This is a genomic window from Paenibacillus sp. FSL H7-0943 (genome assembly GCF_037963265.1).
Classification (GTDB): Bacteria; Bacillota; Bacilli; order Paenibacillales; family Paenibacillaceae; genus Paenibacillus_AQ; species Paenibacillus_AQ odorifer.
In genome coordinates this window covers 5997834-6055504 of sequence record NZ_CP150148.1, presented here as the reverse complement: position 1 = coordinate 6055504, position 57671 = coordinate 5997834, and the positions used below count along the sequence as shown (strand labels likewise).

The 57671-nt window shown below is 45.3% G+C and carries 56 protein-coding genes and 1 riboswitch (2 of these 57 cut by a window edge); of the genes, 44 read left to right on the top strand and 12 right to left on the bottom strand.

The window, feature by feature from the left end; genetic code table 11:
- Both NSQ55_RS26450 and NSQ55_RS26445 read left to right on the top strand, forming a co-directional pair.
- A protein-coding gene (locus NSQ55_RS26450; RefSeq protein WP_076179355.1) for a glycoside hydrolase family 95 protein crosses the window boundary here: on the top strand, positions 1-1580 show its 3' portion. It extends 793 nt beyond the left edge of the window; only the last 1580 of its 2373 coding nucleotides appear in the window; its start codon lies beyond the left edge, outside the window; its stop codon occupies positions 1578-1580.
- Positions 1581-1719: 139 nt separating this feature from the next.
- Positions 1720-2859, top strand: a complete 1140-nt coding sequence (locus NSQ55_RS26445; RefSeq protein WP_076185435.1) for a transglutaminase domain-containing protein — start codon at positions 1720-1722, stop codon at positions 2857-2859.
- Between the two features lie 108 nt (positions 2860-2967).
- Here the strand turns inward: NSQ55_RS26445 and NSQ55_RS26440 are convergent, their stop codons facing one another.
- Together NSQ55_RS26440 and NSQ55_RS26435 are read right to left on the bottom strand one after the other, a co-directional pair.
- A complete protein-coding gene (locus tag NSQ55_RS26440) occupies positions 2968-4449 on the bottom strand; it encodes an amino acid permease (RefSeq protein ID WP_076179353.1) in 1482 nt (493 codons plus the stop codon).
- 199 nt (positions 4450-4648) lie between these two features.
- Positions 4649-4854, bottom strand: a riboswitch (Lysine riboswitch).
- 101 nt (positions 4855-4955) lie between these two features.
- On the bottom strand, positions 4956-6092 hold the full coding sequence (locus tag NSQ55_RS26435) for a virulence factor (protein WP_339169827.1): 1137 nt from the start codon (positions 6090-6092) through the stop codon (positions 4956-4958).
- Between the two features lie 223 nt (positions 6093-6315).
- On the opposite strand from NSQ55_RS26435, the gene NSQ55_RS26430 reads away from it, so the two are divergent.
- Both NSQ55_RS26430 and NSQ55_RS26425 read left to right on the top strand, forming a co-directional pair.
- Positions 6316-7281, top strand: a complete 966-nt coding sequence (locus NSQ55_RS26430) for an MBL fold metallo-hydrolase (protein ID WP_076128690.1) — start codon at positions 6316-6318, stop codon at positions 7279-7281.
- A 155-nt stretch (positions 7282-7436) separates the two neighbouring features.
- The gene (locus NSQ55_RS26425; RefSeq protein WP_036680232.1) at positions 7437-9062 is read left to right on the top strand and encodes an ATP-binding cassette domain-containing protein; all 1626 of its coding nucleotides are present in this window, start codon (positions 7437-7439) and stop codon (positions 9060-9062) included.
- A 324-nt stretch (positions 9063-9386) separates the two neighbouring features.
- On the opposite strand, the gene NSQ55_RS26420 is transcribed toward NSQ55_RS26425, so the two are convergent.
- Positions 9387-9572, bottom strand: a complete 186-nt coding sequence (locus tag NSQ55_RS26420; RefSeq protein ID WP_036680230.1) for a hypothetical protein — start codon at positions 9570-9572, stop codon at positions 9387-9389.
- A gap of 133 nt (positions 9573-9705) precedes the next feature.
- On the opposite strand from NSQ55_RS26420, the gene NSQ55_RS26415 reads away from it, so the two are divergent.
- The gene (locus NSQ55_RS26415; RefSeq protein ID WP_076128688.1) at positions 9706-10575 is read left to right on the top strand and encodes a cation diffusion facilitator family transporter; all 870 of its coding nucleotides are present in this window, start codon (positions 9706-9708) and stop codon (positions 10573-10575) included.
- Positions 10576-10779: 204 nt separating this feature from the next.
- Positions 10780-11841, top strand: a complete 1062-nt coding sequence (locus NSQ55_RS26410) for an SH3 domain-containing C40 family peptidase (RefSeq protein ID WP_339169823.1) — start codon at positions 10780-10782, stop codon at positions 11839-11841.
- Between the two features lie 221 nt (positions 11842-12062).
- Here the strand turns inward: NSQ55_RS26410 and NSQ55_RS26405 are convergent, their stop codons facing one another.
- Both NSQ55_RS26405 and NSQ55_RS26400 read right to left on the bottom strand, forming a co-directional pair.
- Positions 12063-12440, bottom strand: a complete 378-nt coding sequence (locus NSQ55_RS26405; RefSeq protein WP_036680226.1) for a hypothetical protein — start codon at positions 12438-12440, stop codon at positions 12063-12065.
- 223 nt (positions 12441-12663) lie between these two features.
- A complete protein-coding gene (locus NSQ55_RS26400) occupies positions 12664-12831 on the bottom strand; it encodes a DUF1328 domain-containing protein (RefSeq protein WP_036680225.1) in 168 nt (55 codons plus the stop codon).
- Between the two features lie 189 nt (positions 12832-13020).
- Here NSQ55_RS26400 and NSQ55_RS26395 point away from each other — a divergent pair, with 189 nt between their 5' ends.
- The 9 genes from NSQ55_RS26395 (at position 13021) to NSQ55_RS26355 (ending at position 23500) form a co-directional block, all read left to right on the top strand.
- A complete protein-coding gene (locus NSQ55_RS26395) occupies positions 13021-13527 on the top strand; it encodes a DUF948 domain-containing protein (RefSeq protein ID WP_036680224.1) in 507 nt (168 codons plus the stop codon).
- 59 nt (positions 13528-13586) lie between these two features.
- Positions 13587-14111 (top strand): hypothetical protein, encoded by a 525-nt coding sequence (locus tag NSQ55_RS26390; protein WP_248549630.1) that lies wholly within the window; start codon positions 13587-13589, stop codon positions 14109-14111.
- Positions 14112-14348: 237 nt separating this feature from the next.
- Positions 14349-15515: a fused response regulator/phosphatase gene (locus tag NSQ55_RS26385; protein ID WP_339174616.1), complete on the top strand. Its 1167-nt coding sequence runs from the start codon at positions 14349-14351 to the stop codon at positions 15513-15515.
- Between the two features lie 2 nt (positions 15516-15517).
- Entirely contained in the window at positions 15518-19186 is a 3669-nt protein-coding gene (locus NSQ55_RS26380) for a response regulator (protein ID WP_248549643.1), read from the top strand.
- Positions 19187-19265: 79 nt separating this feature from the next.
- On the top strand, positions 19266-20132 hold the full coding sequence (locus NSQ55_RS26375; RefSeq protein ID WP_051491113.1) for a protein-glutamate O-methyltransferase CheR: 867 nt from the start codon (positions 19266-19268) through the stop codon (positions 20130-20132).
- Between the two features lie 21 nt (positions 20133-20153).
- A complete protein-coding gene (locus tag NSQ55_RS26370; RefSeq protein ID WP_076224272.1) occupies positions 20154-21824 on the top strand; it encodes a response regulator in 1671 nt (556 codons plus the stop codon).
- A 96-nt stretch (positions 21825-21920) separates the two neighbouring features.
- Entirely contained in the window at positions 21921-22259 is a 339-nt protein-coding gene (locus NSQ55_RS26365) for an STAS domain-containing protein (RefSeq protein WP_076128675.1), read from the top strand.
- 18 nt (positions 22260-22277) lie between these two features.
- Positions 22278-22733 carry an anti-sigma B factor RsbW gene (rsbW, locus tag NSQ55_RS26360; RefSeq protein ID WP_036680217.1) on the top strand — a complete coding sequence of 152 codons (456 nt, stop codon included), beginning with the start codon at positions 22278-22280 and terminating at the stop codon, positions 22731-22733.
- Positions 22730-23500 (top strand): sigma-70 family RNA polymerase sigma factor, encoded by a 771-nt coding sequence (locus NSQ55_RS26355; RefSeq protein ID WP_036680216.1) that lies wholly within the window; start codon positions 22730-22732, stop codon positions 23498-23500. Before rsbW ends, NSQ55_RS26355 begins: the two co-directional genes overlap by 4 nt.
- A gap of 185 nt (positions 23501-23685) precedes the next feature.
- On the opposite strand, the gene NSQ55_RS26350 is transcribed toward NSQ55_RS26355, so the two are convergent.
- The 3 genes from NSQ55_RS26350 to NSQ55_RS26340 all read right to left on the bottom strand — a co-directional run bounded on the left by NSQ55_RS26350 (position 23686) and on the right by NSQ55_RS26340 (position 26684).
- A complete protein-coding gene (locus tag NSQ55_RS26350) occupies positions 23686-24018 on the bottom strand; it encodes a DUF5665 domain-containing protein (protein WP_036680215.1) in 333 nt (110 codons plus the stop codon).
- Between the two features lie 148 nt (positions 24019-24166).
- Entirely contained in the window at positions 24167-24664 is a 498-nt protein-coding gene (locus NSQ55_RS26345) for a YtxH domain-containing protein (RefSeq protein ID WP_339169818.1), read from the bottom strand.
- A gap of 253 nt (positions 24665-24917) precedes the next feature.
- Entirely contained in the window at positions 24918-26684 is a 1767-nt protein-coding gene (locus NSQ55_RS26340) for a glycoside hydrolase family 13 protein (protein WP_339169816.1), read from the bottom strand.
- 446 nt (positions 26685-27130) lie between these two features.
- Between NSQ55_RS26340 and NSQ55_RS26335 the strand changes: the two genes are divergently transcribed.
- The 4 genes from NSQ55_RS26335 (at position 27131) to NSQ55_RS26320 (ending at position 31951) form a co-directional block, all read left to right on the top strand.
- Positions 27131-28480, top strand: coding sequence for a maltose ABC transporter substrate-binding protein (locus NSQ55_RS26335; protein WP_256716551.1), 1350 nt, complete (start codon positions 27131-27133; stop codon positions 28478-28480).
- 18 nt (positions 28481-28498) lie between these two features.
- Entirely contained in the window at positions 28499-29806 is a 1308-nt protein-coding gene (locus tag NSQ55_RS26330) for an ABC transporter permease subunit (protein ID WP_339169813.1), read from the top strand.
- Complete coding sequence (locus NSQ55_RS26325) at positions 29803-30639, top strand: sugar ABC transporter permease (protein ID WP_076128667.1); 837 nt, start codon at positions 29803-29805, stop codon at positions 30637-30639. The genes NSQ55_RS26330 and NSQ55_RS26325 overlap by 4 nt, the downstream gene beginning before the upstream one ends.
- Before the next feature lie 307 nt (positions 30640-30946).
- Entirely contained in the window at positions 30947-31951 is a 1005-nt protein-coding gene (locus tag NSQ55_RS26320) for an asparaginase (protein ID WP_339169811.1), read from the top strand.
- A 129-nt stretch (positions 31952-32080) separates the two neighbouring features.
- On the opposite strand, the gene NSQ55_RS26315 is transcribed toward NSQ55_RS26320, so the two are convergent.
- On the bottom strand, positions 32081-32305 hold the full coding sequence (locus NSQ55_RS26315; RefSeq protein ID WP_036680203.1) for a DUF1128 domain-containing protein: 225 nt from the start codon (positions 32303-32305) through the stop codon (positions 32081-32083).
- Between the two features lie 143 nt (positions 32306-32448).
- Here NSQ55_RS26315 and yyaC point away from each other — a divergent pair, with 143 nt between their 5' ends.
- From yyaC to NSQ55_RS26285, 6 genes are all read left to right on the top strand, one after another.
- The gene (yyaC, locus tag NSQ55_RS26310) at positions 32449-32973 is read left to right on the top strand and encodes a spore protease YyaC (protein WP_256717065.1); all 525 of its coding nucleotides are present in this window, start codon (positions 32449-32451) and stop codon (positions 32971-32973) included.
- A 108-nt stretch (positions 32974-33081) separates the two neighbouring features.
- Positions 33082-33888 carry an alpha/beta hydrolase gene (locus NSQ55_RS26305; RefSeq protein WP_076128663.1) on the top strand — a complete coding sequence of 269 codons (807 nt, stop codon included), beginning with the start codon at positions 33082-33084 and terminating at the stop codon, positions 33886-33888.
- Between the two features lie 194 nt (positions 33889-34082).
- The gene (locus NSQ55_RS26300) at positions 34083-34754 is read left to right on the top strand and encodes a DUF6483 family protein (RefSeq protein WP_076128661.1); all 672 of its coding nucleotides are present in this window, start codon (positions 34083-34085) and stop codon (positions 34752-34754) included.
- Positions 34754-35572 (top strand): PhzF family phenazine biosynthesis protein, encoded by an 819-nt coding sequence (locus NSQ55_RS26295; protein WP_254857098.1) that lies wholly within the window; start codon positions 34754-34756, stop codon positions 35570-35572. The genes NSQ55_RS26300 and NSQ55_RS26295 overlap by 1 nt, the downstream gene beginning before the upstream one ends.
- Positions 35573-35660: 88 nt before the next feature.
- Entirely contained in the window at positions 35661-36851 is a 1191-nt protein-coding gene (locus NSQ55_RS26290) for an SAM-dependent methyltransferase (RefSeq protein ID WP_076303094.1), read from the top strand.
- 832 nt (positions 36852-37683) lie between these two features.
- Positions 37684-40311, top strand: a complete 2628-nt coding sequence (locus NSQ55_RS26285; RefSeq protein WP_339169803.1) for an O-antigen ligase family protein — start codon at positions 37684-37686, stop codon at positions 40309-40311.
- On the opposite strand, the gene NSQ55_RS26280 is transcribed toward NSQ55_RS26285, so the two are convergent.
- Both NSQ55_RS26280 and NSQ55_RS26275 read right to left on the bottom strand, forming a co-directional pair.
- On the bottom strand, positions 40300-40956 hold the full coding sequence (locus tag NSQ55_RS26280) for an SdpI family protein (protein ID WP_076193667.1): 657 nt from the start codon (positions 40954-40956) through the stop codon (positions 40300-40302). The two genes, NSQ55_RS26285 and NSQ55_RS26280, sit on opposite strands and share 12 nt — an antisense overlap.
- Positions 40956-41294, bottom strand: a complete 339-nt coding sequence (locus NSQ55_RS26275) for an autorepressor SdpR family transcription factor (RefSeq protein WP_076179758.1) — start codon at positions 41292-41294, stop codon at positions 40956-40958. The genes NSQ55_RS26280 and NSQ55_RS26275 overlap by 1 nt, the downstream gene beginning before the upstream one ends.
- 216 nt (positions 41295-41510) lie before the next feature.
- Here NSQ55_RS26275 and NSQ55_RS26270 point away from each other — a divergent pair, with 216 nt between their 5' ends.
- The 18 genes from NSQ55_RS26270 to NSQ55_RS26185 all read left to right on the top strand — a co-directional run bounded on the left by NSQ55_RS26270 (position 41511) and on the right by NSQ55_RS26185 (position 57013).
- Positions 41511-42269 carry a glucose 1-dehydrogenase gene (locus NSQ55_RS26270; RefSeq protein ID WP_076128654.1) on the top strand — a complete coding sequence of 253 codons (759 nt, stop codon included), beginning with the start codon at positions 41511-41513 and terminating at the stop codon, positions 42267-42269.
- 349 nt (positions 42270-42618) lie between these two features.
- Positions 42619-43233 (top strand): DedA family protein, encoded by a 615-nt coding sequence (locus tag NSQ55_RS26265; RefSeq protein WP_036680184.1) that lies wholly within the window; start codon positions 42619-42621, stop codon positions 43231-43233.
- The gene (locus NSQ55_RS26260) at positions 43230-43796 is read left to right on the top strand and encodes a thioredoxin family protein (RefSeq protein ID WP_076128653.1); all 567 of its coding nucleotides are present in this window, start codon (positions 43230-43232) and stop codon (positions 43794-43796) included. The genes NSQ55_RS26265 and NSQ55_RS26260 overlap by 4 nt, the downstream gene beginning before the upstream one ends.
- Positions 43797-43800: 4 nt before the next feature.
- Positions 43801-44430 carry an MBL fold metallo-hydrolase gene (locus tag NSQ55_RS26255; RefSeq protein WP_076128651.1) on the top strand — a complete coding sequence of 210 codons (630 nt, stop codon included), beginning with the start codon at positions 43801-43803 and terminating at the stop codon, positions 44428-44430.
- A gap of 545 nt (positions 44431-44975) precedes the next feature.
- A complete protein-coding gene (sigY, locus tag NSQ55_RS26250) occupies positions 44976-45521 on the top strand; it encodes an RNA polymerase sigma factor SigY (protein ID WP_076179762.1) in 546 nt (181 codons plus the stop codon).
- A complete protein-coding gene (locus NSQ55_RS26245) occupies positions 45508-45837 on the top strand; it encodes a YxlC family protein (protein WP_076128645.1) in 330 nt (109 codons plus the stop codon). Before sigY ends, NSQ55_RS26245 begins: the two co-directional genes overlap by 14 nt.
- A complete protein-coding gene (locus tag NSQ55_RS26240; RefSeq protein WP_036680176.1) occupies positions 45834-46049 on the top strand; it encodes a hypothetical protein in 216 nt (71 codons plus the stop codon). Before NSQ55_RS26245 ends, NSQ55_RS26240 begins: the two co-directional genes overlap by 4 nt.
- Positions 46050-46101: 52 nt before the next feature.
- On the top strand, positions 46102-46293 hold the full coding sequence (locus NSQ55_RS26235) for a PLDc N-terminal domain-containing protein (RefSeq protein WP_036680175.1): 192 nt from the start codon (positions 46102-46104) through the stop codon (positions 46291-46293).
- Positions 46293-47207 carry an ABC transporter ATP-binding protein gene (locus NSQ55_RS26230; RefSeq protein ID WP_339169795.1) on the top strand — a complete coding sequence of 305 codons (915 nt, stop codon included), beginning with the start codon at positions 46293-46295 and terminating at the stop codon, positions 47205-47207. Before NSQ55_RS26235 ends, NSQ55_RS26230 begins: the two co-directional genes overlap by 1 nt.
- Positions 47204-47974, top strand: coding sequence for an ABC transporter permease subunit (locus NSQ55_RS26225; RefSeq protein ID WP_339169793.1), 771 nt, complete (start codon positions 47204-47206; stop codon positions 47972-47974). The genes NSQ55_RS26230 and NSQ55_RS26225 overlap by 4 nt, the downstream gene beginning before the upstream one ends.
- Before the next feature lie 147 nt (positions 47975-48121).
- On the top strand, positions 48122-48505 hold the full coding sequence (locus tag NSQ55_RS26220; RefSeq protein WP_036680170.1) for a hypothetical protein: 384 nt from the start codon (positions 48122-48124) through the stop codon (positions 48503-48505).
- 249 nt (positions 48506-48754) lie between these two features.
- A complete protein-coding gene (gatC, locus tag NSQ55_RS26215; protein WP_339169791.1) occupies positions 48755-49042 on the top strand; it encodes an Asp-tRNA(Asn)/Glu-tRNA(Gln) amidotransferase subunit GatC in 288 nt (95 codons plus the stop codon).
- Positions 49043-49069: 27 nt separating this feature from the next.
- Complete coding sequence (gene gatA / locus NSQ55_RS26210) at positions 49070-50527, top strand: Asp-tRNA(Asn)/Glu-tRNA(Gln) amidotransferase subunit GatA (RefSeq protein ID WP_076128638.1); 1458 nt, start codon at positions 49070-49072, stop codon at positions 50525-50527.
- 23 nt (positions 50528-50550) lie between these two features.
- A complete protein-coding gene (gatB, locus tag NSQ55_RS26205) occupies positions 50551-51984 on the top strand; it encodes an Asp-tRNA(Asn)/Glu-tRNA(Gln) amidotransferase subunit GatB (protein WP_175617363.1) in 1434 nt (477 codons plus the stop codon).
- Positions 51985-52106: 122 nt separating this feature from the next.
- The gene (locus tag NSQ55_RS26200; protein WP_076146333.1) at positions 52107-52577 is read left to right on the top strand and encodes a GNAT family N-acetyltransferase; all 471 of its coding nucleotides are present in this window, start codon (positions 52107-52109) and stop codon (positions 52575-52577) included.
- A 45-nt stretch (positions 52578-52622) separates the two neighbouring features.
- The gene (locus NSQ55_RS26195; RefSeq protein WP_339169787.1) at positions 52623-54524 is read left to right on the top strand and encodes a DUF4097 family beta strand repeat-containing protein; all 1902 of its coding nucleotides are present in this window, start codon (positions 52623-52625) and stop codon (positions 54522-54524) included.
- 126 nt (positions 54525-54650) lie between these two features.
- Positions 54651-55082: a peroxide-responsive transcriptional repressor PerR gene (perR, locus tag NSQ55_RS26190; protein ID WP_036680160.1), complete on the top strand. Its 432-nt coding sequence runs from the start codon at positions 54651-54653 to the stop codon at positions 55080-55082.
- A 209-nt stretch (positions 55083-55291) separates the two neighbouring features.
- On the top strand, positions 55292-57013 hold the full coding sequence (locus NSQ55_RS26185; protein WP_339169784.1) for a glycosyl hydrolase family 18 protein: 1722 nt from the start codon (positions 55292-55294) through the stop codon (positions 57011-57013).
- Positions 57014-57130: 117 nt separating this feature from the next.
- On the opposite strand, the gene NSQ55_RS26180 is transcribed toward NSQ55_RS26185, so the two are convergent.
- Positions 57131-57496, bottom strand: a complete 366-nt coding sequence (locus NSQ55_RS26180) for a DUF2614 family zinc ribbon-containing protein (RefSeq protein ID WP_036680151.1) — start codon at positions 57494-57496, stop codon at positions 57131-57133.
- A 127-nt stretch (positions 57497-57623) separates the two neighbouring features.
- On the opposite strand from NSQ55_RS26180, the gene NSQ55_RS26175 reads away from it, so the two are divergent.
- On the top strand, positions 57624-57671 hold the beginning of the coding sequence (locus NSQ55_RS26175; protein ID WP_076128632.1) for a nucleotidyltransferase-like protein. The gene runs 831 nt beyond the window's last position; the window shows 48 of its 879 coding nt (coding positions 1-48); its start codon is at positions 57624-57626; the stop codon falls past the right edge of the window.

Sequence of the window (57671 nt, the reverse complement as noted above, 5' to 3'; positions counted from 1 at the left end):
ATGACCGGATGCCGGGAAGCGGTGGCAAGCTGCCAGCGGAGTTGTGCCTAGTGCAGTTAGCTTCAGCCTCTAAAGGATACGCAGAGCTTAAGCAACGCCACTTAGAGGATCATCAATCCTTGTTCCACCGTGTGGAGTTGACGCTTGCATCTGCTGCTTCCCGAGGAGAGCTTCCGACTGATGAGCGCCTGGTACAATACCGCGAAGGACAGGCAGATCCTGAACTGGAAGCGTTGCTGTTCCAGTATGGCCGCTACCTGATGATTGCTGGCTCACGGCCGGGGACGCAAGCTCTGAATCTGCAGGGTATTTGGAATCCCTATATTCAGCCACCATGGAACAGCAATTATACGACAAATATCAACACCGAAATGAATTATTGGCCAGCCGAGTTATGCGGATTGGGCGAATGCCATGAACCTTTAATAGATTTTATCACGGAGCTTAGCGTGGCTGGCAGCCGTACAGCGAGTATTCATTATGCCGCACGTGGCTGGACAGTACACCATAATACCGATTTGTGGCGGATGACTTCTCCATCAGACGGTAAGGCGATGTGGGCTTTTTGGCCGATGGGCGGGGTATGGCTCTCTCGCCATCTATGGGAGCGTTACGCTTTTCGTCCAGATGAGGACTATTTGCGCACAGCTTATCCCATACTAAAGGGAGCCGCATTGTTTTGTCTGGATTGGCTAGTAGAGCTGCCTGATGGAAGATGGACGACAGGTTTGTCTACCTCGCCAGAGAATGTATTTCTGACTGCTGACGGCACACCATGCAGTGTCTCGGCTGGCTCAGCTATGGATTTATCGCTTATCGCTGAGTTGTTCAAGCACTGCATTCAGGCTGCTGACATTTTAAATACCGATGTAGAGCTGCGTCAGGAGCTTATGCAGAAACAGAAACAGCTTGCCCACCAAGGGATCGCACCGGACGGAACTGTCCGCGAATGGAATGAGGATTTTGCTGAACAAGAGCCTGGGCATCGTCATGTTTCTCATTTGTATGACCTGTACCCTGGGAACGTAATTAGCCCTTCCTCCACACCAGAGCTAGCGGAGGCGGCAGCCTTAACACTGAAGAAACGCATAGAACACGGAGGTGGCCATACAGGCTGGAGCGCAGCATGGTTGCTTAATCTTTATGCGCGTCTGAAGGATGGCGAGAGTGCGGTTAGCTGTCTACGTCGCATTTTGCAAGATTCCAGTTTGCCGAACCTGTTCGGAAATCATCCTCCGTTTCAGATTGATGGAAACTTCGGCACTACAGCCGGAATAGCAGAAATGCTTTTGCAGAGTCATCAGGAGGGTCTGGAACTATTACCTGCTCTTCCAGAGGAATGGTCTGAAGGCAGCGTGAAAGGGTTGGTGGCACGTGGTGGCTTTGTCATGACTATAGAATGGAGCGGGGGCTGTTTAACTAGGGCAGAGGTTACCTCGACTCATGGCCGATCCTGCAGAATTGTTCAACACCAGCCTTTGCTCATTCAAAAACCTGATGGTACACAGATTGAAGGAGCGGGGCTGGAATTTGAAACAGTAATAGGAGAGACCTATCTCATTACACCCCTAAAGAAATAATTCATATTGATCTGGCTTAGAGGCTGTTCTCAGAGTAGAATTATTCTACAGAGAACAGTCTTTTTTTGCCCAAGTCTTCATTATCTATTAAATGGAGGGTTTTGAATAAGTCTGTAGGAGCCGGAGGATCAGAATAATTATGTGGAAAAAACGCTTCACGTTGGCAAAAGTCATTCTTGGAGGAGTGATTATTTGCGCAGCCATTCCCCCGACATTGTATTGGACCTGGGGGCATGCTTATGCGGCCACGACTTCACCGACCGTTCGTTCTGTGAGTGAAATTGCCCAGAAGCTAACCGGTGCGATGAATAATCGTAGAGAGACTATCACTTTTACTTATGAGGGGAAAACCTCGAATTTAAAAACACAGATACAAACGGGTCTAGATCAAGCGATGAATAGCGATCCCTATTTGTATTACATCATAGACAGCTACGGATACACTTATCGAGGGAGCAAAAGCTCTGTAAAGGTTACGGTAGAAGTGAAATACTTGGAAACGCTGGAGCAGACCGCTTTTGTGAACAAAGAAGTAAAGGCAACGCTCAAGAAGATCATTACACCGGGCATGAATAATCATCAGAAGGTTAAGGCTATCCACGACTGGGTGGTGCTGCGTCTGAAGTATGATACCTCTTATCGTAAATATACGGCTTATGAAGGCCTGAAGAGTGGCAGTGCCGTTTGCCAAGGGTATTCGCTGTTGACCTATAAGCTGCTCAAGGAAGCGGGATTCAGTAATAAAATCGTTGAGGGCACTGCAAAACAGCCGGGAGGACGCAGCCAGTCTCATGCTTGGAATCTAGTGCTGCTCGAAGGGAGATGGTATCATCTCGACACAACTTGGGATGACCCGACACCTGATAAAGCCGGCGTAGTAAGCACCGCGTATTACTTGAAGACTGATGCCCAAATGCGTCAGGACCATAGCTGGACGAAGTCTTATCCGGCAGCCTCGGTTGCCTATTATAAGACCTTGTCAGCACTTGTAGAGCGTGGAGGACAGAGCGCCGGGGTGTATAAGCAGCTTCAGAAGGACCTTAATTATGAGCTGTATGCCGAGGAACGGATTGTGCGTTCAGCAGCAGATTTAATTCAGCTGGCGAATAAGGCTGTCGCTTCAGGAGAGGGATCTTTATTATTCCGCTATGACGGTAGTGGAACCCAGCTGAAGAATGATCTACAGGAGTTATATAAACTTGGACTAGAGGAAGTATCTTATTCTAGCACTTCTTTTGATAATACGGGTGATCTAAAAGTGTATGTGACTTGGGAATAGGCAAAGGGCTAAGTAAAATCAGGAGTTGAATATACTAGATTGATTTATATAAAAAGGGATATCCCGCAGCCTTTCAGGCTTCTGGATATCCCTTTTTGAGGAGTCTATTTATTCTGGGTGAGTACTAAGATCGCATTTATCCAAAGGAATAATATTACTCTTGCGGAAGAAGCGATAGCCGGCCCAAATCAAGACGAATAATGGCAGGCTGATATAGGAAACGGCAATACCGTACCAGTCGATGTTTCCACCTGAGAAGGCACCCATATTCTGGCCAAGGATGGCTACCGTACAAAGTACTAAGGCAAATATAGGCCCAAACGGGAACCATCTAGCCCGGTAAGGCAGCTCATCAAGGGAATGACCTTGAGCTATAAAGGCGCGTCTGAAACGATAATGGCAGACAGCGATGCCGAGCCAGTTAATAAATCCACACATACCGGAAGCATTAAGCAACCAGTTGTATACAGCACCATCACCAAAGAATGATGCTAAAAAGGCTAACATACCAACGGCTGTGGTCACGAGCAAAGCGCCAACAGGAACACCGCGGCGATTAAGCTTGCCTAGAGCACGTGGAGCCATTCCATCCTTAGCCATAGCGTACAGGACGCGGGTGGAGGCGTACATTCCCGAGTTCCCGGCTGACAATACGGAGCTGAGAATGACAGCATTCATGACGGATGCGGCAATAGCAAGTCCTGCTTTATTAAATACGATCGTAAACGGACTGACTCCGATATCATCAATACCACCGCGCAGCAGATCTGGATTCGTGTAAGGAATCAGCATTCCGATTACTAGTATAGCGAGGATATAAAAGATTAATATACGCCAGAAGACTTGGCGAATAGCAATAGGTACGTTACGGCGAGGGTTCTCACTCTCACCTGCTGCAACACCGATTAGCTCGGTGCCTTGGAAGGAGAATCCCGCAGCCATAAAGACACCGACGAAAGCGAAGAAGCCACCGTGGAACGAGCTGCCCCCGATCTGGAAATTGCTGAAGCCTACGGCTTTTCCGCCCATGATTCCGAAAATCATCAAAACTCCGACAATAAGGAAGGCGATAACAGTAATAATTTTGATAATGGCAAACCAATATTCTGATTCTCCGTATCCACGAGCAGACAGGAAATTAAGACCGAACATCAGCAGCAGGAACACGAGACTCCAGAGAAAGGAGGGACTGTCCGGGAACCAATATTTAATAATGACGGTGGCGGCAGACAATTCTGCTGCAATCGTAACCGCCCAGTTATACCAGAAGTTCCAGCCGATGGCGAACCCAAAAGCGGGGCTGACGAAACGCGTGCCGTAAGTGCTGAATGAGCCGGAATCCGGTAAATAGGTAGCGAGCTCTCCCAGACTGGTCATGAGGAAATAAACCATAACACCAACAGCCGTATAGGCTAGAAGTGCTCCACCGGGTCCGGCTGAAGCGATAGCGCCACCACTGGCCAGGAAGAGTCCAGTACCAATAGATCCTCCAAGCGCAATCATAGTCAAATGCCTTGCTTTAAATGATTTTTTTAGCTCAGGCGGGTTACTTACGTTGCCTTGTGCTAGATTTTGCTGCTTGCCCTGCATGATTTGACACTCCTTATGATCTAATCTTTCAATTCATGAACGGGGAGTGCTGAGCTGCTTCCTCCCGCAGAGCGGGAGAGTGTATTTGGTGGTCTCCATAAGGTTATGGACAAACACTAAATATACAAATTCTGTAAACGCAAAGAAACCGCAGACTATATCTGCGGTTTCCATCTATACAGCTCCGCATCATACTCCCTGTGAAGATAGCGCAACACATTATGACCTGCTGCTTATGCAGGTTATACAATGTGACAGTTCCGTGCCTTTCGGCAACGGCCCCAGCCTGCACCGCTGTAAGAGCGACAGTGCAGACTTCGGCAGATATTCCTTTCGACGCGATTCATAGACGGCTCTAACGTCTCCACGCGCGTACTCTTTATATCCGCGACCTCTACCTCATCTTAGTATGACGAGGCTATCTTTACTTCATTCATTTATAAACAACAGGAATTAGTATAAAGCAAGTTCGCAAGTCAAGCAATGACAAAATCCGGTAGGGAATGTTAGCTGCGACGACGCTCTGACATTTGCTGCCAAACGGTACCCGCCGCTGCTTCACCGGAAGCGATACGTTCCAAAGCCATTTTGGCCTGAAGTCCAACCTCGAATTCCGGATCTTCCGCCGCAACCGACAGCGCTTCTTGGGCATCGGATGTGCCCACCTCATAGAGGAAACGAGCTGCGCGCCAGCGGACAAGCTTGCTCTTATCTGTCAGTGCTGCCGTCATCACTGGCGTGGCGGCAGGATCGCCGATGTCGGACAGCGTATCGCCTACCGTACGTCTCACGGCTGGCGCGCTGTCTGCCATCGCCTCATAGAGCAGCTCCATCGCTTCAGGCGTGCGAAGGTCGCCTAGATACACGACCGCAAGCCTGCGAATATGCAGCTTGGGATCGTGCAGCGCCGCCTTAAGCTCCGGCAGGAGCTCCGCCGTCGGCGTAAGATCCTCCAGCGCGGCGTAACGCACGCGCCAATCCTCATGCTTCAGGTCTCGCAGCAGCTCATCCTGACTGCGGGTTCGTCTCTGCTCGACGAACTCGCCTTCAGCGCCGTGCGCAATGGCTTGCTGCACGAGAGAGTCGAGGCGTTCCTGCGGATACGCCGCTTCGACCTCTTGCTCCACCTCGCGTGCAATCTCCGCGGGCTCGCCATAACGCACGCCGTAATCAGTGAGCTTACGCTCTTTAATCATCACGGCGCTAGCCACATCCATAACCGCCTTCGTGAAGCGGTTTGCTAAGGAGATGCGCTCTTCATTCGCGCCGGTCTTAACGCGGATTTGCAGCGGAATTCCGCGGAACATCTGGACGAAGACTTGAGCTTCGCCGAAATGAGCGCCAGCGTTCTCATCGGCAAGATTCCAATCGTCATTTAAGCCTTCGCTGTTGCCGAAGCGGTTCTGAACTTCTCTTAGAATCGCTGCCCAATCCGCATTGCCCTTGCGTTCGAGCGCTGCAAAGTCAGCAGCATGATAGATGCTAATAACGCCCGGTATCGTTAACATTTCGCGTGCCCAGGCAGGTGCGGAACGTTCACTTTCTGGTGTATAGGTTCTGCGAATTCCAGGTTCCAGACTTTCGTCCAAATGAAGCTTCATCGTATTTGGACTTGGAGTCGGTTCAATAAAAGTAATCTTCATACGTAGCTCCCCCTTGAACGGTATATGCACCGCCATACTTTATACACATATTATCTCATTTCTGGCGTGAAACACAAAAGGGTACTTAGATATTTTGCGGAAAAAGGGCGCACCATTACCAAGTAACTTGTATATTTTGCAAAATACTCTGCCGTTCAATATAGTTGTATTATATTCGCTAAAGTAAAGCATGCTCTGCAAACTTCTAAAGATGAGGTGCTCTATGGCTAAATTTCGCTACAATAACCTCGACAATGTGAGTACCGATAAAACACTTAAAGAGTTTCGTAAGTGGCGGGAGGAACGTCGACGGAAGAAAAAAGATTATTCATATGTAGTGCCAAGTACGCCGCCGAGGTTAGCTTATCTGGCGGAGAATCGCCTGGAGACCACCATTACGTGGATTGGGCATTCAACGTTTTTCCTTCAATATGAAGGGATGAATATCATTACTGATCCAATCTGGGCGAGAAGACTAGGCTTTGAGAAAAGATTGGGGCAACCCGGGATTCCGCTCAGCGAAGTGCCTCCCATTGACCTGATTCTGATCTCTCACTCTCATTATGACCACTTGCATATGGCTTCTATCCGTAAATTATATAGAGCAGGGACAACCCTTGTTGTTCCTATAGGCTTGAAACGAAAGATGCTCCGCAAAGGATTTCATAACTGCATAGAAATGGAATGGTGGCAGGAAAATACGCTAGGTAAAATTAAGCTTACCTTCGTGCCGACTCAGCACTGGACGCGGAGAACGCCTTGGGACACGAATACTTCTCATTGGGGAGGATACATTCTGCAGCCGATCGAATCGGATAGCGACAAGCTGCCTCCTAACCTGTATTTCGCAGGAGATAGCGGTTATTTTCCGGGTTTTAAGGAGATTGGGAGCCGCTATAAGCTTCATGTTGCACTCATGCCGATTGGAGCTTATGAACCGGAGTGGTTCATGACCTCGCAGCATGTAACCCCTGAAGAGGCTATACAAGCATTTGTAGATGTTGGAGCGGAGACCATGATTCCGATGCATTACGGCACCTATAGACTTGCTGATGATACGGCCCGGGAAGCGCTGGATCGGATGGAAAGTGCCCGGCTTAAACAGGGTATTTCTGAAGAACGAATCCGTACGCTCAGCTATGGCGAAACGCTTATTATACAACCCAAGAATCGCATAACTGGACAATAATTGAAAAAATTCCTCCTAACTGGCGACCTCTGTACAGCAGCTGGAATAACTTTAGTATTGGAGAGAACAGCTGAAAAGGCTATTTTACGGGCTTTTTGCTCTCTATTTATGCTATAATGAGCCGAAACCCTAAGTGAAAAGGATGGTAATGCGTAATGATTAGCACAAGCGGCGTAACACTCCGCTACGGAAAACGCGCTCTCTTTGAAGATGTAAACATAAAATTCACCCCTGGTAACTGCTACGGTTTGATTGGTGCCAATGGTGCCGGTAAATCAACCTTTCTGAAAATTCTGTCTGGTGAGATCGAAGCAAATACCGGTGAGGTACATGTTACACCGGGCGAACGTCTCGCAGTACTCAAACAGAACCATTTTGAGTATGATGAATTCCCGGTACTTGAGACCGTAATTATGGGTCATACACGTCTTTATGAAATTATGAAAGAAAAGGACGCGCTTTATGCGAAGTCCGATTTCACAGAAGCGGATGGCCTGCGTGCAGGAGAGCTTGAAGGTGAGTTCGCTGAGCTTAACGGCTGGGATGCTGAGCCAGATGCAGCTGCCATGCTGATTGGTCTCGGAATTATGCGTGAACTGCATGACAAAAAAATGGCCGAACTGAGCGGCAATGAAAAGGTACGGGTACTCTTGGCGCAAGCCTTGTTTGGCCGTCCGAATAACCTGCTGCTAGATGAGCCTACCAACCACTTGGATCTCGAATCTATTGGCTGGTTAGAGAACTTCCTCATGGACTATGAAGGTACTGTTATCGTCGTATCCCATGACCGTCACTTCCTGAATAAAGTATGTACGCATATTGCGGATATTGATTTTGGCAAAATCCAGATGTACGTCGGCAACTACGACTTCTGGTATGAGTCCAGTCAGCTTGCGCAAGCTTTGCAGCGTGATTCGAACAAGAAGAAGGAAGATAAAATCAAGGAATTGCAGGCATTTATCCAGCGTTTCTCGGCCAATGCTTCCAAGTCTAAACAAGCGACATCACGTAAGAAGCAACTTGAGAAAATTACCCTGGACGACATTCGTCCGTCCAACCGTAAATATCCGTTCCTTAACTTCAAACCAGAACGTGAAGCGGGTAAACAATTGCTGACAGTCAGCGGATTGTCCAAAGCGGTTGAAGGTGAAAAGCTTCTTGATGAAATCAGCTTTGTAGTAAATAAAGGGGATAAGATTGCTTTTGTAGGCCCTTACTCCCAGCCTAAATCACTGCTGTTTGATGTGATCATGGGTGAGCAAGAAGCGGATGCGGGCGAATATACATGGGGAGTAACTACAACTCAAGCGTATTTCCCGAAAGACAACTCCAGCTATTTCGATGGTGTGGAAATGAATCTTGTAGAATGGCTACGCCAGTATTCAAAAGATCAGGACGAAACTTTCCTGCGTGGATTCTTGGGCCGTATGTTGTTCGCCGGAGAAGAAGCACTGAAGAAAGCAAGTGTGCTGTCCGGGGGCGAGAAGGTTCGCTGTATGCTGGCCAAAATGATGCTCAACGGCGCGAACGTGCTTGTGTTCGATGAACCAACCAATCACTTGGATCTGGAATCCATCACGGCACTGAATAACGGGCTGATCGATTTCGATGGCACGATTCTATTCACTTCCCATGACCATCAGTTCATCCAAACCATTGCTAACCGCATCATCGAGATTACACCTACAGGTGTAATTGATCGCTCCATGAGCTACGATGAATATTTGGAGAATCCAGAAATTAAGGAAATGCGCCAGCGCATGTATCCTGTAGAAGTATAATATTTAATTTCCGCTATGCGGGAGGAATCCATGAAGCAGCTACACTAATCCTTTTAGGATCAGGGTAGCTGTCTTTATAATTTCAATTTTGAAAAGTTATTAACAAGTAGAATGCTACGGGGTGTATGCGGGGTTTCCAAGACAGGAGTCTTTAGCCCTTGAGGTTTCCCAAAGCGCATGTTTTCAGCTGGCTAATCGTACATTAAAGAGAAGCAATTATGAATTTGAAGAGTTCTAATCCATCCTATCAGGCAGGACGAACGTATAAACGGCTGCGTTTCCCCGAGGGATTCGCAGCCGTTTATGTTTAAGTATAAGTAAATACTAAGATCCGCCAGTACGACGGCGTTGGTTGTTAGGCTTTTTGTTATTTTGGCTTTTTAGCGGTTTGGCGGAACCGGCCTGAAATGTGGATCCAGGCTTGGAGGAAGATTGTTGCTTCTTCTGTTCCAGTTTTTTACGGATAGCTTCCGCTAAGTTGATTTTTCCTTTATCGTTGCTTTCGCTCATTATGATAACCTCCTTCGAAGCAAGTCCTTACACTTTATTCTAATTGTTTTTAAATGCTGCCACAAGGGCAAGAATAATTGAAAGAATTCTTTTCCGTATTTTAAATAATCGGGGAAAAGAGGGGGAGCCAAGAATGACTGATATTTACGAAGATATACGTAAAGGTGAACGAGGAGCTTGGGTGAGCATAGCGGCTTACCTCATCCTATCATCATTTAAGCTGGTTTGTGGTTATTTATTTGCATCTAGCGCACTCGTTGCGGACGGGGTCAACAATTTAACAGATATCGTAGCATCCATAGCTGTACTGGTGGGGTTACGGATTTCGCGGAAGCCACCTGACTCTGACCACGCTTATGGGCACTTCCGGGCAGAGACCGTAGCGGCGTTGTTGGCTTCTTTTATCATGGCGGTAGTGGGCCTTCAAGTGATTGTGGAGGCGGTGCGTTCCTTTTTCGATCGTACAAAAGAAACGCCGCAGCTCTGGTCGGCAGGGGTGGCTATTGTATGTGCAGTAGCTATGATGGGGGTATACATATATAACAAAAGACTGGCCAAACAAATTAACAGTGGGGCACTTATGGCAGCGGCTAAGGATAATTTTTCTGATGCAATGGTCAGTGTTGGAGCCGCAGTTGGGATTGTGGGTGCACAGTTTGGTTTGCCATGGATTGATTCCGCAGCAGCTGTTCTTGTCGGACTCATTATCTCCAAGACCGCTTGGGATATTTTTCGTGATTCGACCTATCGGCTTACCGATGGCTTTGATCAAGATAAATTGATGGATCTACGCAGTACGATTGCTCGAACGCCGGGAGTAGAAGAGATTAAAGATGTGAAGGCACGGGTTCATGGTAATCATGTGCATGTGGATGTTGTAGTGGAAGTGGATGCGAATATTTCTGTGACGGAAGGTCATGAAATAAGTGATTCCATCGAAGAAAGAATGAGCAAAATGCATAATATTATGAATGTGCAGGTGCACGTGGAACCTAAAAAATAAATCGCGAAATGCTATATTAAGGAAAAAACACACATATTCAAGGAGAAATCGAGACTTTAGACCTGTGTGTTACCATAAAGTGGCATGATTATATGTGAAATTTGGAGCATGTTCCAAATCCCGGGCAAGCCTATAATGAGGGCATAAAGGAATAATGTAGTACAATCCTTTATTGAAATCTCATCATGGAATTTGGGGGAACGTATGATCAAATCACATAAGCAAATTACAGCATCTTTGTTAGTATCTGCTGCAATTGTTGCAGGTTTAGGAGTATCTGCTCCTGGACAAGCAGCGGCAGCCTCAAGTTCATCTAATTCAGTTACAGCAGCTTCAGCCGTTCAAACAGGTGTGATCGAGGCTAGTGTTCGCCTTCGCAGCACCCCTTCTACTGACGGAGAAATAGTGAAGTACTTGCAAAAGGGAGATCAAGTGCAGATCCTTTCGCAGCCTAACAGCTATTGGTATCAAGTAAAAACGGCTGATGGTTCAGTGGGTTATACAAGTGCAGGAGATAAATATATCAGTGTATCCTCTGCTTCAGTAACGACACCATCGGCACAAACTGGCACCATTAAGTATGGTGTGAATCTTCGAGTTTCACCTTCAACAAGCGGGAAAATAATGAAGCTTTTGAATAAGGGAGAAAAAGTAGAAGTTCTGGCACAGCCTAACAGTTACTGGTATCAAGTTAAAGCGGCGGATGGTAGCATCGGATATATAAGTTCAAGTGAACAATATAGTACACTTTCAGGAAACGGTGGGGGGTCTGGAACTGTAACACCTACACCTACACCCAATCCACCTATAACAACACCGGGGGCTTCAGCCCAAATCGAACGGGTAATTGCTGCGGGCATGGGATATCTAGGAACGCCTTATGAGTATGGCTCCAGCAGAAATGACACAAGCACCTTTGATTGCTCGGACTTCATCCGGCAAATTTTTATGGATGCTGCCAATCTCAAACTGCCGGCGGATTCCCGTCAACAGGGAGATTGGGTGAAGTCGAATAGTACGGTGGTTACGTCTATTTCCAATTTGAAGCGCGGCGACTTAATGTTCTTTATGGATTATAAGGGGAATTCTGCTTCTGCTTATGAGGGAATCGACAAATCTACAGCTAGAATATCGCATGTTGCTATGTATCTAGGAGATGGACAAGTTCTACAAACTTATTCCGTTGCTTCAGGCGGGGTAAGAGTAGATAAACTAAGCGCTTCTTGGATGAATCGTTTTCTCTACGGAGGTTCGGTCATTCGCTAAATATATGAAAAATGCAGGAAGCGACAGCATCGCATGTTTGTGACGGGTGAACGATGGCGGGCGTACGCGCAAGAGGGCTATCCTTTTAGTAGAATTCTCTACTGAGGGGGTAGCTCTTCCTGTTTTATCTGTTCAGAATATGTACTCTCCACATAAAAAAAGGGCAGTACCATCGGCCATTTTCTTGGCTCTTGGGACACCCTTTTTTCGCATATTGATAATTAAGGTAAGATCACGTTGGCTGTTACAGGAACCTTAACCCATGCTTTTCCTAACCAAGTGTAAATTTCTCTCCATTCATTACCCCAAGTGTCCGAAATGACCTCACCTGTTGTATCAAGAGTCTGAACGCCAAGCCAGCCTGCTGGAATTATACCTCCGACGGAAAAGTAGAAAGGTGTTTTCTCGGTCAGCACTATTTGTGGTGTTGCTGGAATCATATCCGCTGGAGTAATAATGGTTTCAAAAGAATTGCTGTAAGTGCTTCCAGTTACGGTTGCAGGATCCGTAGTAGTGTTAGTTACTTCAGCTGCTGAAGCTGTAGCAGCAATGGAAGCCATAAGTCCTAAGGCTACTGTAAGGCTGGCGATTTTTTTCATGTTTGGTTCCTCCTAGTGGGGGTTGGATGTATTTTTTTCCAAAAGCGCTGTTTGCTAATATGCTAGTAAACGTAAATGATGCGGTATGAACCACCCATTCAACATTTCTTATTTTCTCAAGTGACATCCGTACAGGAATGACCTATACTTTCTGCATGATGAATAAGATATATGGATAGATATGGGAGGGATACGACAGTCACACCATTAAAAGGAGGGGCTACTACATAGATCTACCTCTGCGTCCCGTGAAGAGAGAAATTACAAACAGAACCAGGAAGACGAAGAACAAAATCTTAGCAAGACCAGCAGCGGCAGCTACAAGGTTGAAGAAACCAAAGATTCCGGCGATTACTGCGACTACAAGTAGTATTGCGGACCATTTTAACATTACATATCACCTATCCTTTTTTGATTAATGTAGTCATTGTATAAACGGGGACTTTGATTTTGAAACAAAAGGGAAGAGGGACTCTTGACAACGCTCGACAAGATGTTTCGGCTTATGGGACCAGGGGTAACTATGCAGTATACAAGGCTGATTAGCCGATATTTATGAGATATGGAAGGGGTTATGAATATGATCATTGAACTTAGTGTAGCTCTCGTCGCAATTGCATTCGCAGTACTTGTTTTCTTTTTAATTAAAACCTTAAAGTCGGCAAAGGATTCACTCGACAAAGTCAGCCAAACCTTGGTGGAAGTACAGAAGACGATGGATGAGCTTACTTATGAAGTGAAAACGACGGTCAGACACGCAAATGAAATCACTGCTGATGTACAGCATAAGATTCAAAAGATTGACCCAGTCATCGATTCAGTCAAGAATCTGGGTGATGTCATGAATGAGCTGACCTTAACGGTCAAACAAGTGTCAGTCACAGTGATTGAGAAATATCGTAAATCGCGTGAGCTGAAGGAGAAGAGTAAGGAAGTCTCTATAAAAGAAGCTCCGTTAACTCCTGCTGAAGAACGTACTGTTAACTCCTATGATGCCATTTATGCTGAGAAGTCACCGGGAAAAATAGCTACAGTGCTAAAAGGTGTAGACGTAGCTGCAACTCTTTGGAAAAAATTTCGTCATTAAGCATAAGATAGTAAGGCTTCTGTAATCGGTGGCTGCAGATAAGAAAGGTGGGACACAACATGAACATGATGATCCTTTTATTTGGTCTTCTTTTCCCATACTTTGATGCGTCTCCACAGTTGGCGCCTATCTCTACTTTTATTGAACAACCTAAGTCGGTTCTCGCATTTGAACATGCTTCAGCATCCAGCCCATATATAAATCACTTTGATTCTCTGCAAGGTGTTGCTTTATACACCACAAAGGAAGAACTGCTTCTGACCAAAGGCAATCCGCTTGCGGTGACAAATGATCCATTGCTAGAGACAGTGGAGTACCACTACGCAGATGTGACAGTGGGTGTGGGCGAGGGTGTTGTACTTTATGTACATGTTGCACCTCCGCAAGCACAGCAGTTCGGTTTACATGTAGATGGCGTAGAAATCGATCCTTTAACAGATAATCTGCAAGATACTTTGGGCAAACCGTATTTTATAGCCGAAGATGGGGATGTATACCTGAGAGGGAATAATGCACTCAAAATATATCGAAATTTGGCGGGTGAATTTGAAGGAATTGATTTATTTGATAGTATTTCTTCCTAATGTGTTTCATATTTGAGCAAATTGGTTAATAAACATAGGCTGTCTTTAGAATAGAGTAACCTCCAGCCCCACTAGGTATAGTGGGGCTGGAGGTTACTTTGCTGAATACGTAAATTGATCCTATGACTATATTTACATATTATGAAAATAGAAATAACACTGTAAAATAGCGTATGATATAGTTAATAGGTTTGCAGAATTTTACGGTCGTAATACTACTCGTGTGAGGTGAAGATGATGAGAATCTTAATCGTGGATGACAATCCGACTAATGTTATCATTATCCGTGAAATCCTGAAAAAAGAAGATTACCGAAATTTCGTAACCGCATCCTCTGCCAAAGAGATGCTGGAACGGCTTGGAATCGGTTCGGGGAGTGAAGATGGACGTCCCCGGATGTCAGATATTGATCTGATTTTACTGGATATGATGATGCCAGAAATGGATGGGATCGGAGCATGTCGTGTTGTGCAGCAATACGAACATCTTAAGGATATTCCAATAATAATGGTTACAGCTGTAGGCGATTCTAAGAAATTGGCCGAAGCGCTGGATGCAGGTGCAGTAGATTATGTTACGAAACCTATTAATAAAGTGGAGCTAATGGCCCGGATTCGGCTTGCTCTGCGGTTGAAACGTGAGAAAGATTGGCATAAGGAACGGGATCAGCGGATTCAGGAGGAATTGAGACTGGCTGCACTCGTGCAGAATGCTGTACTCAGCCTACCCCTGCAGGAAGAGAATTTCGAGGTGCATGCTATCTATCAGCCTTCCTCTGAATTGGCGGGTGATTTATATGCTTGGTATCCCCTAGGGGATGGCCGATATGGCGTAATCCTCCTGGACATTATGGGACACGGTATATCGTCCTCTCTTTTTTGCATGTTCCTTGCGTCAGTATTAAAGGATACGGTAACTACCTATGTAGAGCCGGAAAAGGTAATTCAGGAACTCAATCGAAGGTTTAACCAACTTTATATTGAGAAAAAGCTGATTCAATATTATTTTACGACGATTTATCTTGTGATCGACACTCGTATAAAGCGTATTGACTACGTTAACGCCGGGCATCCACCTGCGCTATTTTTTGAGGGCGCAGCTATGACTCCGGTCTTGCTGGAAAGTAATTGTCACCCTGTAGGCCTGTTTGAACGGATTGATATTCAGCCTCAGAGCTTGACCTACGAAGATGAAGGGCATTTGGTTCTCTATACAGATGGTCTGCTGGAGCTGGTTGAGGGTGAACAGGAAGAGCAGCTGAAGTTTATGATTAAGCATTTAAATGTTGAGCATGAATGGAAGGAAGAAACTATACGGGCTGCTTTTTTCAATGCTGATGTTCCTAAAGAGCGTGACGATGACAAATGTATAGTGTGGATCTCACTGAAGAAGGGAACAGAATGAGGATGAAAATAAAGGCTAAACTCTTAATTGGTTTTAGTGCGATGCTGGCGATTATGCTGGCACTTACTATGATTGGATACGATCGTTTGGATTATATGAATGGTCAGCTTGAGGGTTACCAGGATAGATATATGAAGGGGCGCTCTTCTTCAGGTATGCGTGGAGAAGTGAATGATATGGCGCGCATATTAACGACGACCATGTTAAGTGCGGATACATCAACGGTAGAATCACAAAAAAAAGAGATTGATAAAAAAATAGCTAAGGCGAATGAGCACTACGACAAAATAAAAGAATCAATGACTAGCGCTGAAGAGATGCAGATCGTTAATCAAATTGATGATTCTTATACGATCTATCTAAATTATCAGGAAAAAATATTGAAGCTGTTATCAGCTGGTTATTTCCAGAATGCCAGTACGTATTCTAACACAGAGGGACAAGCGATTCAAAATGCCGTGTTAAATGCTCTGAACAGTCTCTCTGATTATAATGCCTTTATTATGAATGAAGAGAGCGCAAAAGCTAAAGATGCCTATCAAAGCTCTACTCAGATGGTCATCTTGATGATGATTGTAGGTCTATTACTTGGACTTGGAGTTGTTCTATGGATCATTCCAAGCATTACGCGGGGACTTAATGTCGTTTCGATGATGATTACCAGCTTTGGCAACGGCAGAATCCGGGCCATAAGGCGCATAAAGGTTACTTCGAAAGATGAGATTGGTGAGGTTGCCCTTGTCTTTAAGAAAATGGCGTTAGATCTTGAAGAGAAACAGCAAATGGAACAGGCTTATGCACAGGCACAGAATGATCAATCCTGGCTGAATGCAAATGTTGCTCAGGTGACAGAACTTCTCCGGGGGGTTAGCTCATTGGATCAGGTCTCACAGACCTTTATCAACGAGTTCACCCCTGTGCTCGGAGCCCAGTTTGGAGCTGTGTATTTGAAGGATGCTAATCGTCCCGATTTTTTACGAAGCAGTGGTTATTATGCAGTAGATAACGATAAGAAACCAAAGGAAGGTTTTTTGATTGGAGAAGGGCTTGTAGGACAAAGTGCGCTTGATATGCACCCAATCAGATTGGAGCGGGCTCCTGAAGATTATATCTCCGTGAAATCCGGCTTTGTGGATTCACAGCCAGGATATATTTCCATTCATCCGCTTATTTTTGAAGACGAGCTGCTCGGTGTAGTAGAATTCGCTTCATTCCAGCCATTTAGCAGTCTGAAAAATGATTTGCTGCAACAACTTGCGAATAATTTAAGCATTATTTTCAATAATATTAGTCGTCGTCTGATTGTAGAGAAATTACTGCGTGAGTCACAAGCACTTACGGAAGAACTGCAATGTCAGTCAGAGGAGCTGCAGACTCAGCAAGAAGAACTGCGTCGTTCCAATGAGAACTTGGAAGAGCAGACGGACGCACTTAAGCGTTCAGAAGAACTGCTGCAACGTCAACAGGAGGAATTGGAACATTACAATACGGAACTCGTCGCCAAGACTCGTGCACTAGAGGAACAAGTGCAGGAGGTCGAGGAGAAAAAAGATGAAATTGAGCATGCTAAGGTTCAGCTAGAGAAACAGGCTATGCAATTATCCGTGACTAGTAAGTATAAATCGGAATTTATGGCGAACATGTCCCATGAATTGCGGACGCCGCTCAACAGTCTGCTGATCTTGTCCCAGCTGCTTACCGAGAACAAGGATGGTAATTTAACGGAGAAGCAGGTTGAATTTGCCCATACGATTTATATGTCAGGTGCTGACCTGCTTAAGATGATTGATGAAATTTTAGACCTGTCCAAGGTTGATGCAGGAAAAATGGAACTGAATCATGAAGAAATTAAACTGACTGAGCTGAAAAGTTTTGTGAAGCAGAATTTTGCTCCGCAGGCGATCAAAAAAGGACTCTCCTTACGGATAGCCTTTAACGAGCCGCTGCCAGATAGCGTAATTGCCGATAGTCATCGGTTGAAGCAGGTTTTAAGAAACCTGCTTTCCAATGCCTTTAAATTTACAACCGAAGGTTTTATCGAGTTTTCAGTTAGCCCGGCAGATAGTAATCTCTTGCCACTAAATCTGCCGAGTGATAATGAATATATTGCTATTGCTGTGAAGGACAGTGGCATTGGTATTCCGGCTGACAAAACAGATATTGTATTCGAAGCCTTCCAGCAAGTAGATGGAACTACCAGCCGTAAATATGGAGGCACGGGCCTGGGATTGTCGATCAGCCGTGAATTGGTTCGTATAATGGGTGGAGCTATTGTGCTCGAATCCCGTGAGGGACAAGGCAGTACCTTCACTTTGTATTTGCCGGTGAAGGCAAATTACAGTAAACAACCTGCAGAAATAGAAGCTGCTGTGTCCAAAGAGGATTCAACATATGATGAATATATTGGAGACATGCTTCCAACCTTAGTGCCAGCAGCCGTTAATGTACCCCTTCCACAACTGACGATTGAGGATGACCGTGACAATTTGACGGCGAATGACAAAGTCCTGCTTATTATTGAAGATGATGAAAGCTTTGCGAAAATCTTGCTAGACATGGCTCGTGGTCGCAGATTTAAAGGCTTAGTAGCCCTTCAAGGCGATATTGGACTACAGATGGCAAAAACTTATTTGCCAGATGCGATCATTCTCGATATACAGCTGCCTGTAATGGACGGCTGGACCATCCTTAGAGAGCTGAAAAGTGCATCTCAGACCCGTCATATTCCTGTTCATGTTATCTCTGTGAACGATGAAGTGAAGCAAGGGTTGATGATGGGAGCTATGGCGTATCTAAGAAAACCATCTTCAAGAGAAGCATTGGAGCGGGCTTTCTCACAAATTGAGAATTATACGTCCAGCACAGTGAAGTACCTTCTGATTGTAGAAGATGATGAGATTCAACGTCGTTCCATTATGGAATTGATCGGTCATGATGATGTAGCTATCACAGCAGTATCAACCGGCAACGAGGCACTGATGGAGCTGCGCAAGCAGAGATATGATTGTATGGTTCTGGATCTTATGCTTGGGGATATGAACGGCTTTGAACTGCTGGATCAGATTCGTGATGATGAGGAATTAAACGATCTTCCTATTATTATTTATACAGGTAAGGATTTAGATAGCAAAGAAGAGACACAGCTCCGCAAGTATGCTGAATCCATAATTATCAAGGATGTTCGTTCTCCGGAACGACTACTGGATGAGACAACGTTGTTCTTGCACCGGGTAGAAGCCAATCTTCCGGAAGATAAACGTAAAATTTTGCAGAAGCTGCATAACAAAGAAGAGTTATTCGAAGGGAAGAAAATACTGCTCGTCGATGATGATATTCGTAATGTTTTTGCACTCTCTAGTGTACTGGAAGAATACCACATGGAAGTGAAGTTTGCGGAGAACGGACGTGAAGCGCTAGAAATGCTGGTAGAGCAAGAAGATTTTGATCTCGTGCTTATGGATATGATGATGCCGGAAATGGACGGATATGAAGCTATGCGCCGAATCCGTGAAATGCCGCAATATCAGAAACTGCCTATTATTGCGCTTACCGCCAAAGCAATGAAAGAGGATCGCGCCAAATGTATTGAAGCGGGAGCTTCTGATTATATGAAGAAACCGATCGCAACAGGTCAACTTCTTTCGTTAATGCGTGTCTGGTTGTATTCGTAAACTCAAATTTGGGGTAATACCTTTTTAAGAACTAACATGACTAGAATTACGGTGTGTTAATAAGGGAGTCGGGATAACAATGAAAGCGATAGAACACGGATATGAGGAGCAGCCCGTTATGGTAGGAAGTGACGAGTTGGAGCAAATTGAGATCGAGCTGCTCCTTGATGGAGTACACCGTTTATATGGATATGATTTCCGGAATTATGCGTTGCCTTCTTTGAAGCGACGTATCTGGCATCATGTGCATGCGGAGAATGTACACAGCATATCTGCGCTGCAAGAAAAGGTGCTGCATGATCGTGCCTGTTTTGAACGATTTGTCTATAGTCTCTCCATTCCGGTTACCGAAATGTTTAGGGACCCGGGGTTATTTTTAACGTTTCGCCAGAAGGTAGTTCCGTTGTTGAGGACTTATCCCTATATTCGTATCTGGCATGCTGGATGCTCCACTGGTGAAGAAGTATACTCTATGGCCATCCTGCTTCATGAAGAAGGGCTTTACGATAAGGCTCGGATTTATGCCACAGATATGAATGAGCGTTCTTTACAGCAGGCTAAGGAAGGCGTCTATGATATTAGCAGAATGAAGCAATACACTAAGAATTATTTGGAGGCGGGAGGTACCCGGGCATTCTCTGAATACTATACAGCGAAGTATAACTCGGTTATTTTACAGCCATATTTACGCAAAAACATTATATTCGCTGAGCATAACTTGGCTACAGATACTTCTTTTAATGAGTTTAATGTTATTTTCTGCCGCAATGTGATGATCTATTTCAATGATGAGCTGCGGGATCATGTTCACGGCTTGTTTCATGAAAGTTTAAGTCGTTTTGGAATACTTGTTCTAGGCTCTAAAGAATCCATTCACTTTACGAAGTACAGCGATTGTTATGAGTCTTTGGACAGAGTAGAAAAAATATACCGTAACATAAAATAACGCATGAAGGAGGGTGGTCCTATGGGGTTTCAAGAACCAATTCATATACTACTAGTAGATGACCGTCCTGAAAATCTGCTGGCGCTGGAGGCGGTACTTGAAAGCCAGCATTATGAGCTAGTCAAAGCCACCTCCGGCGAAGAAGCGCTGCGGTGTTTGTTAAGGTATGATTTTGCTGTCATCGTACTGGACGTGCAGATGCCAGGTATGGATGGGATCGAGACCGCAAAGTTGATTAAAGCCAGAGAAAAAACAAAGGAAATTCCGATTATCTTTATCTCTGCGAATAGTAAGGAAGCGGAGCATTTATTCGCGGGCTATTCTGCAGGGGCTATTGATTATATGGTCAAGCCCTTCATTCCACAAATTCTGAAGTCTAAGATACAAGGTTTTGTCGAAATGTATATTACGAGCAAAAAACATCAGACTCAGACCATGCTGCTGCAGCAAAAGACGAAAGAACTGGAAATCATAAATAGTGAGCTCGTAAAGGCTAAGGAAGAGGCGGAGATCGCCTCCAAAGCGAAGTCGGAATTTCTGGCTATGATGAGTCATGAGATTCGTACACCAATGAATGGCGTAGTGGGTATGATTGATTTATTAATGGAGACTGACCTTGCGCCTGAGCAGAAGGAGTATTCCGAGATCATTCGGAAAAGTGCAGACACGTTGATTACGGTGATAAACGATATTCTTGATTTCACCAAAATGGAATCCGGTAAAATGGAAATCGAAGAGCAGCTGTTCGAACTTCGCACATGTATTCAAGAGGTGTTCAGCCTCTTTTCGGTGGAAGCGGGAAAAAAGAACCTGGAGCTCGCTTATTTTATCGATCAGAAGTTGCCTAGACTTTTATATGGAGATATGGCCCGTTTACGCCAAGTATTAATTAATCTGATTGCTAACGCAGTTAAATTTACGAATCAAGGCGGTGTCTATTTAGTCGCTTCCATCAAAGAAACATCTGGGAACAAGGTAGAAGTCGAGTTCACGATCATGGATACAGGGATTGGTATTTCTCCAGAGAAATGCGACCGATTGTTCCAACCGTTCTCACAGCTGGATTCTTCAATGACACGCAAATACGGGGGGACAGGGCTTGGTTTAGCCATATGTAAATCCCTTGTAGGCATGATGGGCGGAGAAATACGGGTAGAATCCATGGAGCAAAAAGGAGCTACCTTTATTTTTACGATACAAGCATCCGTACCTGGAGAAGATTTGACAGGAGGTTATCAAGAAGAGGAATCGCCTCATCTTCTTCTTAATCAGGAGAGCAGAAGCCGAATCCTTGTTGTAGATGACCATCCTATCAATCAGCGTCTGATGGTTAGCATGCTAGATAAGCTCGGCTATGAAGCTGATATGGCTGAGGACGGGAAACAGGCTGTGCAAATGGCGCTTAAGCAGCCCTATGATTTTATCTTTATGGATCTCCAAATGCCAGTAATGGATGGTCTGGAGGCAACCGCTCAAATCCGTCGAGAAGGCGGTCCGGCGGCTGAGAAGACTATTATTATTGCAATGACTGCGAATGTCATGGATGGCATCCAGAATCGCTGTAAAGCCTCAGGAATGGATGACTATATCAGCAAGCCACTTAAGATGAGTAGTATTAAGCAGATTATCTCTCGGTATTCTAGCAGCGATAATCGGATGGTTGAACCAGATACATCTATTTTTCAGGCGTAACCCAAGATTTACTAGTTTATATTTTAATGTTATTTGTTTCAAAGGTAGGACTATGAGGTTATTAATATAGAAAATATTTATCAGGAGAGATCGTCTATGAACACGCATAAAAGTAATAAGTTTCACGCTAAGACAGAGACAAAAGAAAGTGTATGTACGGTTTTCCTGAATGGTGAACTTGATCTGTCCGTTGCTTCCGATTTCCGTTTGGTAATGGAGCCGCTTGTAGGTGATACGAAGCATGATTTAGTAATAAATCTTAAAGAATTAAAATACATCGATAGCACGGGTATTGGTATTCTACTTTCGATCCTGAAATCAAGACAAGGTATGGACGTTAAGTTTATGGTTGAGGATGTTCCTCCCCAAATTCAGAAGCTGTTTGACATGACTGGTATTACCAAGTTTTTTGCCTCCCAAGAGAATTCCCACTAGGAAAGGATAGAACAAAGAATGAGTGATGATGTGCAAAAAGTAATTCTTCAGCTGCCGGCTAGCGCAGAGTATGTGGATATTGTTAGGTTGAATTTATATGGTATTGCTTCAAAAATGGGCTTCACCTACGAAGATATTGAAGATATGAAGGTAGCTGTATCAGAGGCGTGTAACAACTCAGTATTGTACGCCTATGGACAACAAGACGGAATGGTTGATGTAATCTTTGAGGTGGGTGAAAGTGCCCTATCCATTACAGTCAAAGACGAGGGGGAGAGCTTTGACGGTTTGGAAGACTCGTCCAGTGAGCGTATGACACTGCATGATAAAGAGTTAAGTGACGTTCAGGTCGGCGGTTTAGGGTTCTACTTAATGCAAGCGTTGATGGATGACGTGAGCGTCGTAAGTGAGGCCGGAAGAGGGACGGTAGTAACTTTGAAGAAGCACCTTAACTTTAGCGAGGAAAAGGTATGAGTGATAAGGTGACTCCCCCCGAGTCCATGAATGAAGCAGTCACCCAAATTTGGGAATATCAGCAGACTAAGGATAATGAACGCGCAACAGTGCTGATTCAGAAATATGAGCCTATGGTAAAAATGGCTGCTGGAAAAATTTCTCGCAACCGCCCCGACTTGTATGAGGATTTATATCAGGTCGGGCAAATGGCGCTCATCCGGTTATTACAGCAATATGATATTAGCCTTGGAATCCCTTTTGAGCCCTATGCGATGAAAAGCATGATTGGACATATGAAGAATTTCCTGCGTGATAAATCTTGGTACATACAGGTACCTAGACGGATTAAAGAAAAGGGAGCACTTGTTCAACACGCGATTGACGAACTAACAGTGAAGCTGGAACGTTCGCCTGCGGTGGATGAGATTGCTCATTATCTTGATTTGTCTGTTGAAGAAACTGTAGAAGTACTGGCGGGCAGAGAATGTTATCATTACGTCTCCCTAGACTCGCCCCTTTCTCAAGAGGAGACAGGAGCTACACTAGGCGAGCTGATCAGCTCTGACGCAAATGATTACGAGACCGTAGAGAAACGTATGGATTTGCAACAAGCACTAGGTCAATTGAAGGAACAGGAGCAGCAGGTGCTGCTGTTAGCGTTCCAAGATGGACAATCCCAGCGGGCGATCGCCCAGAAGCTGGGGGTATCACAGATGAGCGTTTCACGCATACAGAAGCGGGCCACTGAGAAGTTAAAGCAGATTATGGCCAACTCTTCCTATTGAGTTCCTGTATGGGTAATATACATTTTCGACGATAAGGACATGCCTCTCTCCGCTGACTGGAGACCCGCATGTCCTTTATTTGTATTCGTAGACTTATTCCCCCGCTTGTCCGTCCAACCTAGAGGATTAGACGGACAAGCGGGGGAAGCGGTCGATAGTTGGGGAATAGATCGATAGTCTTGCGGTTAGCTATTAGCATCAATGTATTTTTTAATTTCGCCAAGATACTCTCCGATTACTGGAACATTAAGAAAAAGACTAAGAATGTAGCCTAATAAACCAAGGACTACAAATGTTCCGAGAGATAGTCCAAGTCCCCGAGATATACCGGCCATCAGGTTTGTGATGATTCTTTTTTTTGGATCTGAATAGTTGTCGAGAATGTCTTTGAATTCTGATTTTTCCAGTGAGTGAGCGATCTTATCAAGACGACTGTTTAAGCGTTTCACTTCATGTCGCAACTCGAAAGGATGTTCATCAATTTCATAAGGTTTTGTTTGGTTATTTGAATCTGCCATGCGCCATCCCTGCTTTCTATAGCCCGAACGGGCATTAATTAAATGTCTAGTTGTATCTGCTGATGTGAATAAAGGTGTAACTAAACAACAGCCAGCTGCGGTCAGCTGGCTGTTGTTTGTTAAAGTGATAGCTGTATGATGCCGCAGATTAGTAATTGGATTTATAGGAGGATTTTACATCCTCTTTCGCATCCTTAGCCTGATTGGCAACCTCTTTAGAGGATGCTTTGGCTTCGTCAGCTACGTCTTTAGAAGCGTCTTTAACATCCGAGCTTACATTGCTTGAGGCTTCACTTACAGTTTCACCAATTTTACTTCCAGCCTCTTGAAGAGTGGCGGCAATTTGCTGTTTGCTGTCACTGACAGTGGTATAGATATCAGAAGCTTTATCTGACACCGTACTAGCCAAATCGGTTGCTTTTTCGCCAACTGTTGTCGCAATAGCTTTGGTTTTGTCAGTTACGGCACCAGCAACTTCTTTGGTCTTGTCTGTAGCTTGAGAAAGTTTATCTGACAGATCACTGCGCATTTCACGACCAGGCTTCGGTGCAAATAGCAGGGCTGCTGCGGCACCAATTAAGCTACCAATAAAGATACCTTTTAATAAGCTGCTTCCGTTCTCTACTTCATGTTCTACGTTACTCATCACCAATCACTCCTTATAATTTATCTTACTTCGTATATAAACTTTGGCGTATGGGCTGAAACAGTTGAAGAGCAAGGGAGAGATTACGGGAGTTTAAGGGAGGATACGGTAACCTAGAGGGCTTTAGGTCATATAAACCGCGTTTTTAAGGCTTTATCAAGATTTGTTTATGCGCAAAAAGAAGGACGAAGACAGGCTGTGATATGCAGCATATGTCTCCATCCTTCCACGATTGAATTTATAATGTTACGGATTAATCATTAACGGCTTGGAGTACCGCATAGCCGAATTCAGGCAGATTCAGATGCAGCTGGGATGTGGAGGTTTCAGTCCGCTTCTGCGTCTTTAGATTTACCCATATCGTGTCTGCTCCGGTTACAGGAATGATGACTTCGGCCATAACATCTTCATTGTTCAATACGATTATGAACCGGCTTTGTTTGTCCCACCGCTCATATACAAGCAGCTTTGGATAACCCGGAATCTCCAACGCTTTAAATCCACTGCTCCGGAATGCGGGATGAGATTTACGAAGGCTGATCGTCCAGCGATAGTATTCGAACAATTCTTGATTCTGTTTCTGGGAGTCCCACTCCATACATTTTCGGTTGTCCGGATCGTATCCGCCATCTATGCCGATTTCATCGCCATAATAAACACAGGGTGCTCCTTGAAAGGTCATCTGGAACAAAACGGCCAGCTTTAACTTCCTGATGTCACCGCCACAAAGTGTCAGGAAACGAACTGTATCATGGCTGTCTAGCAGATTAAAGGCGGCTTCCGTAATTTGCTGCGGATAATTCGCTAGCATAGTAGCAACCGACTGAGAGAATTGTGCAGCATTGATCTGTCCGTGAGCGAAAAAATTAATTTGAATATTCGTTAGCGGGTAATTCATAACGGCGTCAAATTGATCGCCAAGCAGCCACGGCAAGGAATCATGCATGATTTCTCCTACGAGATAGGCTTCTGGATTAATGCTTTTGATCGTACTGCAGAATTGCCGCCAGAACGAATGGGAGACTTCATTTGCGACATCAAGCCGCCAGCCGTCTATACCGATTTCCTCGATCCAATAGCGGCCTGCATTCAGTAGATATTCTATGACTTCAGGATTCTCAGTGTTGAACTTAGGCATGATAGGCTCAAATGCAAAGGTGTCATAGGTGGGAATTCCGTCGATGACCTGTGGTGGCCACTCGCGTACATGGAACCAATCCGCATAACGTGAAGATTGCCCGTTCGCGAGCAGATCAACAAATGGCGGGAAGGTATGGCCGCAATGATTAAAGACACCGTCCAGGATTACACGGATGCCTTTGGAGTGACAGGAGTCCACAAGCTCTTTCAGCAATGTATTGGTGCCAAAATAAGGATCGACCAAGTAATAATCTTTTGTATCGTATTTATGATTGGTGGTTGCCGCAAATAAAGGATTAAAATATATAGCATTGATGCCCAATTCACAGAGATAATCCAAATGATCTAGTACACCCTGTAAGTCCCCTCCGAAGAAATTCCGAGGACTCGGCGTGCCGCCCCATTCCAATACATCTGTCGGATCGTTGGTGGGATCCCCATTTGCGAAACGCTCCGGGAATATTTGATAAAATACTGCATCTTTCACCCATGATGGAGGAGAGTGCACATCTTCACGATTCAAAAATGGAAAGTCGAACAAGCCCTCATATACAACAGCAGGTGGCTCTGGATAAAAACCTTTTTCCAAAAAATAAAGAACTTCGTCTTTGTCATAAAGCGCAAAGTAATACGCGAGTCTGCGGTAAACGGGACGGACGGAGGCTTGCCAGTAATCGAACAAGCCGTCAGAAGCGAGGCGCTGCATTGGAATGACCTCATGCGTTTTGTCCCAGCCAAATTTATCTCCACAGAAAAGATCGATCTGTGATACGTTGTCCCGCTTAGTTCTTATGCGAATATGAAGTGTAGACTCATCGTAGGCATATGACCAATTTTGTCCCATACGGTGATAAACGGCTTCCGGTTGAATCATACTCATTTTCCATCCTTTCGGGCATGTAAACGCAAAAAAGGGCCAACCTCATGATTTTCAGAGGTTGAACCCTTGGCGGTTTCATTGCCTTTAAATTTGTCTGCATCTTACCATAACCCTCAAGAGTAAAGCAAGAGGTTATTTCACAATAATTTACAATATGGAATATTTAGTATGTGGTAGGGATAAAGAGAAAATAAAAGAAAAGATAAGATAAACTTTGTTAAACCGTATTTTTTGGACTTATACTCTGATTGCAATCAAAATTATGGATATTATAGAATGAGGGCGAACGAACTTGATTTTTCATAACACGCATTCAAATTAAAGGCACTGTTACCTGGAAAGGTACAACCTCGGCACTTTGTGCAAATGAGGTTGTACCTTTTTTATATGCTTTTTTTCAATGCGGGTTAGGTTTAATCACTCATGAACGAAGGGGAGATGAGCAAATGAAGAAGAGTAAACGTTCCAAAATGCAAGCGGTAACATTTAGTTTAGTCCTATGCCTGCTGTTAACTTTGACGGTCACCGCATGCGGTTCAGGCAATGGGAACTCCGCATCAAAGCCGAATTCGAGTCCAAATTCCGCAGTGAACGAGCCGGGGGGAACCACAAATGAGACAAATACTTCCGGAGAGAATACCAACGATGAGGAAATGAAACCAGAAGCAGGGGCCAAACTGATGGTCTGGGAAGCCAAGGAGCAGCTTGAGTACATGAAGCAGGTTGCTGCTGATTTCGAAAAAGAATATGGTGTTCCCGTCACAGTTGAGGAAATGGCAGGTGGTGATCAAGGCGCAAGACTGGCGACGGATGGTCCGTCTAAACTTGCTGCAGATGTGTTGACTCTGCCCCATGACCAGATCGGGCAAGCCGTAAAAGCAGGGCTGCTTTTGCCAAATGATGTTTTTGAGGAAGAAACCAAATCAACGATGGTGGCAACAGCCGTTCAGGCGTCGTCTTATGATGGCATTCTTTACGGTTATCCTAAATCGGTAGAAACCTATGCGCTGTTCTACAACAAGGACCTGATTCCTGACGCTCCTAAAACGTGGGATGATGTGATTGCTTTTGCAGATACGTATAACAATCCGAAGGAAAACAAATTTGCAATCATGTGGGAATTCGTCGGATATTACAGCTATCCGTTTATTGGCAGCTTCGGCGGATATATTTACGGAGACAACAATACGAATTTCAAGGATATTGGATTGAACAATGAAGGCACTATCAAAGGGTTTACGTTTCTGCAGAGCCTCAAAAAAATTCTGCCTTTGAATGCAGGAGATATCACTTATGACGTGAAAACACAGTTGTTCCAAGAAGGTAAGCTGGCGATGAATATCGACGGGCCGTGGTCCATAGCGGCGTTTAAGGAAAATGTTAACCTGGGTGTGGCGCCTCTTCCAAAGGGACCTGACGGTCAAGACAGTCTTTCTTTCTCCGGGGTCAAATCGTATTATGTCAACTCATATACGGAATATCCGGTCGCAGGCCGTTTGTTCGCACATTTTGCAAGCAATAAGGAGAATCAGCTTAAGAATTTTGAGATGACGGGAGCGATTCCTGCGAGTATAGAGGCTGGAGAAGCGCCGGAAATCAAAGATGACCCTATTATTGGGGGATTCTTCGAGCAATTCCAAAATTCCGTTCCAATGCCTTCCGTTTCAGAAATTAAATCGGTCTGGGAACCCCTAAAAGCAGCGTTTGTGTCCCTGTGGAACGACTCAAATCTTGATGTTAAACAGACGCTGGATCAGACTGTAACCACGATTCAGGCCGATCTGGAGTCGAAGTAAAGGGCAGGTGATTTAACCATGAGGAAAAAAACAGGCGCAGCGCTACTCTCGGCTATTATTCCGGGACTGGGCCAGTTCTACAACCGGCAGTGGCTGAAAGGATTGGTATTCCTGCTGCTGGGGTCTGCTGGAATCTACTATATTGCTCATGATCTGATGGGACATTTGCATGGCTTAATTACGCTTGGTGAATTTCCAAGCCGTATGGTCAAGGTAGGCAAATTAACCCGGATGGTGGAAGGCGATCACTCCATTTTTATGATGATCAATGGTCTAATGGCATTGCTGGCGCTGCTCTTTTATACAGCTTTTCATTTACTGAACATCAGAGATGCATTCCTAGTTGGAGCTGCACGGGACCGGAAAGAACCCATTCATTCATTCGCTGAATCGCTCAGAGCTATGGGGCGGAGGAATTTTGCCTATCTTGTCCTCGCGATTCCCTTTGTGGCCGTGGTTTTTCTGACGATATTACCACTTGTTTTTTCGGTGCTACTGGCGTTTACGAACTATGCCGACCCGATTTTACCGCCAGCACATCTGGTAGACTGGGCGGGTTTCGGTAATTTTAATAAAATGCTTAGTCTGGATGTCTGGAGTTCCACCTTCGGTGGAGTGCTGACTTGGACCTTGATCTGGGCGGTTATTGCTACTGCGACGACTTACATTGGAGGTGTGCTCATTGCAGTACTTATTCACCAGCCCCGTGTCCGCTGCAAAAAGCTTTGGCGCACACTTCTGATCGTTCCTTTCGCTATTCCCAATATGATTTCTCTGCTCGTCATGCGCAATATGTTCAATAATCAATTCGGACCGATCAATAGTTATTTAAGAGCCTTGGGACTGGAGGGTGTGGCCTGGCTAACCAATCCTTTCTGGGCTAAGGTCACTGTAATTCTGGCTAATATGTGGATCGGCATTCCGGTGACCATGATTCTGGCCTTTGGGGTGCTGACAACAATTCCGAAGGATATGTATGAAGCGGCAGAAGTAGACGGTGCTGGGTCATTTTATAAATTCCGCATGATTACGCTGCCCATGGTATTGTTCGCAACCGCACCTATCCTGATTATGCAGTTTGCCGGCAACATTAACAGCTTTAATGTCATTTATCTAATGACTAACGGAGAACCGGTTAATCCTAACTACCAGTACGCGGGCCACACTGACCTGCTGGTGACTTGGCTTTATAAACTGGCGCTGAACCAGTCACAGTACAGCTTTGCTTCTGTCATCGGGATTGTCATCTTCCTGATGGTCGCGACATTCTCCATCTGGAGCTACCGGCGGACGCGATCCTTTAAAGAGGAGGATATGATTGCATGAAGCTAAGACTGACGGAAGCGTTAAAAACGTTTGGAAGCCATTTATTGCTGATTGTGCTCAGTTTTATTAGTCTTTTCCCAGCTTTCTGGATTATTATGTCTTCTTTCAAAACAGGAAACAGTTTGTTCAGTGACTCATTGATTCCTAAGAATTTCACCTTTGTTCATTACAAGGAACTGTTTGAGCAAACTAAATATTTGTTATGGTTCATGAATACGCTAAAGATTGCGGCGTTGTCTACGCTGCTCGGCACCTTTTTGCTGCTGCTGACTTCGTACGCCATTTCTCGTTATCGATTTACGGGCAGAAAAACTACACTAACCACGCTCCTAGTTCTGCAGATGTTTCCGGGATTTATGGCTATGATTGCAGTTTACGTGCTGCTGAACACACTTGGGCTACTGAATTCTCATTGGGCACTTGTGCTCGTGTACAGCAGCGGTGCTATTATCACGAATGTTTTTGTGGCTAAAGGTTTTTTTGATACGATTCCTAAAAGCTTGGAAGATGCTGCGCGAATGGATGGGGCGAGTCATATGAAAGTATTTCTTTCTATCATGATCCCGTTATCTAAGCCGATGCTCACCTATGCCAGCCTTATGATTTTCAACGGCTGCTTTGTGGATTTTATATTCGCCGACCTTGTATTGCGCACGGAGGATACAAGAACGCTCGCCGTTGGGCTTTACCGGATGGTGAACCAAAGTAACTCAACCGAGTTTACGTTGTTCGCTGCCGGAGCGGTATTGGTCGCTCTCCCAGTCACGCTGCTGTTCATTTTCCTACAGCGTTTCTTGGTGGATGGCCTGACCGCAGGTGCAAGCAAAGGATAAGACGAACTGCGCTACCCTTGTGAGGCTACGCTGAATTCCATAAAAACCGCTTTCTACTCAGAGATCAAGATTCTGAGAAGGAAGCGGTTTTTTATATTTTATCCGGTTTCTAAAATCTTCTTGGTGGGGACAGGATTGAAGAATAATGAAAATAGGAGTAGAATTCCTCATGGAACCAACACTTAAGGGAGTTTGTAGAGTACTGAAAAATCCCGGAGCACGGGGTTATTTTCTAGCATTTATTAAATGTGAATACTAATAAGTCCTTGTGAGTTATAGAGCATCTAGTTAAAAGAGGAGAGAAATCATGGAAACCGTATTAGTACGAGAGTATCGGGCGGATTTGCTGGAATGTGTCCATAGTGGGCATATTGCCATCGTAGGAGAGAACGGAAATTTAAAGGGGTATGCAGGTGATCCGGAATTTGTATCGTTCACCCGTTCAGCTGCTAAACCCCTTCAGGCTATTCCAGGCGTACGTGGGGGGATTGTAGAGCATTACGGCTTTACACCCGCAGAGGTTGCCCTGATGACCGCCTCTCATCGGGGAGAGAGCTACCATGTAGCTGCGCTAGAGAGCATATCCTCCAAGATTGGCATCGATGAGCAACAAATGATCTGTGCAACGAGTTACCCGCTGGATTATTCCAGCAGGGAGAACGCCATTCGTGGTGCGGGCAAAAGAAAGTTCTATCATAACTGTGCGGGCAAGCACATGGGCATCTTATCTTACAGTAAGCTCAAAGGTTTGCCGCTTGAAGAATACTCACAGCCGGAGCAAACGGTGCAGCGTGAGATTATCGACACCATTGCTTATATGGCTGGTGTGGCCCCAGACAGTATCGGTTTAGGTACGGACGGATGCGGGCTGCCGGTATTTGCTCTGCCTCTGACCGCCTTGGCGACGGCCTATTTGAAATTAGCCAATCCCGATTTGATTGCAGATGAAGCTACTCGCAAAGCGGTTACTACTATTACAACGGCAATGAATGCTTATCCGGAGATGGTTTCTGGATCTGGTCGCCTTGATTCTATTCTTTTGGAAGATGATAATATTATTGCTAAGGGTGGATTTAAGGGTGTCTATTGCTTCGGCTTACGCCGTGAGCGACTGGGGATTGCTTTCAAGATTCTGGATGGGTCGGAAGAAGAGTGGGGACTTATTGTACAGGGAATTTTTAATCAAATTGGTTATAGTCAGAAAAATACTATGGAAAAGCTGCGAAATGCATTTTCAGGCGTGATTTACAATGACGGGGGTACACGAGTAGGCCATGCGGATACCGAGTTCAAGCTTAATTTCATAAAGTAGGATCATATAAAAAGAGCCCTTCGACTACGAATCCATCTTCTGGATGCGCAGCGAAGGGCTTTTTTCTACGAGAAGCGGTAGCATCTTTAAAGGACGGCAACATTGTTCCTTCTTGTGTAGGGAGAACTATTATTTATGACGTAGACGGCCGAGTTCGGAGACGAGTGCTTCCACCTGAGAAATACTCAGTCTGTCGCTGCCCATGGCTACCTCATATACATCATAGATATCTTCATAATGATCTACTGAAAAAGCGGAGGCTTGCATCGCCGCGGCACTGGCCATTTTTAATTTGTTTTTGATAGCCTCGATCATATACTCAACATTTTCCTGACTAGGCTTTGTTAAATCCATTAGGTTAAAACATCCTCTCTGTATACTGATTCATGTATTTTACCATGTTTAGCAGCTTGACCACCATTTTTTTGTCGGGTTCCCTGAAATCATGTTAAATTAAAGGCATGAGATCAAAAATATCATCGAAGGGAGGAAATGTATTGGCAATCAGAGAACAGGGAAGCGGAAAACGCATTAAAATGGACGATGCTGGATTAGTGTCCTTTTTCATGGAAATAGCTGCTCTGCATTCCGCCGAGGAAGTCACGTTCCTGTGCATTGGAACAGATCGGTCTACAGGAGATGCACTCGGTCCGTTGACGGGCAGCAAACTTGTGGAACATGGCTTCCGACATGTAATCGGTACGTTGCCGTTTCCTTGCGATGCAGATAATTTGGTGGCCAGAGTGGCTGAGATTCCCTCCGGGCATATTGTAGTTGCGGTAGATGCTTGTCTGGGTCCTCCGATCGCGCTTGGATATTACTTCGTTTCGAGTGAGCCACTGCAGCCTGCACAGTCGGTGGGGGCAAATCTTCCAGCCGTAGGTCACTATAGTTTGGCGGCCGTTGTAGATATGAATGGCCCGAAACCCTATAGAACGTTGCAGACCACTCCACTGCATAGAGTGATGGTTATGGCAGAACATATCGCTATAGCGGCAGCAAAAGGATTCGGACTCCAGTAGTACCCATTGGGCACTTAAAAATAAGTTGTCCGTTTCAAGGCGGGCTGTTTTGCTTAATAATAGATATTAGACACATTATCTTAGTATTCTAGAAAGAGGGAAGCAGCCATGGAAAGAGTTCGTTGTGACGGAAGCAATATATGCTACAGTGATCAGGGGAAAGGCGAAGTTATTGTATTGCTGCATGGCTTTTGTGGAAGCGCTGAATATTGGGAACAAGTCATTCCTGTCTTAAGCAGCGGCTACCGAGTGATTGCTCCCGATTTACGTGGTCACGGAGCTTCGGAAGCTCCGTTAGGACCTTATAGTATTGAACAAATGGCAGATGATGTTCTGGGTCTGTTAGATTCGCTGGAGATTGCTGAATGCATCATGCTTGGTCATTCGCTTGGCGGATATATTACGCTATCGTTTGCTCAGCGTTATGCTTCTCGATTGAAAGGCTTTGGATTAATTCATTCTACTGCTTATCCAGATAGTGAAGAAGCTAAGGAAAAACGACTGAAGAGTGTCAGCGCGATTCAAAATGAAGGGATTACTCCTTTCGTAGACAGCTTCGTACCAGGATTGTTTGCTGAAGCAACCGCTTCTGCATCTCCACAGCTGCTGGAGCGCGCTAAAGAAATCGGCTACAAAACGCCTCCACAAGGAGCGGCAGGAGCTGCACTGGCGATGCGTGAGCGTCCAGATCGACGGGATGTAATTACGGCCACTACGTTGCCGGTATTGCTTGTTGCTGGCGAGCAGGATGGATTGATTCCTGCTGAACGAACCTTTACTGCGGATAAACCGAATATAACGCAAGCAACGATATCGGGTGCAGGCCACATGAGTCTTTTTGAAGCTCCTGAACGATTAGCCGAGATCATAAAGGATTTTGTTCAGGCTTCCGTTTTAGACAATAGCCGCGTATAAAAAATCATCTACAAAGAGGCAGCACGGCGCCATTATGGCGTGTGCTGCCTGTTTTTTTAAGGACTATCTAATGATCTGGTATTCTCCTTAACTGGCATAGAATTCGGCAATGGTTTAAGATAAATCAATAGAATAACTTAAGTGGTCTGAGTCCTGAATTTTTTGCTACCACAGTACGGAAAAGGAGGAATTGCATGTTTCGAAGAGACTATATTGTCCGGATGATCGAAGATATGACGGCGATGGTTGCCAAGGTATTTTCTCTGAAGCAGGAACGGAAGACGACAGAAGCTTTATGGGAAATCGATGAGCTGTTGAACCGGCATTTTCCGCTGAATTCACGTCTTTTAAATTCACTATCTGTAGAAGATATCATAGATATGTTTCGTTTTGGCGGTGTGGTTGAGTCCGATAAGCTTCAAGGTCTGGCCAAACTGCTGAAGGAAGAAGGCAGCATTTATGCGGCAAATGGCGATAAGGATGCAGCATTATTTAGAAGTATGAGAGCTTTACACTTATATTTGTACGCGGATCTTCATGGAGCAGACAGGGAGCTGCTGCATATGACTCAGGAAATTGATGAACTCTTGCAGGATGTGCAGGCCTATCGTCTCCCGTCTAAAACGGAGCGGTTACTGTTGGAGTATATGGAGTCGGTAGGACGATATAGTAAAGCGGAGGACAGCCTCTACCGGCTGTGGGAGCAAGGAGAAGATGTTGTAATAGAAGGGGATAAGCTGTACAATCGGCTGCTGCTCAAATCATCTGCAGAATTGGAACAAGGTGCCCTTCCTCTGGAGGAAGTAGAGCAGGGGTTAAAAGAGTGGGGCAGGGTAACAGCGATACGAAAGGAAGCAGGAACCTGATGAATACGATGAATATCCCTTTATATATTATCGATGCTTTTGCAGAACAGGCTTATTCAGGCAATCCTGCGGCGGTATGTTTACTGGAGCATCCCGTCGATGAAGGTTATATGCAGAAGACAGCAGCGGAAATGAACTTGTCAGAGACAGCTTTTCTCTGGCCAGAGGAAGATGGATATCGCTTGCGATGGTTTACACCTAAAGTTGAGGTCAAGCTGTGTGGGCATGGGACTCTAGCAAGTGCGCATGTACTATGGGAGAGCGGATTGCTAGCGCCTGACATGGAAGCTAGGTTCTATACAAGCAGTGGGTTGCTTAGAGCTTCTCGTTCAGGAGATTTGATCTCTCTGTACTTCCCGCCTTATCAGCTTCAACCCTCTCCTGTAATTTCAGGTCTCGCAGCAGCGCTTGGTATTGCAGAAGCGAATGTGGTGGAAACTATGCGATATGCTGACAATGTGCTTGTACGACTGGATCAGGAAGCCCGGGTTCGCGAACTCAGCCCTGACTTCGGAGCTTTATCCGGACTTGAAGGGAGAGGTTTCGCGGTTACCGCAGAAAGCTCTATCGAAGGTATAGATTGTATATCACGTTTTTTTGCGCCGAAGGTAGGAGTGAATGAGGATCCGGTAACAGGCTCAGCGCATACTGCATTGGCACCTTTTTGGGCGGATAGACTCAATCGTACGCAGTTGACCGCTTATCAAGCTTCGAAACGTGGAGGTTTGCTTCAGTTAGAGGTAAGTAAAGACGAGATTAAGTTGTCTGGGCGAGCATTAACTATAGTTAGTGGTGAGCTGCATGTTAAGCCCTGCTAGAACAAGGAACGCCCCTTGTTAACACGTGATATAATGAACGATGATGGTTAGGAGACATAGATTCTCCATTTTTAATCCCGAAAGTGAGATGTGCGTTGTGGAATCTTTAACAGCTCTAATTGAACAACTAATTAATGACCGTACTTTGATTACGGCTACCCTAAGTCAAGTACGTTATAAAGGCGAAAATTGTACCAAAGTGCAGGTTAAACCTGTTGAACTAAAGGGGAAGCTGCATTATCAGTTTGCGTCCTATATTGGTACAAAGGTAGAACATCGCAACGTACCCGCAGAGTTAGCGGCGGAAGAAATATCTCTTTTATTTAGAGAAACGTATCGGCAAGGTTTGTTGTGTACAGTAGAAGCCGATTATCAGGTGCTTATTAGTAAGAAATTCAAAGTATCAATCCTAACCAAGTCTCCAAGTAAAAAGGAAGAGCCGGATCTAGCTCACAACCGTCGCAAACGTTATGTGCTGGAGGATGGAGAGCCTGTGCCATTTCTGGTGGAGCTTGGAATCATGAATAAAGAAGGTAAAGTGCTGGCCAAAAGATATGATAAGTTTCGGCAGATCAATCGTTTTCTGGAGATGGTAGAGGACGTGCTTGCCGATCTGCCAACAGGCCGACCGTTGACGATTGTGGATTTTGGCTGTGGAAAATCATATTTGACCTTTGCGCTGTATCACTATCTGACCGTTCGCAAGAAGCGGGAGCTTAATATCATTGGGTTAGATTTAAAAGCAGATGTGATTGAGCATTGTAACGAACTTGCTGCCAAAATCGGTTATGATCACTTGAAGTTCTTCGTGGGTGACATTGCCGAGTATAATGAGCTGGAGCAGGTGGACATGGTGATCACACTTCATGCTTGTGACACAGCTACCGATGCTGCCCTTGAAAAAGCAGTACGTTGGGGAGCGTCTGTAATTTTATCTGTGCCTTGCTGCCAGCATGAATTATTCGCACAAATCGAAAATGAAGTAATGAGCCCTATGCTTTCGCATGGCATATTGAAAGAACGTTTTTCCGCCTTGGCTACAGACGCCATTCGCGCCAAATTGCTCGACATGATGGGCTATAGCAGCCAGCTGCTGGAATTCATCGATCTGGAGAATACACCGAAGAACATTTTGATTCGTGCTGTTAAGAGCTCAGCCGGGGACAACTCCGTCAAATGGCGCGAATACACCGCATTCCGCGATTTTCTGGGAGCAAAACCCTACCTCGAACGCGTATGCGCCGATCTGCTTCCTACTGAGAGTTCGGTAGAAGGGTAGAGGATATTAAGGTAGAAAGCGTAGGACGGTAGGACTGTAGCATGGTAGAACGGTGACTGTAGAATGGGCACTTATAGGTGCAGCCTAATTCGATCAGTTGTCTTTTTACAACTATATAGCTTTTTTAATGGGAAATTGGATGGTGCAGCTAGTGTGATCTAATGGTTAGGACGTTGCAGCTCGTGCGATCTAATGGCGAGTTGGTTTAGTTGTACTTTGTGCAACTGGATATGCTCTGAAGCTGCGTTTTAGTGATTTAGTTGCACTTTGTACACTTAAAAACGAACAATACTCCGCATATGGCGGGATTCTTGAAAAACAGTTGCAGAAAGTACAATTAAAGTGGAAGTAAGCAGCGAGAGCACGGGAATAGCTGCACTTTTTACAACTATATAGTTTTTTTGGATGGGAATTCGGATTTTACAGCTAGTGTGATCCAATGATGAGGACGGTACGGCTAGTGCGATCTAATGGTGAGTTGGTTTAGTTGTACTTTGTGCAACTAAATATGCTCTGAAGCTGCGTTTTAGTAATTTAGTTGCACTTTGTACACTTAAAAACGAACAATACCCCGCATATGGCGGGATTCTTGAAAAACAGTTGCAGAAAGTACAATTAAAGTGGAAGTAAGCAGCGAGAGCACGGGAATAGCTGCACTTTTTACAACTATATAGTTTTTTTGGATGGGAATTCGGATTTTACAGCTAGTGCGATCAAATGGTTAGGGCGGTACGGCTCCTTTGTGGAGAGGTATCGTCTTTTTGCGTTCTAGTCTTGTATTAGTGAAATGTGGAAAGGATAGAGATAAATTAACGAATACAGGGGTATCTAAATGTGGCGTTTTAAAAAAGACCGGAGTCTGGAATCATTAACCGCATATATTTGTGGAGCCTTAGTGATAGCGGCTGGGGTGGGTGCTTGTTTGTTGCGGGGATTGTTTTTTACTGAGGAGATGTATCCCTTTCTAACTTTATGGTTTGTGTTGTGTTGTACGTGCTCGCTTTATTATCTTGTTGGGGTTGGCGCATGGAGAAAAAGTGGGGGAGGTGCAGTAAGTGGTATTACGGGAGTCAATGGAGTTAGTGAAGGTAGTGAAGGTAGTGAAGGTAGTGAAGTTAGCGGAGAAAATAAAGCGTTAAGAATATTATTAAGCGTCCCTTTAATTATTCTATCGCTTTATGTGATTCATTGGTTGCGCGAGCCGCTTTCCTCCCAGGGAACTATGAATGAAATGCTGCGGTGGGGCTTGTATGCTAGCTTTGCATTATTGGTTTGTTTTTGTGCGGTGAACCGGGTGGGGCGGCGGATTGTAAATGTAACTTGGTCTATGGTAGGTATGTTTTTGAGCATGAGCGCTTTGTTGGCTGTTTGTGGAGTGGTAAAGTTGCCTTTCGCTGTCGCCTACAGCAATTCATCGGAAGTGAGCGCCACAGGGGTTAGGTTAGCAGGATTGATGGAATATCCGAATGCTTTTGGTGCTGTGATGGCTGTTTTTCTGCTGGAACGGCTATTTGTTGTTGCTGTTTATTACGGGGAGCCAAAAAAGAGCGTGAATATGTTGGGAGCAAGAAGTGTTGGGCTGGGGATGGAGTGCGCAGAAGCAGAACGGAGGAGCAAAGGGGCAGGAGGCGTGGAAGCGGAGCAGGGAAAAGCGGGAAGCACGACCGCCGCGCTGCTGCGCTTGCTGCCGCTGTTCCCGTACACCGCCGCGCTACTCCTCAGCGAGTCGCGCGGCGCATGGCTGACGGCGGCTTGCGCCTGCGCCGCCGTCTTGCTCTGGAAGCGGCAGCTAATCGCGCCGCTTCTTGCTGCTGGCGCCGCGCCCGTGGCTGCCGCGGCGCTACTCTACCGCCAACTGGCCCGTGCCGGGTTGGCGGTAGAGCCTGTGCCCGGCCTGCTGTTGCTGGCCGGGCTTTGGGCCGGCGCGCTGCTAGCCGGCCTGTGGCTGTGCCGCCGCCAGCGCAGCGCGGCGGGCACTGCCCGAGCCGCCATGCTGGCATTGGCGGCGGCGGGTTGGACGGCGGCGGGGATCGCCGTCCTCCTGCACGTGCGCGAGCGGATCACCGGACCGTCATCGACGGTATCCGCTCGCGGGCTGTTCTACCGCGACGCCTGGCGGCTAGCGGTAGAGGCACCTTGGCTGGGACGTGGGGGTGAGACTTGGCGGCATGCCTACCTTGCCGCCCAATCTCGCCCTTATGTAGGCAGCCAGGTGCATAATGGATACCTCGACATCCTGTTGAACTTAGGATTCGTTGGTCTTGCAGCCATACTCCTTATGCTGTTGGCAACAGGCTGGCTGCTGGCTACTAAATCGCCGCGGTTGCTGCCGGCGTTTCTGGTCATCGTCTTACACAGCGTCGTCGATTTTGACTGGAGCTACGGATTATTTTGGCTGCTGCTATTCTGGCTGCCAGCGCTTGCTCTGGCTGAGGATAAGCAGAAACATCAATCTGCGCTAACCCACCCTCAGTCTGAGACCAAGCTGCCAATTCAATCCACATCTACGAACCCGCTCACCAATGTCACTACACCAGCGAATCCGCTAATTGCTCAATCCACATCTACGAACCCGCTCACCAATGTCACTACACCAGCGAATCCGCTAATCGCTCAATCCACATCTACGAACCCACTCACCAATGTCACTACACCAGCGAATCCGCTAATTGCTCAATCCACATCTACGAACCCGCTCACCAATGTCACTACACCAGCGAATCCGCTGATCACTCACTCTACACCAGCGAATCCACTAATTGCTCAATCCACATCTACGAACCCGCTCACCAATGTCACTACACCTACGAATCCGCTAATCGCTTACCCCACACCCCAGAAATCGCCCCAAATCCGCCTTCGCCAACTAATCGGAACTACGGTATGTTGTTTTTCGCTTCTGCTGGGGGTGCTATCTTTTCACGCCGCTCAAGGAGAGAAGTTCTTTCGACAAGCGATTATGTCGGTGGATCCTTCGGTGAAGGTAGAGCTGCTACAGCAATCGCTGGGGTGGAATCCCCGGTCACCTCGAACGGCTATAGCATTATCTAGGCTGCTCTCGGGTGAACAGAGCGTGAGTCTGCTTCGGCAGAGTTTGTTGTATTCTCCCGAGAATGCCAGCTTAAGCTGGGAACTGGCTGAACGATGGATGAGCAGTGACCATCCGGGGGCAGCGTTATATTGGATAGGCCAGAGCCTTAGGCTGGATAAGTACAACAATGCCAAGTGGATGAAGGCGATTGAAGGGATGTTTCTTATGGGGCAAAAAAAGCTTGCAGAAGGAAATCGAAAGGAAGGCTTAGTCTGCGTCGCCTCTGGGAATGAACTTCTTCTGGAATATAGAAGGTTGGCAGAAGAGGAGGCTAATAAAGGAGGGCAACATAATGACCGTGAGTTCCAAATGACAGAACAAGCCGACGACTTGAGTCGACGGCTTAGTATGTTGGCTTTACGATTTTAGCGGACGTGAAATCATCCAGGAGTAGAGAATGGGCACGATAATTGCAAGTACGAGTGCCGTAATAATAAGAAGCTGAGACAAGGCTCCGCTCAAAAAGGCTCCTGCAAAAATAAGTAGGCCACCGATCATCCACATTATCCCGGATAGGCGATGTGTTTTTCGCCATACCTCGGGGTTGGCGAGCGTCCAGGCTGTACGAACCCCAAACAAGTAATTATCTTTTATCTGTGGCATGTAGTTGCCAAGAGCAATAAACATAATTCCAACAGCTCCTATGGCGATCTTCCCAACGTTTATATCTTTACCTAGACCGTAAGCAATCGACAGCACCAGCATTAGATTAAAAAGCACCCCAATAGCAAGTCTGCTCATGGCATAGGCATTTTCGAATTTTTTGTAATTGTCCCGCTTAGGGTCGATGCTGCGTGTGAACTGCATGATCAGCGGGAGCACAATGCCTAAGATTCCGAACACAAAAATAGCTATATTTTTGTCCCAGTATCTGTTGACCTTACCCGTAATTCCAAATTGTGCCGGTAACTCCTGCGGAAGCTTGCTGTAATTGATCAGAGCGTAGGCTAATGTAGCTAAACCTAATATTACGATGAGGGTATCCTGCCATCTCCATTTGAAATCTTTCATCATTAATCCGCCTCCTTTTTGGAATCGATATCCTGATGTTGCTGCTTTCCGTCCAGTGATTTACTCTCCGTCTCCGTTTGCTTACCTGTCCCAGTGAGCTCCAATAACCAACCGAGAACCTCTTCGAGGACTGTTGTGTTTAGCGAGTACATAATAAATTGTCCTTTTCGCTCATCCTGTACAAGATCGGCATGCTTCAGCGCATTCAGATGGTGAGAAATGCTTGGCTTAGACATGTTGAAAAAATCTGCGATTTCACCTGCGGTTCGATCTTTCTCCCTTAGTAACCGAATGATTTGGCGACGGGTAGGGTCAGCTAGTGCTTTGAAGGATTCATTCATATTCCACCCTGCCTTTCGATATTTAAATAATTATTTAAATATATAATAGCTCTTTGTTTTAATAGCTGTCAATGCAGTATTCACTTAGCAATAGCGTGTGTAAAAGTGTCACCGAATCTTTAAAATTAAGGACCGTCCAAAGCCTCCTCCTGTTCATACTAACGAAGGGCATGCATTCCTTGATGCACCGAACATACGACGCAGAGGAGCGGATATATGATACTAACCAATAAAGTCGCAGTTGTTACGGGTGCAGGATCGGGGATTGGAGAAGCGATTGCTCTGCTTTTTGCCCGACAGGGTGCTAAAGTGATTGCTGCGGACATCCATCTGGCGAATGTAGAAGCGGTAGCCAAAAAGGCGGAAAAGGGTGAGGGACACGGAGTCGTCTACCCCGTAAAGGCTGATGTCTCGAAGGAAGAGGACACACAGCGAATGATTGATGCCGCAACCACACAGTTCGGAGGCCTTCATATCCTTGTTAATAATGCCGGAATTATGGATAAAATGACGCCAGCGCACGAGATCACTGATGACTTGTGGGAACAGGTGCTTGCGGTCAACGTAACCGGTCCGATGAGAGCCATTCGTAAGGTTTTGCCGATTTTTATGGCGCAGGAAAGCGGATGTATCATCAATGTAGCCTCTATTGGCGGCTTAGCGGGCTCGCGGGCGGGAGTGGCTTATACTTCCTCTAAGCATGCTGTAATCGGGATGACCAAAAATATAGGATTTCAATACGCTAAGCTTGGAATTCGCTGTAATGCCATAGCGCCGGGCGGGGTAAAGACAAATATTGATCTGTCTGATCCAAGTCCTTTTGGGAGTCAAAAAGCGGGCGAAGGTATGGCGTCGATGCCACGGACAGGGGAGAGCAGTGAGATTGCTTCAGTAGCTTTATTTTTAGCTTCAGATGCTGCAAGCTTTTTGAATGGATCGGTGATAACGGCGGATGCCGGCTGGATGGCTTATTGATTGAGCGCAGATAAAAAGGTGTTCATTTTCCCTTTATTGGTGGAATTTGTTCACCTTTTTTGTTTATGCCTATTACTCAAACTCTTTTTAAGTATGGTTGGAAGATGGAAGCTGCTTGCCGCGTAAGTAGAAGTGATAAGGTTGCTTGTGCTAGAATAGGCTAAGAGAAACTGGAAAATATAGCAGAGCGGCAAAGCTTTTAAAAATATAAGAAAGTATAAGATTAGTATCTATGCTTTTATGTTCTTATATTTCACTCGCTTAAACGCTTAGTGTCTTATAAAGATGCCAAAGGCGATTAGCTTGATACATGTAGCCATATTCTGCGGAAAAGGGAGGAGGAGCACGTTTGCATTTTATTTCTGATCTGATCTCGACATTATTTGAATGGATTCAGAGTCTTGGTTATTTTGGGATTATGATCGGACTGATGATTGAAGTTATTCCTAGTGAAATTGTATTGGCTTTCGGTGGTTTCTTGGTATGGAGTGGAGATATTAATTTTTTCGGCGCAGTATTGTTTGGTACGATAGGCGGAGTGATTGCCCAGATCTTTGTATATTGGATTGGCCGTTATGGGGGCAGGCCTGTACTGGAGAAATACGGGAAATATATTCTTATCCAAAAAAAGCATATTGATCATTCGGAAGAGTGGTTCAATAAATATGGGACAGGCGTAATCTTTACGGCACGCTTTATTCCCGTTGTTCGCCATGCCATTTCCGTTCCAGCGGGGATTTCTCGTATGCCTTTAGGTAAGTTCACTTTATTGACTACACTTGCTGTTATTCCATGGAGTGCTTTGTTCGTATATCTCGGTATGACATTGGGGAATAAGTGGGAAGATATTGACGAGGTAGCAGCTAAGTATACCAACGAAATTATTCTCGTAGCGTTAGCACTAATCATCATTTATTTTGTGTATAAGTGGTTTAAATCCAAGAAGAGGGGGACTGCAAAATGAAACCGAATGTAGCTCATAAATTTGGAAAAGGTCTTACACCGCGCCAATTTGTAGAAAGCATGACGAAGAACCAGCAGGCTTTTGAATCCTGGTATGAGAAGTTTTCTTGGGAAGATGAGAGTGACAAGGAATTTTTTGAAAGCCTGAACCATCGTGATGATTTGCGAGTACTTATCCTTGCCGCTGATTGGTGTGGAGATGTAGTTCGTAATGTCCCTGCGGTATTCCGTATTTTGGAGACTGCCGGAATGAAGACAGAAGTATTCATTTTGGAGGAGAACCAGGAGCTTATGGATGAATTCTTGACCATGGGCGGAAGATCTGTTCCGATTGTGATCTTTGCAGATACCGGCGGATATGTGCTTGGACATTGGGGTCCTCGTCCAGAGCATGTGCAGAGCCTAATGAGAGAGTTCAAACGTGAGAATCCTGATCGCGAGGCCGCTGATTACGACAGCAAAATCGCAGAAGTACGTAAGGCTATGGGGCAAGCTTATGGGGAAGGAACGGAATCACAAGCAGTTATCGCAAAAGAGCTGCGTAGTCTGATTTCCGGATTCTAGACCAATGCTAAATATACGTTCGTTTAATTTAGGTCCTCTTCAGACCAATGCCTACTTGCTGACAGGTGCAGATCCAACGAAGGGTATCATTATTGATCCCGGTATGAATCCTGCGGCATTAGTGCGGAGTATTGAAGGGATGGAGATCGAGGCTATTTTGCTGACGCATGCGCACTTTGACCATATGGGCGGCGTAGACGAAATTCGTAAAGCTAAGAAATGCCCTGTTTATTTACATCCACTAGAGAGTGAATGGCTCAGCAGCCCTAAGCTAAATGGTTCATTGATGTGGCCTGATGTTTCATCTCCTTTAACTACAGATCCTGCAGAATATGATCTGGCAGAAGGACAAGTTCTGCAATTCATCGGACATACCTTCCGCGTGTACCATACACCTGGGCACTCTCCGGGCAGTGTCAGCTTCCTATGCGGGAATGATTTATTCTCTGGAGATGTGCTGTTTAAGATGGGAGTTGGGCGCACCGATTTGCCTGGTGGCAGGGAACGTGATTTGTTCGATTCTATTCGTGGCAAGCTGTACAAAATGGATGATGAAGTGAAGGTTTATCCAGGTCATGGCTCCCGAACAACCATCGGTTTTGAAAAAGTTCGTAACCCTTATATCCCTCAATAAACAATCATTCTAGTAGAACTGACAAGAATCGAGGAATTTTTGATAGACAAAGGGATACAAAAGGACTACAATATTGTTAATTAAATGTAACATTAACCTCGCGAAGCACGCAGACTGCGGAATTAATCCCGGTTTGCGTTCTTTTTTTGTCTACATATAGGTTTAAAAGCATGGGGGGAAATAGATTGGAGAAGAATATATATTACCCGTTGGATTACGGATGGTATGACTCCAAGGAGAAATGGACTAGTTTTTGCAGCAGTAAATGCCGATGTTTTTCAGAATGTTCTAGAAAGGGCGGTTTTTGTACTTCCATCGAACGCAGGGACATACAATCTGAGAATAAGGATGGGAGAATACCAGTGAATTCAGGAGGCGAGCCTAGAAGAACGCCTCTTTTTTGGCATTTCCCTGCTGAAGCAGGATTGCTTCAGCCATGGCGGCGTAAGCTCTGGGAGCTCAAAAAATAAAATTAAAGCGCATTGAACGAATCACTATACATAATCGTATTACAAATAAGAACGAAATCCTGAATGGAGGGGCAGATGAGCGATCAGGCGCTGGAGAAAATCAGACGGGCACAGCAGGGAGATACTTCAGCACTGTCTTCACTGCTGCGAGAACATTATACTTTTCTGTTCAAATATCTACTCAAAGTGACTATGGATCCGTTGCTGGCAGAGGATCTTGTACAGGACACGATGGTCAGATGTATGGAAAAAATCAATACCTATAACGGTTCTTCTTCGTTCTCCTCTTGGTTAATTACGATAGCCACCAGAATATTTATCGATCGAAAGCGGCGCTGGAAACGTGAGGCAGAATGGAAGAAACGGGAACAGCAGGCGCAGGGCACCCGTTCGATTCGTTGGCGGTTTGAGAGCAGGGGGGAAGAATGGAGTGAAGTACTTGATTCCATTTCCAAGCTACCCTCTGCTCAGAGGGTAGCTGTGCTGCTGAAGCATTATTATGGCTATAGCTATGAAGAAATCGGTGTGATCATGCAAATTCCTTCTGGCACGGTCAAATCGCGTGTGTCCCTTGGTCTTAACCAATTGCGAAAGGAGCTGAATGAGGATGGAGAAGGATAAGGAGCCAGAACTGTATTTGCACAAGCTTACTGAAGAGCTTGAACGTTTGGATGCGCAATATGATGACCTCACCCCACCTTCGTTACAGGAACTGGAGTGGTTAATGGCTGATGCAGCTGTGCAGAGAAAGAGAAGGGAACGCAAAGAACTACTGTTATTCTGGGGGGTCTCATTGATCCTGATCTGCGCATTTTTATCCATTCTCACTTCTGCGCCAATGATCTATTGGATTATTCAGGCGATCATTCCTATTGTAGGACTGGGTGGCTTAGGGATCGCCAGGATCAGAAGAAATAGAGAAGGTGTACAAGAATGAATGAGCTGCAGGATGTGCCTCTTTGGTTGTGGTTTGGCATAGCAGTAGCGTTAATGCTGCAGGGGACCTTACTGTTCCGGGACGCAAGACGGCGAGGGAAAAAAGCTTGGTTCTGGGGATTATGGGCGATTACTACAGTTCCGTCACCCGCATTAGTCTACTTACTTGTTGTTATTCTTCCTGATCGACGTAGACGGAAGAAGCAGTTGTGAAGCTTTAGTAAAAAGCTCGTTCCTTTCATCTTATTACAAGGAGTGGTACTTCATGGAAGAGGTAAAATGGGGTTTAATCATGCCGTTAATTATTCTGCAGGCTTTGCTTGCTATTATTGGTCTGATATCTCTGGCCAAAGCGGATAACGTTCGTGGTCCAAAATGGATGTGGATTATTATCATTATTTGCGGAAATATATTAGGCAGCGTAGCTTATTTCACAATAGGAAGGAAAGATGTCTGATGTCACTCCTTCAAGTTAAGAATTTGCGCAAAAGCTATGGGGCGCATATTTCCGTAAATGATATAAGCTTTGAAATTGAGAAAGAACGGTGCGTCGCTTTACTGGGGCCTAACGGTGCTGGGAAAACGACCACACTTCGTATGCTGGCAGGGCTGCTAGAACCCACCTCTGGAATGATTTCATTTGAGGGGAGCCGTCCTGGAGCCGAATATCGCAGAGGATTAGGATATGTGCCACAGTCCCCAGCTTTTTATGGTTGGATGACTGGACATGAATATGTTGTTTTCGCTGCAAAGCTTAGTGGAATGGGAACTAAAGACGCAACCAGCAGGGCATTGGAATCGCTCGAGCGTGTAGGGCTTAAAGGTGATGCTCGTCGCCGGATTGGTGGATACTCCGGTGGGATGAAGCAGCGGCTGGGTCTGGCTCAGGCGCTTGTGCACCGGCCTCGTCTGCTGTTGCTTGATGAGCCTGTATCTGCACTTGATCCGATTGGCCGCAGAGAAGTAATGGGACTGCTGCGGGAGATACGTGAAGAGACAACTGTAGTTTTTTCTACACATGTGCTGCATGATGCAGAAGAAATTTGCGATGATATTATTTTAATGAATCATGGCTTGATTGCTGAGAAGGGGTCTTTATCACAGCTGCGTACACAATACAGCCTTCCTGTTATTCGTTTACGTACAGAGAAGCAAGAAAAAGCTATTCAGTGGCTGGAGTCTCTTGCTGCCAAACCGTTTGTACTAGAGACTCAGTTGTTCGGAGATCAGGCAATTTTTAATGTGAACGATGTAGACATGGCCCGATGGACGATTCTGCAAGAAGCGGCGCAGCTCGAAATTCCATTACTGCAATTTGAAGCGGGTTCTTCCACGTTAGAGGATTTATTTATGAAGGTGGTGGGAGTATGAGAAGCGCCTGGGTCCTTTATCGCAAAGAAATGCTCGAAATGGCTCGCAGTTATAAGTTAATCTGGATACCTGTCGTTTTTATCCTATTAGGTATTATGCAGCCGTTAACTACTTATTATTTGCCGGAAATATTAAAAGCTTCAGGTGATGTTCCCCCAGGTCTGCTAGAGGGGTATGAAATACCGAGTGCCGCAGCTGTGATGGCGCAATCTCTGGGACAGTACGGAACGTTCGGAATGTTAGTATTGGCGCTTGGCGCGATGAATGTTTTAGCCGGTGAGCGCTATAGCGGAACTATGGAATTAATTCTGGTAAGGCCGGTTTCTCCAGCCGCAATAGTGTTCGCTAAATGGGCAGCGCAGCTGACCCTGTTGATCGTTGCTCTAGGATTAGGTGCAGCGGGGGCGGCTTACTACACGGAGCAGTTGATTGGTTCACTATCTTGGGGAGATGTCATCGCAGCTTCTGGAGTATATGGATTGTGGCTGTTATGTGCTGTCTCAGCTACGTTGTTGTTTAGTGGATTTTTAAAATCTCCAGTTGCCGCCTTTTTAGCATTGGCGCTAATGGCAGGATTATCATTAGGCCAAAGCTTATTACCTTCATGGTTTGAATGGGCACCTGCGGGGCTTTCCGGGTTATCGGCTGGAATTCTTATGGCTGGAGAAGGCTTCAGGGTTGGACCCTATCTTTCAGCAGCTATTTTGATCTTGATTTGTTTAGTGGGTGCTGCACTTTTGACAAGGAAGAATAACTTACCCGCTTGAACCATAAGTTATATTTTTATTAAATATAGTATATTTTCATAGAATTTGTAGGATCGGCCAGCCTTCAACTAGACAGTTCTATCTTTTTTTAGTAGACTGTTGAAACAAGCAAAATCTTGAAAGATTTTGGGGTTAGGAGGTAGGGCGATGCTGCGTTTAGGAGAGAAGATTGTCATTGTTGCGGACGCTTTCGAGCAGAGTCTTCCTATCGGGGAATACGGCTACCTAATTGCTTACGACCGCAATCCCGATAATGCGTTTGACTATGTTATTCGTGTACCAGAGGCTAATAGGAACTTTTATGTTCCGGCTGAGGACATTGAGGCGGAAGAACATTTATTAGTAGCTGAGGCTGAGAGAGCAACGCATGAAGCGTTGATTGATTATGCTTTGTCCACGTACAATGAGAAGCTGTTCCATCATTTGATGAACGGTGAAGATATGGATATAGAAGAGACGGAATCAACGTCAAGCGAAAGCATGTCCCAAGCGGATTTCATCAAACAAGTGAATCTTCGAGCTTGGATTTAAGGAAGGCCGGCGCAAGCCGGCTTTTTTGTTTTGTCATACCGCTGCTAAATGCTGTGAAATCACTGACTGTCAAAACCCTTCTCTATGAATATACTAACGATACGCTCCTTTAAAATGTGTAGGAATCCCCTTCACTTTGATAAAGGAGCGTTTGTTTTACAGCCCATCATTGAATTGTCCAAGCTTCTACAATATAATTAAAAACGTTATCCGGGCGCTTTAGCCCTTTAAACAGGAGGGATTTTTCTTATGAGCATTACCGTTAAAGATGTGCAGCATGTGGCCAAGCTGGCTCGTCTGCAGCTGAGCCCGGAAGAAGAGGCAACCTTTACAGAACAAATGAATGCTATTTTACAATATGCCGAGAAATTAGATGAGCTAGATACGGAGAATGTAAAGCCGACCACGCATGTGCTGCAAGTCAGCAATGTAATGCGGGAGGATGTTGTGAAGGATAGCCTTACGCAAGAGGAAGCACTTCTTAACGCTCCAGATGATGAAGACGGACATTTCAAGGTTCCAGCTGTTTTGGAATAACTACATAATTAGAAAGGGGGAAGAATCTTGAGCCTGTTTCAAAATCGATTGCCTGAAGTACACCGCATGTTAACTGCTAAAGAGGTATCGGTCAGTGAACTGACTGAAGAATCGCTGGCGATTATCGCTGAGCGGGATAAGAACGTAAATGCATTTTTGACCTTGAATGAGGAGGGCGCTCGTAGCACTGCACGCGCTTTGGACGACAAACTGGCATCCGGAGCAGCACGTGGGTTGCTGTTTGGTCTTCCTGCCGGAATCAAGGATAATATTGTAACTAAAGGCCTGCGCACAACTTGTGCCAGCCAATTTTTGAGCGACTTCCAGCCGATTTATAACGCTACTGTAGCTTCTAAACTGCAGCAGGCAGATGCCGTAACGATCGGTAAATTAAATATGGATGAATTCGCAATGGGCGGATCTAATGAGAACTCAAGCTTTGGTCCTGTACGCAATCCTTGGGATTTAGAGCGTGTGCCCGGCGGTTCCAGTGGCGGATCTGCTGCAGCAGTAGCTGCGGGCGAAGTGTTCTTCTCACTAGGTTCGGATACTGGGGGTTCCATCCGCCAGCCAGCTTCCTATTGTGGTGTTGTAGGTCTCAAACCTACTTACGGTCTTGTATCACGTTACGGGCTGGTAGCCTTTGCTTCCTCACTCGATCAGATTGGACCATTAACACGTAATGTAGAGGATTCTGCCTATGTCCTTCAAGCGATTGCCGGTTATGATGCCCAGGACTCTACTTCTGCTAAAGTAGAAATTCCTGATTATTTGAGTTCACTGACTGGTGATGTATCCGGACTTCGCATTGCTGTACCTAAGGAATATTTGGGAGCAGGTGTCGATGCTTCTGTGCGTGAGACAGTTTTGTCTGCACTTAAAGTGCTGGAAGGAATGGGTGCTGTCTGGGAGGAAGTTTCATTACCGCATACAGAATATGCAGTAGCAGCTTACTATTTGCTGTCCTCTTCGGAAGCTTCATCTAACCTTGCGCGTTTTGACGGTGTGCGTTATGGCGCTCGTGTAGATGAAGGCGGAGGATTGCTTGATCTATATCTTAATTCCCGCAGCCGCGGCTTTGGTCCTGAGGTCAAACGTCGTATTATGTTGGGTACTTATGCACTCAGCTCCGGGTATTACGATGCTTACTATTTAAAAGCACAAAAGGTGCGTACTTTGATTAAACAGGACTTTGATGACATCTTTAAAAAATATGATGTGGTCATCGGCCCAACAGCGCCAACGACAGCATTCAAATTGGGTTCACAGACTGAAGATCCGCTGACCATGTATCTGAACGATATTCTCACGATTCCTGTAAGCTTGGCGGGTATTCCGGCCGTGAGTGTTCCTTGTGGTTTTGCGGAAGGCATGCCTGTAGGTCTGCAAATTATCGGTAAGGAATTTGACGAGAGCACGATTCTGCGTGTCGCTCATGCTTTTGAACAAAATACAGATCATCACAAGCAGCGTCCACAGCTGTAGTAAAGGAGGGAATGGGATTACTTATGTCTAAATACGAAACCGTCATCGGCTTGGAAGTTCACGTAGAACTTCATACCAACTCCAAAATTTTCTGCGGATGCTCCACTGAATTTGGAGCCCCACCTAACACTCATACCTGTCCTGTCTGCTTGGGTCACCCCGGCGTATTGCCAGTGCTCAATAAACAAGCGGTAGAATACGCAATGAAAGCAGCGATGGCGCTGAATTGCACCATTGGTGATGTTAGCAAATTCGACCGCAAGAACTATTTTTACCCGGATTCACCAAAAGCTTATCAGATTTCACAATTTGATCAGCCTATCGGCCTGAACGGTTGGATCGACATTGAAGTTAACGGAGAGACCAAACGGATCGGCATTACTCGTCTTCATTTGGAAGAGGATGCAGGTAAGCTTACGCACGTAGATGGCGGATTTGCCTCGCTAGTCGATTTTAACCGGGTGGGAACACCCCTTATCGAAATCGTATCCGAACCTGATCTGCGCTCCCCTGAGGAAGCTCGTGCTTATTTGGAGAAAATCCGTGCGATTATGCAGTATTGTGACGTATCCGATGTCAAGATGGAAGAAGGGTCGATGCGCTGTGACGCGAACATCAGTCTACGCCCAGAAGGACAAGAGGAATTCGGCATTAGAGCAGAGCTTAAGAACATGAACTCCTTCCGCGGTGTATTGCGTGGACTGGAGTATGAACAATATCGTCAGGCTGAGATCCTGGATGATGGTGGAGTTGTTGTGCAGGAGACTCGCCGCTGGGATGAAGCACAAGGGAAAACATTATCGATGCGCGGGAAAGAAGAAGCGCATGATTATCGTTACTTCCCGGACCCGGACTTGATCGTTCTGCATATTGATGATGCTTGGAAAGAATCCATTCGTTCAACGATTCCAGAACTTCCGGATGCTCGGAAAGCACGTTATAGCGGGGAACTGGGCCTGACAGCTTATGATGCAGGCGTCATTACATCCTCTAAACTGTTAGCGGACTTTTTCGAAGGATGTCTTGCCTATACGCAGGATGCCAAGGCTGTAGCTAACTGGATTATGGGTGACTTGCTTGCCTATTTGAATGGTAATAATCTGGAGTTGTCGCAGGTACAAATTACACCACAAGGGCTAGGCGAGATGATCGGGCTGATTGCAGCCGGAACCATCAGCAGCAAAATCGCTAAAACAGTATTTAAAGAAATGCTAGAGAGCGGTAAACTGCCAGCTGTTATCGTTGAGGAAAAAGGTCTGGTGCAGATCAGCGATGAAGGTGCCATTAAAGGGATAGTGGAAGCAGTCGTAGCCGCCAATCCGCAATCAGTGGAAGATTATAAAGCGGGTAAACAGAAAGCAATCGGCTTCCTGGTCGGACAAGTCATGAAAGAAAGTAAAGGTAAGGCGAATCCGGGTCTTGCTAATAAACTTCTCATCGAGGTATTGAGCAGCTAAACGCTTGTCGTCCATAAAAGGACGCCAAAGGCGTTTATAATTGGGGTAATATACTTATGTAATAAGCTAAGGGCTTGTCGGCAACGGCAGGCCCTTAGCGGCATATAAGGGGACTGGTTAGGATGAATACAATTAACAAGCTAAATCTGCAGGATGAAAGCACCGTTAATGAATTATGGAGTCTTCAGCATAAGGCCTATAGACTGGAAGCTGAACTTATAGGCTTTCGTGAAATACCACCTCTGATGGAGACGAGAGAAATGCTCAGCAGCTCTAAAGAGGGTTTTTATGGCTGCTTCGATAAAGATGAGGAACTAATGGGTGCTGTTGCTGTAGAGGAAGAATCTCCTGGCAAATTGACGATTACACGAATGATGGTGGGGCCGGACTTTTTTCGTAGAGGTATCGCTAGCCATCTTTTGGAATATGTATTTGAGCATTTTGCAGGGATGGAGCAATTCATTGTGTCGACAGGCAAAAAGAATACACCTGCCGTTTCGTTGTACAGTAAACATGGTTTTCTGCCTACCGGTGTGGAGGAAGTCGCTCCAGGAGTTGAATTGATTGAATTTCATCGGAGTGGTTCTCTTTGAAAAAAGATATTCATAGACAACTATTTACGAAAGGAGGAGTCCAAAATGAAACATGACTCTGCAATGCTCCCAGAGCAGGAAGAACTGCAAGGTTCTGTTGATATAGAGACTAAGGAAAATGAGATACAGAAGAGGATTATTCCTCCGCGTCCGAAGCGGCGCCACCGCAAACGTAAATTTATTGCTGGACTGCTGGCAGCACTCATCCCTGGGACGGGGCATTTGTATTTTGGGCTTCTCCGAAAAGGGATCACCTTCATCTTTCTAATTCTTTTGGATATCTCAGCTTTATTGTATTTCTCATCCATCGGGATGCAGATCAATGTTCCACTGCTTATTTTACTTGCGCTCATTATTCCAGTGATCTATTTTTATAACGTGTATGACGTATTGCAATTAGCGGACAGGCTTCTTCGCTTCCCAGAGGATCATGATCTTGCTATTCCTGTGACCAAAGCAAACGAGGCTCCTAAACGTCGTAGTATCGTCAGCGAGCCTGGGATATCCTTTGGACTCTTATTGCTCTTAGGGGGCGCCCTGCTTATTCTGTTCCGGCAGAAACCAACATGGCTCCAGTTCTTTATTGAACATTATGCCGAAATGGCCGTGTCTGTCATTTTAGTATGCGGTGGCTTATTTATAGGAGCTAGAGAAATTGCCAGAGCAGTTGTGCAGCGTAAAGACAATGAACCTCGCAAGCGGCGCGTGGGAAGATATACGGCTTCTATATTACTGATAGCTATTTCTGTTCCTTTGTTTTTGGATTGGAGAGAGGGAACTGACTATATGCTCCTGCTCTTGAAGTGGTGGCCAGTCATCCCGGTGATATGGGGGATTGAGTTCCTGCTGATGTTTATCTTCTCTAACCGTTCAGCCAAGGGAACCAGAATCAGATTGGATTTACGTGGACTTTTATCTGCTATATTGCTAGCTGCGAGTGTATTTATTGTTGCAGAGCAAGAACATTATTTATATCTATGGAAAAATGTCAGTCTAAACCTGACGGCAGCTGCAGTGGACTATGGTGAGGCTAAAGGCAGCAAATATCAGAAAGCCCCGCTAATTGTTCCGGTGGAATTAAATACAGCAAAAATATCTATTGATAGTATTAATGGTGATATTTTATTACACCGTGCTCCAGTGGATGATATTCAAATTACGACGACAGTTTGGGTAGATCAGTTGGATGGGCCGATGGCTGAAGCTATATCAGAACAGTCCTTTGTGGACGTTGTTGAAGGGCCCAACATAAAAATCACCTCGAATAGCAAGGCCTATGGAGAATCCGGTAAACGCCAGCCACGCATGGATTTAGATATTTACTTGCCGGAGGATCGCCGCTTTAACCTCGATGTTCGCACTATGAATGGCGGGATCACGTTGCAGAATGTAGAAGCCATTGAAGACATTTCTCTGGAAACGGGGAATGGAGAGCTGATCCTTCATCGTATCTTTGGTAATGTTAAGGGAAAAACACTGAATGGAGCTGTCCGTGCCAGATCTGTTCAAGGCAGCGTTGATTTAACAACGAGCGGAGGCAATATGAATGCTTGGGATGTTACCGGTGCTTTGAAATTATCGACGGCTGTCGGCAATATTAGTGCGATCGGAAATAGCAATGATATCGATATTACTACCAAAAACGGTAATTTAGAGGTTGATGGAGCCAGATCCAAGCTACATGCCGAATCTCTAAATGGTACCATTGATATTCGCTCTTCTGATGTCGCTGGAGATTGGGACATTTATAGCGCAGTTGGTGACATTCAATTGTATTTACCGATGTTAAGCAACTATACAGTGAATGGATCCAGTGGATATGGAGATATTACTTCAGATTTGCCTGAACTTACAATTGATAAGAAAAAAGTATCAGGTGAAGTGGGGACCGGCGAGTTCAAGCTTCATGTTGAAGGAAATAGCAATCTAAATGTTAGGAAATATTGAAAAAAGTAATTTTTCTTATATAATAATAAATATAATGTATAGACTTCGTTGACAATATTGAAAAATCGGTCTTACAATCTTAAAAAGTATTTCTTTTATTTTTAAATTCAAAAGGCGGTGACAGTAATGGGGAGTGGAGTACAACATGCACTGGAACAATTAAAGACAACAGGTGTCCGTATAACGCCCCAGCGTCATGCGATTCTTACGTATTTGATGGAAGCAATGAATCATCCTACAGCTGACGATATATACCGGGCGCTAGAGCCGAAATTTCCGAGCATGAGCGTAGCAACTGTATATAATAATCTCAAGATGTTTATGGAAGCCGGCATGGTTCGCGAGTTGACCTACGGGGATAGTTCCAGTCGTTTTGATGCCAATGTATCTGATCATTATCATGTCATCTGTCAGCTATGCGGTAAGATTGAAGATTTTAGTTATCCTTCGCTTCATGATGTAGAGATACATGCAGAGCAGGAAACGGGCTTCAAAATTACGGGTTTGCGTATGGAATTGCATGGAGTTTGCAAATGTTGCAGAGAGAAGCAACAATAAGACAGAATACTACTGACTTAAGGGCGTATAGCCAAGCTACACAATAAACGTGTGAAATCCGAAAGCGGAGGACTCACGTTTTTATTTTTTTCGAAATAACAAAATATAGTGAAAATGACTAACTTATACTGGTTATCCGGAACCAAGTGGATGTTATAATCGTATTGTTAGACTTAACTTAAAATCATCTAATATTTGGAGGATATATTTTGGACAGAAGATATAGACAGAAACGCGTCAAAAAGCGCGGAGGTCTTTTCCGACGCTTTTTTGGACTTTTGCTCATTGCGGCAGCAGCTTATTGGGTTGTGTTTTTTGTATTGCCAAATCGCCAGCACATCGATCCAGACTGGAAAGGCCTAGAACATCCTATCTTCGTAAAAGGAGAGCTAACAGGATATTCCGCCTCAGGGACCGGTGATAGCATGCTTTTACCTCTACCATTACTGCAGGAACATGTGGACTCATCTATTCGTTATGAAGAAAAGACTAAATCGGTCATCTTATCAACGGAAAGTGAACTTCTATATATGCAAGAGGATAAAACCAATGCTAGTCTGAACAATCGTCCGCTGCAGCTACGGCTGGCACCTGAAGTTAAGGAAAAGATAACTTATCTTCCTGCGGATGTTTTAGAAGACCTGTATGGGTTTGAGATTCAAGAGGATACGACTACCGGGGCTGTGCTGTTAATGACAGCAGGGGAGAGTGTACCGCTGGGGAAAGTGAAAGGTGAAGCAGGTGATAAGACAGTCGCTCTTCGCAGCGAAGCCTCGATTCACGCACCCATCGTGGCCGATATGTCCCCAGGTGCCATCGTGAGTATTTGGAATAAGGAAAATGAGGACTGGCTGTATGTGCAGTTAAGCAGCGGTTATGCGGGTTATGCCAAGGCCAGTGATATTATCTCAGACGGTCAAAAGACAGTGGAACCCAAAAGCACCACTCCCTCACGGGCAGAACGAAGCTGGAAAGGGAAGTCAGTGAATTTGTATTGGGAAGCTGTTTATCAACGCAAACCTGACCCAAGTACATTCGGTGAGCTTCCGGGCGTTAACGTGGCTAGCCCGACTTGGTTCAGTATCATAGATGGTGATGGGAATGTGCGCAGTCAGGCTGATAGTGCGTATGTGCAGTGGGCCCATGAGCGCGGTTTGGAAGTATGGGGGCTGCTCAGCAATAGCTTTGAACCAGACATAACCACTGAGGCATTGTCGAGCTATGAGAAGCGGATGAACGCGATCGTACAGATCCTCGAGTATTCAGATTTATACAAGCTGGATGGAATTAATATTGACTTTGAGAATGTATATACGAAAGACGGGGAGAATGTTACACAATTTATGCGAGAGCTAAAACCTATGGCTCAAGCCAAAAACTTAATCGTCTCCATAGACGTAACCCCTAAATCTAACAGTGAGATGTGGTCAGCATTCCTTGATCGTAGAGCTCTTAATTCAGTAGTTGATTATCTTATTGTTATGGCTTATGACGAGCATTGGGCTGCTAGTCCTGTAGCGGGCTCTGTTGCGTCTCTGCCGTGGGTAGAAAGCTCGTTAAGCCGGATCATAGAGGAAGACGATGTGCCGCCTGAGAAGCTGATTCTAGGGATTCCACTGTACACTAGAATCTGGACTGAGGCCCAGGTGGATGGCAAGACCAAAGTAAGCTCTAAATCGGTTAGTATGAATGCCGTTGAAAAAATTATTAAAGAGAAGAAGCTGACCCCAACCTTTGATAAGGCAGCAGGGCAGAATTACGTTGAGTATAAGGAGGATGGCGCTCTTAAAAAAATATGGATCGAAGACAAAGTTTCTTTAGAAGCTAGAGTTGAGCTTGCTAAGTCTTTAGGGCTTGGTGGCATTGGTTCATGGAATCGCAGCTTTAGTAATCCGTCTGCGTGGGAGGCATTACAAGGGATTCATAAGTAATTATTATTTCATTTATAATGAACAAAGGGGCTCCCAATACGGGGGCCCCTTTGTTGTATTAAGCAAATGTTTGATCGCATTATAAATCGCTAGTAATAAGCTTCTGTAAGATGTGTTTTATTGATTAAGCTGCTGACTCTTAAGTTGTTCCGCAGTAATATTGGCCTCAGCTGGATCCATAGTAAGGATGGTATGGCAGAACATACAGCGGTCTGTTTTGCCCAGCATTTTGGTCAGCTTGTGACATTCAGGGCATTCCAGTTGGACTGCGCTAGTTGACAGCATCCCAGCCCAGAAATAGATTGCAAGACTTGCCATCATTGAGATTAAACCGATTACAAGACCGATTCCAGCGAATACTTTTCCAGTTGAGCCCCAAAACACGATGCCCGCTGTACCCAAAACCATAAGTCCCATTCCGAGCATTGTGAGCAGTAATCCCCATGTGCGAAAAGCGTTGATCTTAGCCGTTTTAAACTTCATGAGTGTTTGCTCCTAACTAAATATAGTTGGGTTGTCCAGAAGGAACTGTCTTTCATATGTAGAATAATAATTATAACTGAATTATAACTGACTGGACGCAAAATCGCCAAATTTAATGGAGGGAAGCATGGAACTGTCCAATGTAACTTTGTTGAGTGGAGAAACGTTTGATGAG

What these genes read in the sequence shown, in the direction of transcription:
- NSQ55_RS26445 (WP_076185435.1), top strand. Translation starts at nt 1,720, where the DNA reads ATGTGGAAAAAACGCTTCACGTTGGCAAAAGTCATTCTTGGAGGAGTG.
- NSQ55_RS26440 (WP_076179353.1), bottom strand. Translation starts at nt 4,449, where the DNA reads ATGCAGGGCAAGCAGCAAAATCTAGCACAAGGCAACGTAAGTAACCCG.
- NSQ55_RS26435 (WP_339169827.1), bottom strand. Translation starts at nt 6,092, where the DNA reads ATGAAGATTACTTTTATTGAACCGACTCCAAGTCCAAATACGATGAAG.
- NSQ55_RS26430 (WP_076128690.1), top strand. Translation starts at nt 6,316, where the DNA reads ATGGCTAAATTTCGCTACAATAACCTCGACAATGTGAGTACCGATAAA.
- NSQ55_RS26425 (WP_036680232.1), top strand. Translation starts at nt 7,437, where the DNA reads ATGATTAGCACAAGCGGCGTAACACTCCGCTACGGAAAACGCGCTCTC.
- NSQ55_RS26420 (WP_036680230.1), bottom strand. Translation starts at nt 9,572, where the DNA reads ATGAGCGAAAGCAACGATAAAGGAAAAATCAACTTAGCGGAAGCTATC.
- NSQ55_RS26415 (WP_076128688.1), top strand. Translation starts at nt 9,706, where the DNA reads ATGACTGATATTTACGAAGATATACGTAAAGGTGAACGAGGAGCTTGG.
- NSQ55_RS26410 (WP_339169823.1), top strand. Translation starts at nt 10,780, where the DNA reads ATGATCAAATCACATAAGCAAATTACAGCATCTTTGTTAGTATCTGCT.
- NSQ55_RS26405 (WP_036680226.1), bottom strand. Translation starts at nt 12,440, where the DNA reads ATGAAAAAAATCGCCAGCCTTACAGTAGCCTTAGGACTTATGGCTTCC.
- NSQ55_RS26400 (WP_036680225.1), bottom strand. Translation starts at nt 12,831, where the DNA reads ATGTTAAAATGGTCCGCAATACTACTTGTAGTCGCAGTAATCGCCGGA.
- NSQ55_RS26395 (WP_036680224.1), top strand. Translation starts at nt 13,021, where the DNA reads ATGATCATTGAACTTAGTGTAGCTCTCGTCGCAATTGCATTCGCAGTA.
- NSQ55_RS26390 (WP_248549630.1), top strand. Translation starts at nt 13,587, where the DNA reads ATGAACATGATGATCCTTTTATTTGGTCTTCTTTTCCCATACTTTGAT.
- NSQ55_RS26385 (WP_339174616.1), top strand. Translation starts at nt 14,349, where the DNA reads ATGAGAATCTTAATCGTGGATGACAATCCGACTAATGTTATCATTATC.
- NSQ55_RS26380 (WP_248549643.1), top strand. Translation starts at nt 15,518, where the DNA reads ATGAAAATAAAGGCTAAACTCTTAATTGGTTTTAGTGCGATGCTGGCG.
- NSQ55_RS26375 (WP_051491113.1), top strand. Translation starts at nt 19,266, where the DNA reads ATGAAAGCGATAGAACACGGATATGAGGAGCAGCCCGTTATGGTAGGA.
- NSQ55_RS26370 (WP_076224272.1), top strand. Translation starts at nt 20,154, where the DNA reads ATGGGGTTTCAAGAACCAATTCATATACTACTAGTAGATGACCGTCCT.
- NSQ55_RS26365 (WP_076128675.1), top strand. Translation starts at nt 21,921, where the DNA reads ATGAACACGCATAAAAGTAATAAGTTTCACGCTAAGACAGAGACAAAA.
- rsbW (WP_036680217.1), top strand. Translation starts at nt 22,278, where the DNA reads ATGAGTGATGATGTGCAAAAAGTAATTCTTCAGCTGCCGGCTAGCGCA.
- NSQ55_RS26355 (WP_036680216.1), top strand. Translation starts at nt 22,730, where the DNA reads ATGAGTGATAAGGTGACTCCCCCCGAGTCCATGAATGAAGCAGTCACC.
- NSQ55_RS26350 (WP_036680215.1), bottom strand. Translation starts at nt 24,018, where the DNA reads ATGGCAGATTCAAATAACCAAACAAAACCTTATGAAATTGATGAACAT.
- NSQ55_RS26345 (WP_339169818.1), bottom strand. Translation starts at nt 24,664, where the DNA reads ATGAGTAACGTAGAACATGAAGTAGAGAACGGAAGCAGCTTATTAAAA.
- NSQ55_RS26340 (WP_339169816.1), bottom strand. Translation starts at nt 26,684, where the DNA reads ATGAGTATGATTCAACCGGAAGCCGTTTATCACCGTATGGGACAAAAT.
- NSQ55_RS26335 (WP_256716551.1), top strand. Translation starts at nt 27,131, where the DNA reads ATGAAGAAGAGTAAACGTTCCAAAATGCAAGCGGTAACATTTAGTTTA.
- NSQ55_RS26330 (WP_339169813.1), top strand. Translation starts at nt 28,499, where the DNA reads ATGAGGAAAAAAACAGGCGCAGCGCTACTCTCGGCTATTATTCCGGGA.
- NSQ55_RS26325 (WP_076128667.1), top strand. Translation starts at nt 29,803, where the DNA reads ATGAAGCTAAGACTGACGGAAGCGTTAAAAACGTTTGGAAGCCATTTA.
- NSQ55_RS26320 (WP_339169811.1), top strand. Translation starts at nt 30,947, where the DNA reads ATGGAAACCGTATTAGTACGAGAGTATCGGGCGGATTTGCTGGAATGT.
- NSQ55_RS26315 (WP_036680203.1), bottom strand. Translation starts at nt 32,305, where the DNA reads ATGGATTTAACAAAGCCTAGTCAGGAAAATGTTGAGTATATGATCGAG.
- NSQ55_RS26305 (WP_076128663.1), top strand. Translation starts at nt 33,082, where the DNA reads ATGGAAAGAGTTCGTTGTGACGGAAGCAATATATGCTACAGTGATCAG.
- NSQ55_RS26300 (WP_076128661.1), top strand. Translation starts at nt 34,083, where the DNA reads ATGTTTCGAAGAGACTATATTGTCCGGATGATCGAAGATATGACGGCG.
- NSQ55_RS26295 (WP_254857098.1), top strand. Translation starts at nt 34,754, where the DNA reads ATGAATACGATGAATATCCCTTTATATATTATCGATGCTTTTGCAGAA.
- NSQ55_RS26290 (WP_076303094.1), top strand. Translation starts at nt 35,661, where the DNA reads ATGTGCGTTGTGGAATCTTTAACAGCTCTAATTGAACAACTAATTAAT.
- NSQ55_RS26285 (WP_339169803.1), top strand. Translation starts at nt 37,684, where the DNA reads ATGTGGCGTTTTAAAAAAGACCGGAGTCTGGAATCATTAACCGCATAT.
- NSQ55_RS26280 (WP_076193667.1), bottom strand. Translation starts at nt 40,956, where the DNA reads ATGATGAAAGATTTCAAATGGAGATGGCAGGATACCCTCATCGTAATA.
- NSQ55_RS26275 (WP_076179758.1), bottom strand. Translation starts at nt 41,294, where the DNA reads ATGAATGAATCCTTCAAAGCACTAGCTGACCCTACCCGTCGCCAAATC.
- NSQ55_RS26270 (WP_076128654.1), top strand. Translation starts at nt 41,511, where the DNA reads ATGATACTAACCAATAAAGTCGCAGTTGTTACGGGTGCAGGATCGGGG.
- NSQ55_RS26260 (WP_076128653.1), top strand. Translation starts at nt 43,230, where the DNA reads ATGAAACCGAATGTAGCTCATAAATTTGGAAAAGGTCTTACACCGCGC.
- NSQ55_RS26255 (WP_076128651.1), top strand. Translation starts at nt 43,801, where the DNA reads ATGCTAAATATACGTTCGTTTAATTTAGGTCCTCTTCAGACCAATGCC.
- sigY (WP_076179762.1), top strand. Translation starts at nt 44,976, where the DNA reads ATGAGCGATCAGGCGCTGGAGAAAATCAGACGGGCACAGCAGGGAGAT.
- NSQ55_RS26245 (WP_076128645.1), top strand. Translation starts at nt 45,508, where the DNA reads ATGGAGAAGGATAAGGAGCCAGAACTGTATTTGCACAAGCTTACTGAA.
- NSQ55_RS26240 (WP_036680176.1), top strand. Translation starts at nt 45,834, where the DNA reads ATGAATGAGCTGCAGGATGTGCCTCTTTGGTTGTGGTTTGGCATAGCA.
- NSQ55_RS26235 (WP_036680175.1), top strand. Translation starts at nt 46,102, where the DNA reads ATGGAAGAGGTAAAATGGGGTTTAATCATGCCGTTAATTATTCTGCAG.
- NSQ55_RS26230 (WP_339169795.1), top strand. Translation starts at nt 46,293, where the DNA reads ATGTCACTCCTTCAAGTTAAGAATTTGCGCAAAAGCTATGGGGCGCAT.
- NSQ55_RS26225 (WP_339169793.1), top strand. Translation starts at nt 47,204, where the DNA reads ATGAGAAGCGCCTGGGTCCTTTATCGCAAAGAAATGCTCGAAATGGCT.
- NSQ55_RS26220 (WP_036680170.1), top strand. Translation starts at nt 48,122, where the DNA reads ATGCTGCGTTTAGGAGAGAAGATTGTCATTGTTGCGGACGCTTTCGAG.
- gatC (WP_339169791.1), top strand. Translation starts at nt 48,755, where the DNA reads ATGAGCATTACCGTTAAAGATGTGCAGCATGTGGCCAAGCTGGCTCGT.
- gatB (WP_175617363.1), top strand. Translation starts at nt 50,551, where the DNA reads ATGTCTAAATACGAAACCGTCATCGGCTTGGAAGTTCACGTAGAACTT.
- NSQ55_RS26200 (WP_076146333.1), top strand. Translation starts at nt 52,107, where the DNA reads ATGAATACAATTAACAAGCTAAATCTGCAGGATGAAAGCACCGTTAAT.
- NSQ55_RS26195 (WP_339169787.1), top strand. Translation starts at nt 52,623, where the DNA reads ATGAAACATGACTCTGCAATGCTCCCAGAGCAGGAAGAACTGCAAGGT.
- perR (WP_036680160.1), top strand. Translation starts at nt 54,651, where the DNA reads ATGGGGAGTGGAGTACAACATGCACTGGAACAATTAAAGACAACAGGT.
- NSQ55_RS26180 (WP_036680151.1), bottom strand. Translation starts at nt 57,496, where the DNA reads ATGAAGTTTAAAACGGCTAAGATCAACGCTTTTCGCACATGGGGATTA.